At 63.0% G+C, this 57,671-nt stretch carries 47 protein-coding genes, 1 other RNA gene and 1 pseudogene (2 of these 49 running past the window's edge); 25 read left to right on the forward strand and 24 right to left on the reverse strand.

The genetic code is table 11. The features are described 5' to 3' along the window. Nucleotides 1–199, reverse strand: partial view of a VOC family protein gene (locus PDMSB3_RS17250; protein ID WP_035518491.1) — the 5' portion only. 200 nt of this gene lie to the left of the window's left edge; 199 of the gene's 399 nt are visible here — the first part of the coding sequence; it begins with the start codon at nt 197–199; the stop codon falls past the left edge of the window. A gap of 111 nt (nt 200–310) precedes the next feature. On the opposite strand from PDMSB3_RS17250, the gene PDMSB3_RS17255 reads away from it, so the two are divergent. The 7 genes and pseudogenes from PDMSB3_RS17255 (at nt 311) to lnt (ending at nt 8,119) form a co-directional block, all read left to right on the forward strand. Next, nucleotides 311–1,294, forward strand: a complete 984-nt coding sequence (locus PDMSB3_RS17255) for a LysR family transcriptional regulator (RefSeq protein WP_007180451.1) — start codon at nt 311–313, stop codon at nt 1,292–1,294. Nucleotides 1,295–1,435: 141 nt separating this feature from the next. Further along, nucleotides 1,436–2,809, forward strand: coding sequence for a tRNA (N6-isopentenyl adenosine(37)-C2)-methylthiotransferase MiaB (miaB, locus tag PDMSB3_RS17260; protein WP_007180450.1), 1,374 nt, complete (start codon nt 1,436–1,438; stop codon nt 2,807–2,809). Between the two features lie 85 nt (nt 2,810–2,894). Then, nucleotides 2,895–3,938, forward strand: a pseudogene (locus PDMSB3_RS17265) (PhoH family protein); the annotation flags it as partial. An 88-nt stretch (nt 3,939–4,026) separates the two neighbouring features. Then, nucleotides 4,027–4,488, forward strand: a complete 462-nt coding sequence (gene ybeY, locus PDMSB3_RS17270) for an rRNA maturation RNase YbeY (RefSeq protein WP_007180448.1) — start codon at nt 4,027–4,029, stop codon at nt 4,486–4,488. Nucleotides 4,489–4,569: 81 nt separating this feature from the next. After that, a complete protein-coding gene (locus PDMSB3_RS17275) occupies nt 4,570–5,238 on the forward strand; it encodes a gamma-glutamylcyclotransferase (protein ID WP_007180447.1) in 669 nt (222 codons plus the stop codon). Nucleotides 5,239–5,440: 202 nt separating this feature from the next. Further along, nucleotides 5,441–6,334, forward strand: coding sequence for an HlyC/CorC family transporter (locus PDMSB3_RS17280; protein WP_007180446.1), 894 nt, complete (start codon nt 5,441–5,443; stop codon nt 6,332–6,334). An 81-nt stretch (nt 6,335–6,415) separates the two neighbouring features. Continuing rightward, entirely contained in the window at nt 6,416–8,119 is a 1,704-nt protein-coding gene (gene lnt, locus PDMSB3_RS17285; RefSeq protein WP_165187030.1) for an apolipoprotein N-acyltransferase, read from the forward strand. Nucleotides 8,120–8,128: 9 nt separating this feature from the next. Here lnt and PDMSB3_RS17290 read toward each other — a convergent pair whose 3' ends face one another. Next, entirely contained in the window at nt 8,129–8,743 is a 615-nt protein-coding gene (locus PDMSB3_RS17290) for a glutathione S-transferase N-terminal domain-containing protein (RefSeq protein WP_197740237.1), read from the reverse strand. Between the two features lie 203 nt (nt 8,744–8,946). Between PDMSB3_RS17290 and PDMSB3_RS17295 the strand changes: the two genes are divergently transcribed. From PDMSB3_RS17295 to purH, 5 genes are all read left to right on the forward strand, one after another. Beyond that, complete coding sequence (locus tag PDMSB3_RS17295) at nt 8,947–10,353, forward strand: aminopeptidase P N-terminal domain-containing protein (protein WP_007180443.1); 1,407 nt, start codon at nt 8,947–8,949, stop codon at nt 10,351–10,353. A gap of 59 nt (nt 10,354–10,412) precedes the next feature. Continuing rightward, nucleotides 10,413–11,792, forward strand: a complete 1,380-nt coding sequence (locus PDMSB3_RS17300; RefSeq protein WP_165187032.1) for a UbiH/UbiF/VisC/COQ6 family ubiquinone biosynthesis hydroxylase — start codon at nt 10,413–10,415, stop codon at nt 11,790–11,792. Between the two features lie 237 nt (nt 11,793–12,029). After that, nucleotides 12,030–13,088, forward strand: a complete 1,059-nt coding sequence (gene dusB, locus PDMSB3_RS17305; RefSeq protein WP_007180441.1) for a tRNA dihydrouridine synthase DusB — start codon at nt 12,030–12,032, stop codon at nt 13,086–13,088. Further along, on the forward strand, nt 13,085–13,318 hold the full coding sequence (locus tag PDMSB3_RS17310) for a Fis family transcriptional regulator (protein ID WP_007180440.1): 234 nt from the start codon (nt 13,085–13,087) through the stop codon (nt 13,316–13,318). Before dusB ends, PDMSB3_RS17310 begins: the two co-directional genes overlap by 4 nt. Before the next feature lie 47 nt (nt 13,319–13,365). After that, nucleotides 13,366–14,931: a bifunctional phosphoribosylaminoimidazolecarboxamide formyltransferase/IMP cyclohydrolase gene (purH, locus tag PDMSB3_RS17315; protein ID WP_007180439.1), complete on the forward strand. Its 1,566-nt coding sequence runs from the start codon at nt 13,366–13,368 to the stop codon at nt 14,929–14,931. A 182-nt stretch (nt 14,932–15,113) separates the two neighbouring features. Here purH and PDMSB3_RS17320 read toward each other — a convergent pair whose 3' ends face one another. After that, nucleotides 15,114–15,353, reverse strand: coding sequence for a hypothetical protein (locus tag PDMSB3_RS17320; protein ID WP_007180438.1), 240 nt, complete (start codon nt 15,351–15,353; stop codon nt 15,114–15,116). A 140-nt stretch (nt 15,354–15,493) separates the two neighbouring features. On the opposite strand from PDMSB3_RS17320, the gene ruvC reads away from it, so the two are divergent. The 4 genes from ruvC to PDMSB3_RS17340 all read left to right on the forward strand — a co-directional run bounded on the left by ruvC (nt 15,494) and on the right by PDMSB3_RS17340 (nt 18,888). After that, nucleotides 15,494–16,036 carry a crossover junction endodeoxyribonuclease RuvC gene (ruvC, locus tag PDMSB3_RS17325; protein ID WP_007180437.1) on the forward strand — a complete coding sequence of 181 codons (543 nt, stop codon included), beginning with the start codon at nt 15,494–15,496 and terminating at the stop codon, nt 16,034–16,036. A gap of 110 nt (nt 16,037–16,146) precedes the next feature. Continuing rightward, nucleotides 16,147–16,728 (forward strand): Holliday junction branch migration protein RuvA, encoded by a 582-nt coding sequence (gene ruvA / locus PDMSB3_RS17330; protein ID WP_007180436.1) that lies wholly within the window; start codon nt 16,147–16,149, stop codon nt 16,726–16,728. Nucleotides 16,729–16,847: 119 nt separating this feature from the next. Continuing rightward, entirely contained in the window at nt 16,848–17,915 is a 1,068-nt protein-coding gene (gene ruvB, locus PDMSB3_RS17335) for a Holliday junction branch migration DNA helicase RuvB (protein ID WP_007180435.1), read from the forward strand. Between the two features lie 31 nt (nt 17,916–17,946). Beyond that, the gene (locus PDMSB3_RS17340) at nt 17,947–18,888 is read left to right on the forward strand and encodes an oxygenase MpaB family protein (RefSeq protein WP_007180434.1); all 942 of its coding nucleotides are present in this window, start codon (nt 17,947–17,949) and stop codon (nt 18,886–18,888) included. Nucleotides 18,889–19,131: 243 nt separating this feature from the next. On the opposite strand, the gene PDMSB3_RS17345 is transcribed toward PDMSB3_RS17340, so the two are convergent. The 3 genes from PDMSB3_RS17345 to tyrS form a co-directional block, all read right to left on the reverse strand. Further along, nucleotides 19,132–19,803 (reverse strand): histidine phosphatase family protein, encoded by a 672-nt coding sequence (locus PDMSB3_RS17345; protein ID WP_007180428.1) that lies wholly within the window; start codon nt 19,801–19,803, stop codon nt 19,132–19,134. 110 nt (nt 19,804–19,913) lie between these two features. Beyond that, a complete protein-coding gene (gene dtd, locus PDMSB3_RS17350; RefSeq protein ID WP_007180427.1) occupies nt 19,914–20,372 on the reverse strand; it encodes a D-aminoacyl-tRNA deacylase in 459 nt (152 codons plus the stop codon). Nucleotides 20,373–20,403: 31 nt separating this feature from the next. Continuing rightward, nucleotides 20,404–21,654 (reverse strand): tyrosine--tRNA ligase, encoded by a 1,251-nt coding sequence (gene tyrS, locus PDMSB3_RS17355; RefSeq protein ID WP_007180426.1) that lies wholly within the window; start codon nt 21,652–21,654, stop codon nt 20,404–20,406. 206 nt (nt 21,655–21,860) lie between these two features. Here tyrS and PDMSB3_RS17360 point away from each other — a divergent pair, with 206 nt between their 5' ends. Then, nucleotides 21,861–22,991: an anhydro-N-acetylmuramic acid kinase gene (locus PDMSB3_RS17360; protein WP_007180425.1), complete on the forward strand. Its 1,131-nt coding sequence runs from the start codon at nt 21,861–21,863 to the stop codon at nt 22,989–22,991. Nucleotides 22,992–23,083: 92 nt separating this feature from the next. Here PDMSB3_RS17360 and erpA read toward each other — a convergent pair whose 3' ends face one another. From erpA to rplM, 3 genes are all read right to left on the reverse strand, one after another. Continuing rightward, a complete protein-coding gene (gene erpA / locus PDMSB3_RS17365; RefSeq protein WP_007180424.1) occupies nt 23,084–23,449 on the reverse strand; it encodes an iron-sulfur cluster insertion protein ErpA in 366 nt (121 codons plus the stop codon). 278 nt (nt 23,450–23,727) lie between these two features. Further along, nucleotides 23,728–24,120 carry a 30S ribosomal protein S9 gene (rpsI, locus tag PDMSB3_RS17370; protein ID WP_007180423.1) on the reverse strand — a complete coding sequence of 131 codons (393 nt, stop codon included), beginning with the start codon at nt 24,118–24,120 and terminating at the stop codon, nt 23,728–23,730. Between the two features lie 11 nt (nt 24,121–24,131). Then, on the reverse strand, nt 24,132–24,560 hold the full coding sequence (gene rplM, locus PDMSB3_RS17375; RefSeq protein ID WP_007180422.1) for a 50S ribosomal protein L13: 429 nt from the start codon (nt 24,558–24,560) through the stop codon (nt 24,132–24,134). Nucleotides 24,561–25,206: 646 nt separating this feature from the next. Between rplM and PDMSB3_RS17380 the strand changes: the two genes are divergently transcribed. Then, entirely contained in the window at nt 25,207–25,629 is a 423-nt protein-coding gene (locus tag PDMSB3_RS17380; RefSeq protein ID WP_007180421.1) for an OsmC family protein, read from the forward strand. Between the two features lie 107 nt (nt 25,630–25,736). Here PDMSB3_RS17380 and rnpB read toward each other — a convergent pair. The 3 genes from rnpB to pyrC all read right to left on the reverse strand — a co-directional run bounded on the left by rnpB (nt 25,737) and on the right by pyrC (nt 28,147). After that, nucleotides 25,737–26,150: RNase P RNA component class A (gene rnpB / locus PDMSB3_RS17385), an RNA gene on the reverse strand. Between the two features lie 95 nt (nt 26,151–26,245). Continuing rightward, nucleotides 26,246–27,073 carry a DUF3025 domain-containing protein gene (locus PDMSB3_RS17390; RefSeq protein WP_007180420.1) on the reverse strand — a complete coding sequence of 276 codons (828 nt, stop codon included), beginning with the start codon at nt 27,071–27,073 and terminating at the stop codon, nt 26,246–26,248. Between the two features lie 12 nt (nt 27,074–27,085). Continuing rightward, complete coding sequence (pyrC, locus tag PDMSB3_RS17395) at nt 27,086–28,147, reverse strand: dihydroorotase (protein ID WP_165187035.1); 1,062 nt, start codon at nt 28,145–28,147, stop codon at nt 27,086–27,088. A gap of 168 nt (nt 28,148–28,315) precedes the next feature. Here pyrC and PDMSB3_RS17400 point away from each other — a divergent pair, with 168 nt between their 5' ends. Further along, a complete protein-coding gene (locus tag PDMSB3_RS17400) occupies nt 28,316–29,254 on the forward strand; it encodes a class II glutamine amidotransferase (RefSeq protein WP_007180418.1) in 939 nt (312 codons plus the stop codon). 134 nt (nt 29,255–29,388) lie between these two features. On the opposite strand, the gene PDMSB3_RS17405 is transcribed toward PDMSB3_RS17400, so the two are convergent. The 6 genes from PDMSB3_RS17405 to PDMSB3_RS17430 form a co-directional block, all read right to left on the reverse strand. Continuing rightward, nucleotides 29,389–30,114 (reverse strand): amino acid ABC transporter ATP-binding protein, encoded by a 726-nt coding sequence (locus PDMSB3_RS17405; RefSeq protein WP_007180417.1) that lies wholly within the window; start codon nt 30,112–30,114, stop codon nt 29,389–29,391. After that, nucleotides 30,111–30,788, reverse strand: coding sequence for a glutamate/aspartate ABC transporter permease GltK (gene gltK / locus PDMSB3_RS17410; RefSeq protein ID WP_007180416.1), 678 nt, complete (start codon nt 30,786–30,788; stop codon nt 30,111–30,113). The genes PDMSB3_RS17405 and gltK overlap by 4 nt, the downstream gene beginning before the upstream one ends. Then, nucleotides 30,788–31,528 (reverse strand): amino acid ABC transporter permease, encoded by a 741-nt coding sequence (locus PDMSB3_RS17415; protein ID WP_007180415.1) that lies wholly within the window; start codon nt 31,526–31,528, stop codon nt 30,788–30,790. The genes gltK and PDMSB3_RS17415 overlap by 1 nt, the downstream gene beginning before the upstream one ends. A gap of 82 nt (nt 31,529–31,610) precedes the next feature. Further along, entirely contained in the window at nt 31,611–32,504 is an 894-nt protein-coding gene (locus PDMSB3_RS17420; RefSeq protein WP_007180414.1) for a glutamate/aspartate ABC transporter substrate-binding protein, read from the reverse strand. A gap of 264 nt (nt 32,505–32,768) precedes the next feature. Further along, complete coding sequence (locus PDMSB3_RS17425; RefSeq protein ID WP_007180413.1) at nt 32,769–34,091, reverse strand: Glu/Leu/Phe/Val family dehydrogenase; 1,323 nt, start codon at nt 34,089–34,091, stop codon at nt 32,769–32,771. 136 nt (nt 34,092–34,227) lie between these two features. Then, nucleotides 34,228–35,184: a LysR family transcriptional regulator gene (locus tag PDMSB3_RS17430; RefSeq protein WP_007180412.1), complete on the reverse strand. Its 957-nt coding sequence runs from the start codon at nt 35,182–35,184 to the stop codon at nt 34,228–34,230. Between the two features lie 298 nt (nt 35,185–35,482). Here PDMSB3_RS17430 and PDMSB3_RS17435 point away from each other — a divergent pair, with 298 nt between their 5' ends. Next, entirely contained in the window at nt 35,483–36,235 is a 753-nt protein-coding gene (locus PDMSB3_RS17435) for a glycosyltransferase family 2 protein (RefSeq protein WP_007180411.1), read from the forward strand. A gap of 117 nt (nt 36,236–36,352) precedes the next feature. Further along, on the forward strand, nt 36,353–37,741 hold the full coding sequence (gene purB / locus PDMSB3_RS17440; protein WP_007180410.1) for an adenylosuccinate lyase: 1,389 nt from the start codon (nt 36,353–36,355) through the stop codon (nt 37,739–37,741). A gap of 100 nt (nt 37,742–37,841) precedes the next feature. Here the strand turns inward: purB and PDMSB3_RS17445 are convergent, their stop codons facing one another. The 4 genes from PDMSB3_RS17445 to edd form a co-directional block, all read right to left on the reverse strand. Then, nucleotides 37,842–38,339: a gluconokinase gene (locus PDMSB3_RS17445; RefSeq protein ID WP_007180409.1), complete on the reverse strand. Its 498-nt coding sequence runs from the start codon at nt 38,337–38,339 to the stop codon at nt 37,842–37,844. A 10-nt stretch (nt 38,340–38,349) separates the two neighbouring features. Next, nucleotides 38,350–39,747, reverse strand: a complete 1,398-nt coding sequence (locus tag PDMSB3_RS17450; protein ID WP_165187037.1) for a GntP family permease — start codon at nt 39,745–39,747, stop codon at nt 38,350–38,352. A gap of 254 nt (nt 39,748–40,001) precedes the next feature. Beyond that, nucleotides 40,002–40,643, reverse strand: coding sequence for a bifunctional 4-hydroxy-2-oxoglutarate aldolase/2-dehydro-3-deoxy-phosphogluconate aldolase (gene eda, locus PDMSB3_RS17455; protein WP_165187039.1), 642 nt, complete (start codon nt 40,641–40,643; stop codon nt 40,002–40,004). A gap of 25 nt (nt 40,644–40,668) precedes the next feature. Further along, entirely contained in the window at nt 40,669–42,573 is a 1,905-nt protein-coding gene (gene edd / locus PDMSB3_RS17460; protein WP_007180406.1) for a phosphogluconate dehydratase, read from the reverse strand. Between the two features lie 290 nt (nt 42,574–42,863). Here edd and PDMSB3_RS17465 point away from each other — a divergent pair, with 290 nt between their 5' ends. Then, the gene (locus PDMSB3_RS17465) at nt 42,864–43,709 is read left to right on the forward strand and encodes a MurR/RpiR family transcriptional regulator (RefSeq protein WP_007180405.1); all 846 of its coding nucleotides are present in this window, start codon (nt 42,864–42,866) and stop codon (nt 43,707–43,709) included. A 66-nt stretch (nt 43,710–43,775) separates the two neighbouring features. Here the strand turns inward: PDMSB3_RS17465 and PDMSB3_RS17470 are convergent, their stop codons facing one another. Together PDMSB3_RS17470 and PDMSB3_RS17475 are read right to left on the reverse strand one after the other, a co-directional pair. Then, nucleotides 43,776–44,522: an OmpA family protein gene (locus tag PDMSB3_RS17470; RefSeq protein ID WP_007180404.1), complete on the reverse strand. Its 747-nt coding sequence runs from the start codon at nt 44,520–44,522 to the stop codon at nt 43,776–43,778. A gap of 126 nt (nt 44,523–44,648) precedes the next feature. Next, entirely contained in the window at nt 44,649–55,055 is a 10,407-nt protein-coding gene (locus PDMSB3_RS17475; protein ID WP_232064223.1) for a YadA-like family protein, read from the reverse strand. Nucleotides 55,056–55,184: 129 nt separating this feature from the next. Between PDMSB3_RS17475 and tnpA the strand changes: the two genes are divergently transcribed. From tnpA to tnpC, 3 genes are all read left to right on the forward strand, one after another. Further along, nucleotides 55,185–55,673 carry an IS66-like element accessory protein TnpA gene (gene tnpA / locus PDMSB3_RS17480; RefSeq protein WP_165187044.1) on the forward strand — a complete coding sequence of 163 codons (489 nt, stop codon included), beginning with the start codon at nt 55,185–55,187 and terminating at the stop codon, nt 55,671–55,673. Continuing rightward, on the forward strand, nt 55,673–56,026 hold the full coding sequence (gene tnpB / locus PDMSB3_RS17485; protein WP_165187046.1) for an IS66 family insertion sequence element accessory protein TnpB: 354 nt from the start codon (nt 55,673–55,675) through the stop codon (nt 56,024–56,026). Before tnpA ends, tnpB begins: the two co-directional genes overlap by 1 nt. A gap of 89 nt (nt 56,027–56,115) precedes the next feature. Further along, nucleotides 56,116–57,671 carry the 5' portion of an IS66 family transposase gene (tnpC, locus tag PDMSB3_RS17490; RefSeq protein WP_165187048.1) on the forward strand. 73 nt of this gene lie beyond the right edge of the window, so only the first 1,556 of its 1,629 coding nucleotides appear in the window; its start codon is at nt 56,116–56,118; its stop codon lies beyond the right edge, outside the window.

Here is a 57,671-nt window from a genome sequence, read left to right on the forward strand (position 1 = left end):
TACGCGGCGCCGTCCTGCCGGGCGAGGCAGGCGCCGTCGCGTCGATCAGATGAATCAGCGGGCGGCCGTTCGCGTACAGCCAGTAGCCGTCGATCGAGAACGGCGGACGCGCGCCCTCGGTCAGCCCGGCAATATCGACGAAGAAACGTCGGGCGGACTCGAGGTCGGCGGTAACGATCGTTGCGTGATCGAGTTGCATGGCGTGGGCGGCATCAGGGATTTCGATGCAGCATTGTCGAGGACACACAGTGATTTGATAATTGGCGTAGCATTTGAAGCATTTTCAAATTCTGTTTGAAAGCGCCACTCCATGGATAACCTCGGTGACATTCGCCTGTTCGTCGAAGCGGCGCAGCAAGGCAGTCTGTCGGCGGCGGGCCGCAAGATGGGCCTGACGCCGGCCGCCGCCAGCGCGCGCCTCGCCAAACTCGAAGCCGGCCTCAAGGCGCGTCTGTTCGAACGCACCACCCGTCAACTCAGGCTCACCGACGAGGGCCGGCTGTACCTGAATTGCTGCCGCCAGGCGCTGCAATCGCTCGACGACGCAGAAGCCGCCCTGCAAGCCGGCCAGGGCGTCGTGCGCGGCAAGGTGCGGGTGTCGGCCACCTCGGACTTCGGCCGCAATCTGCTGATGCACTGGCTCGACGAATTCAACGCGCTGTATCCCGAAGTCACCTTTGCGCTGACGCTGTCGGACTCGCTGGCGAATCTGGTGCAGGAAGATATCGATCTGGCGATCCGCTTCGGCGTGCCGCAGGACAGCTCGCTGGTCGCCCGCAAGCTGGCGCCGAACCGGCGCGTGCTGTGCGCGTCGCCAGAGTACATCGCGCGCAAGGGCGAGCCGAAGGATCCGCACGATCTGGCAAATTTCGACTGCATCGTGCTGGCCACCGCCACCGGACTGGCGAACGAGTGGCGCTTCACGCGCGGCGACGAGGTGCAGCACTACACCGTGCCGTTCGAAACCGCCCGCGAGACCAACGACGGCGCCGTCGCCCGCGAATGGGCGCTGCGCGGCTACGGCATCGCGATCAAGTCGATGTGGGACGTGGAAGCGGACCTGCGCGCCGACGGCCTGAAAATCCTGCTGCCGGAATGGCGTTATCCGGACGCGCCGCTGCACGCGCTCTACCATCGCAACCGCTTCATGGCGCCGCGCGTGCGCGTATTGCTGGATTTCCTGAGCGAGCGTTTCGCACAGGTGTCGGACGAACTGGAAGGTCTGCTGGGCTTGCCGCCGGAGCGGCCGGGCGGCCAGGCGGGCGCGGAAACCGCGTCGCGCGAAGGGCTATAATAATGAGCTGCGCTGCAAACGTGCGCCGCAACTCGCCCGACAGTGGCCCAAAGCGCCGCCCCGCGGCCCGCCCGCACGTTTCGCCCCTCTTCACCTTTTAAACGACGCCCCCAGGTTAACCACTGCGACCGGCGAAATTAGATGACCAAGAAAGTTTATGTAAAGACCTTTGGCTGCCAGATGAACGAGTACGACTCCGACAAGATGGTCGACGTACTCGGCGCGGCTGAAGGACTCGTCAAGACCGACACGCCGGAAGACGCGGACGTCATTTTGTTCAACACGTGCTCGGTGCGCGAAAAGGCGCAGGAAAAAGTCTTCTCCGACCTCGGCCGTGTACGCGAGCTGAAAGAAGCGAATCCCAATCTGATCATCGGCGTGGGCGGTTGCGTGGCGAGCCAGGAAGGCGCCTCGATCGTTGCACGTGCACCTTATGTCGATCTGGTGTTCGGTCCGCAAACACTGCACCGCCTGCCGCAAATGATCGACAAGCGCCGCGAAAGCGGCCGCGCGCAAGTGGACATCTCGTTCCCGGAAATCGAAAAGTTCGATCATCTGCCGCCTGCGCGTGTGGACGGCCCGACCGCGTTCGTGTCGATCATGGAAGGCTGCAGCAAGTACTGCAGCTACTGCGTCGTGCCGTACACGCGCGGCGAAGAAGTGTCGCGTCCGCTGGACGACGTGCTGACCGAAATCGCCGGTCTCGCCGACCAGGGCGTGCGTGAAGTCACGCTGCTCGGCCAGAACGTGAACGCCTATCGCGGCGGCCTGACGCTCGGCTCGTCGGAAATCGCCGACTTCGCCACGCTGATCGAATACGTCGCGGATATTCCGGGCATAGAGCGGATTCGCTACACCACGTCGCATCCGAAGGAATTCACGCAGCGCCTGATCGACACCTACGCCAAGGTGCCGAAGCTCGTCAGCCACTTGCATCTGCCGGTGCAGCACGGCTCCGACCGCATTCTGATGGCCATGAAGCGCGGCTATACGGTGCTCGAATACAAGTCGGTGATCCGCAAGCTGCGCGCGATCCGCCCCGATCTGTCGCTCTCCACCGACATGATCGTCGGCTTCCCCGGCGAGACGGAAGAAGACTTCGACAAGATGATGACGCTCGTACACGAAATGAAGTACGACACCAGCTTCTCGTTCATCTACAGCCCGCGCCCCGGCACGCCGGCCGCGAATCTGCACGACGACACGCCGCGCGAAGTGAAGCTTAGGCGGCTGCAACATTTGCAGGCCACCATCGAGGAAAACGTGCAGCGCATCAGTGATTCGATGGTCGGCAAGATCGAGCGCATTCTGGTCGAGCGCCCGGCGCGCAAGGACCCGAACGAACTCGCGGGCCGCACCGAGAACAACCGGGTGGTAAATTTCCCGGCGCCGGTCGCCTCGCACGCGCGGCTGATCGGCCAGATGGTCGACGTGAAAATCGTCAAAGCGTACCCACATTCGCTACGTGGCGAACTCGTGCTGGTGCATGACGACGCGCCGGCCACGACCCACTAAGCGACGCCAACCCGCGACGCCAACCCGCGACGCCAACCCACGACGCCAGCCCGCGAACCGAAACCGACAGGATCGACCCACCGCCTTGAAGACCACTCAGCAGCATCTGGAATTCACCGCACCGCGCGACGACAACGCGCGGCTCGCCAACCTTTGCGGCCCGCTCGACGAAAATCTGCGCCAGATCGAGCAGGCGCTCGACGTGACGCTGCAACGCCGTGGCCACCGCATCACGATTCGCGGGCGCGGCGCGAAACTCGCGCTCACCGCGCTCGAAAAGTTCTACGACAACTCACAGAAGCCGCTGTCGGTCGACGACATCCAGCTTGCGCTCGTTGAAGTACGTCAACCGGCACGGCATCGCGCGAACGGCAACGGCCATGGCACGGAAGCAGTGGACCCGCGTTTCCCCGGCAATCCGGACCATCCGTTCGACCAGCCCGCCGACGTCGCTGAAGACGATCTCGAAGAGCTCGGCCCGAAGCTGTACACGCGGCGCGCGGATCTGCGCGGCCGCACGCCGGCGCAGCGCGAGTATCTGAAGCAGATCATCTCGCACGACGTGACCTTCGGCATCGGGCCGGCCGGCACCGGCAAGACCTATCTCGCGGTGGCCTGCGCGGTGGACGCGCTGGAGCGCGATCAGGTCAAACGCATCGTGCTGACACGGCCGGCTGTCGAAGCGGGCGAGCGTCTCGGCTTCCTGCCGGGCGATCTCGCGCAAAAGGTCGATCCGTACCTGCGTCCTTTGTACGACGCGCTGTACGACCTGCTCGGCTTCGACAAGACCGCCAAGATGTTCGAGCGGCAGATGATCGAGATCGCGCCGCTCGCGTACATGCGCGGCCGCACGCTGAACCACGCGTTCATCATCCTCGACGAGGCGCAGAACACCACGCCCGAGCAGATGAAGATGTTCCTCACGCGGATCGGCTTCGGCTCGAAGGCGGTGGTCACCGGCGACACGACCCAGGTCGACTTGCCGCGCGGCCACAAGAGCGGGCTGATCGAAGCGCAACAGGTGCTGGCCGACGTGCGCGGTATCGCGCTCACGCGCTTTACCAGTGCGGACGTGGTGCGGCATCCGCTGGTCGCGCGAATTGTGGAGGCGTACGATGCGCATTCGCAAAAAAACCGCCAGTCCGGCCGATTCGCGCTAATCACCGGCAGCCGCAACGAACGCACTGCACGCAACGAAAGCACCACCACGAAACCGCATGAGCCGCACCCCGAAACTGACGTTGAATCTGCAATTCCCCGCCGCCAAAGCCTGGCCGGAACACAAGGCGCTGCTGCCGCGCGCCACCGTGGCCGGCTGGATCAAGGCGGCGCTCTTCGCGGACGGTGAGCTGACCGTGCGTTTCGTCGATGCCGAAGAAGGCCGCACGCTGAACCGCACCTATCGCGGCAAGGATTATTCGACCAACGTGCTGACCTTCGCCTACGCCGAATCGGAAGACGATCCGGTGACAGGCGACCTGATCCTGTGCTGTCCGGTGGTGGAGAAAGAAGCCGCCGAGCAGGGCAAGCCGCTGCTCGCGCACTACGCGCATCTGCTCGTGCACGGCACGCTCCACGCCCAAGGCTACGACCACGAAGCCGAAGAAGAAGCCGAAGAGATGGAAGCGATCGAAACGGAGATCCTCGGCAAGCTCGGGTTTCCCGATCCTTACCAGTAGGCGTCGATCGCCGAAGCACCCGTCACGTCCAACCGTTCAAAGCCCATCGTGAGTACCTCCGCCCCTGAAGCCGACACCCGAATGCCCTGCCCGGACTATCCCCCGGTGCTCGGCGATTCGCGGCTTCTGACGGACGAGGAATTGCGCGCATCGCTCGAATGCACGATGCGCGACTGGGATCGCAAGAGCGATTTATGGCTGTTCGGCTATGGTTCGCTGATCTGGAATCCCGGCCTGCCCACCGTCGAAGCAGCCCGCTCAAGAGTTCACGGCTACCATCGTGGCCTCTATCTCTGGTCGCGCGTGAATCGCGGCACGCCCGAGCAGCCGGGCCTCGTGCTCGCGCTCGATCGCGGCGGTTCGTGCACCGGCATAGCGTTCCGGCTCGCGGCCGAAGGCTCGGCGCCGCATCTCGAAGCGCTCTGGCGCCGCGAAATGGCAATGGGCTCGTACCGTCCGGCGTGGTTGCCGTGCGTGCTCGCCGACGGCCGGCGCGTCGACGCGCTGGCGTTCGTGATGCGCCGCGACGTGCCGAGCTACACCGGCAAGTTGCGCGACGACGTCGTCAAAACCGTGTTCGGCTGTGCGTGCGGGCGCTATGGCACCACGCTGGATTACGTCAGCCGCACCGTGCATGCGCTGCGTGAAAGCGGCATGCCTGACCGCGCGCTCGAAGCGCTACTCGAACGGTGCCGCGAGGAAAGTCACGGAACTGGACTAACAGCAGGCTTGAGAGCGGACCTGAAATAACCGTCACGAGCGGCGCTTTTTTTCTCGAAAACGCTTTTCCGCGCGTAATCAGTTAGGATTGACCCACGCCCGCCCGTCATGGCGAAGCCGCTTTACCCCAGCTTCACTCATCGCCCAGCCCGGCAGGACACGGTCCTGCCATGTGCCTGGTGTATCCTTAATGCTCTGCAACAGCGCGCCCAGTCTTGCCGGGCGCACTACCATGAACGACACGTATCCCAGTCGACGCCATACCGACAAACCGCAGGAAAAACGCTCGCTCCTCGAGCGTCTGACCGACTTCATCTCGCCCGAGCCCGACTCGCGCGCCGAACTTCTGGAAATCTTGCAGGACGCGCATGAGCGCAACCTGATCGACGCCGACTCGCTGTCGATGATCGAAGGCGTATTCCAGGTGTCCGAACTCAGCGCGCGCGACATCATGGTGCCGCGCGCGCAAATGGACGCGATCAACATCGCGGACAATCCCGCCGAATTCATCCCTTACGTGCTGGAAAAAGCGCACTCGCGCTATCCCGTCTACGAGGGCAATCGCGACAACATCATCGGCGTGCTGCTGGCCAAAGACCTGCTGCGCTACTACGCCGAAGAAGAATTCGACGTGCGCGGCATGCTGCGCCCCGCTGTGTTCATCCCCGAATCGAAGCGTTTGAATGTGCTGCTGCACGATTTCCGCGTGAATCGCAATCACCTCGCGGTGGTGGTCGACGAATACGGCGGCGTGGCCGGCCTGATTACGATCGAAGACGTGCTGGAACAGATCGTCGGCGACATTGAGGACGAATACGATTTCGACGAGGAAAGCGGCAACATCATCGCCTCGCCCGACGGACGCTTCCGCGTGCGCGCGCTGACCGAAATCGAACAGTTCAACGAAGCCTTCGGCACCCATTACCCGGACGACGAAGTCGATACGATCGGCGGACTCGTCACGCATCACTTCGGGCGGGTACCGCATCGTGGTGAAAAAGTCCGCCTCGACGATCTGATCTTCGAGATTCTGCGCGGCGACGCCCGCCAGATTCATATGCTGCTGGTGCGCCGCGATCCGCTCGCCGGCCAGCGCGAGCGCGAAGCGCAGCACGTGCAGACCTGACCCGGTTCCGGCCGGTTCTCTCTTCACTTCTTCAACCCGCTTTTCGACCGCTTTTCAACCCTTCACGCCGACCGCGCAACAATGGCCGACCCGATGACTTCCCGCTCGCGCCGCGGCGTGAGCGCCTCTGCCGCCCAGCAAACACGCGGTCGCACGCTGCCCCGCTGGCACTACCTCGTCGCGCTGGCCGCGGGCGCGGCCAATACGCTTTCGTTCGCACCGACGCCGCACGGCGGCTGGCTCGAACTCGCGATCTTCGCGTTCTTCTTCGCCTGGCTCACGCGCACTACCGGCTGGAAGAGCGCGGCGCTGACCGGCGGCGCGTTCGGCTTCGGCAATTTCGTGACCGGCGTGTGGTGGCTCTACGTGAGCATGCATTTCTACGGCGGCATGGCGGCTCCGCTGGCCGGCGCGGCCGTCGCGCTGTTCTCGCTCTATCTAGCCGTTTATCCCGCGCTGGCGGCGGCCGTCTGGTCGTTCTGCGCCGGTCACGCGCGCAATGGCGCGGCCGACGACGACACGCCGTTCTCGCCCACATGGCACGGCGCGCTGGCGTTCGCGAGCGCGTGGGCGATCGGCGAATGGTTGCGCGGCACGGTGTTCACGGGCTTTCCGTGGCTCGCGAGTGGTTACGCTCAAGTGGACGGCCCGTTCGCCGGCTTCGCGCCGGTGGCGGGCGTGTACGGCGTCGGCTGGATGCTGGCGCTGGTGGCTGCGCTGATCGTGCAGGCGCTGTTGCCGCTGCTGCCTTCGCGCCAACCGGGCGGAAGCAGCGGCGCCAGCCGCAATGGCGGGAAACCGGGCGTGTCGCGCGTCGTGGTGCCGGGCGCGATCGCGCTGGCGCTGATCGCAGCCGGTCTGCTGCTGCCGCTCGTCCAATGGACCGTGCCGGCCAATGCGCCGCTGACCGTGCGCCTGCTGCAAGGCAACGTCAAACAGGAAATGAAGTTCGAGGAAGCCGGCATGCGCGCCGCGATCGACCAGTATCAGCAGATGATTACCTCGAAGCCGGCCGATCTGATCGTCACGCCGGAAACCGCGATTCCGGTGCTCGCGCAGCAATTGCCGGCGCCCTTTGCGTCGGCGGTGCGCAACTTCTCGGACACCACGGGCAGCGCGATCCTGTTCGGCGCGATCGGCGGCACGATTACGCCGGAAGGCCAGGTGATCGACTATACGAACAGCCTGTTCGGCGTCACGCCCGGCACGCGCGACGTGTATCGCTACGACAAGCATCACCTCGTGCCATTCGGCGAATTCGTGCCGTGGGGATTCCGCTGGTTCGTCAACCTGATGAGCATTCCGCTCGGCGATTTCTTCCGTGGCGCGCCGGTGCAGAAGCCGTTCATCGTCCACAATCAGCCGGTTGCCGTGGACATTTGCTACGAGGATATTTTCGGCGAAGAGATTGCGCGGACCATTCGCGAAAGCGATACGCCCGCTGGCGTGCTGGTCAATTCGACCAATCTGGCCTGGTTCGGCGACACGATTGCGCTCGACCAGCATCTGCAGATCGCGCGCATGCGTTCGCTGGAAACCGGCCGCCCGATGCTGCGCGCGACCAACACCGGCATGACCGCCGCGATCGATGCCAACGGCAAGGTGCTCGGGCGCCTGACGCCGTACACGGTCGGCTCGCTCGACCTCACGGTGCAGGGCACTTCCGGCAGCACGCCGTATGTCACGAGCGGCAACAACACCGTGCTGGCGGTTTCATTGTTCCTGCTGGCGTTCGGCTTTGCGTTCGGACCGGGTATCAGGCGGCGGCAGAACGGCAAGCAATGAGGCGCCGGCTCAGTTGACGGGCACCGTGTCGATGAACGACTGGCGCAGCGAGAGCTTCTGGAAGTGTTTGTCCAGATTCGGATGCGGTTCGCGCCAGTTCAATTCGGGCATGCGGAAATCCAGATAGCCCAACGCGCAGCCCACCGCGATGTCGGCGAGCGTGTAGTGATTGCCCGCACACCACATCTTGCCGCCTAATCCCTGCCCCATCGCGATCAAAGCTTCATCGATCTTGCGCTGCTGGCGCGCGACCCACGCTTCCACGCGCTGCTCGGGCGCGCGCTGCGTGCCTTCGAGACGGATCAGCACCGCCGCTTCCAGCACGCCGTCGGCGAGCGCTTCCCAGCAGCGCACCTCGACACGCTCGCGCCCCGACTGGGGAATCAGCTTGCCGACCGGCGACAGCGTATCCACGTATTCGCAGATGACCCGCGAGTCGAACACCGCTTCGCCGTCTTCCATCACGAGGCACGGCACTTTGCCAAGCGGATTGAAAGTGTGAATTCTGGTGTCCGGCGCCCAGACATTCTCGGGCACCAGTTCGTAGTCGATTTTCTTGTCGGCCAGCACGATCCGCGCTTTACGTACGAAGGGGCTGCCGAGCGAACCGATGAGTTTCATCATTACCATCTGCCTTTTCCTGAATCCGGCGAAAGTATAAGTGGTTGGCGGCTTAAGCGAGCGTTCACGCGCGTCATGGCGACGCTTCGCGAGCCGCATGCAGACTCGCTGTGGACGGATTGCAACAGCGCCGTGCGCGCCTTCGCCTCCACTTGCGCCAGTATCCCGCGCAAAATAACTCCGCGCATGGGCGCTACAATCGCACGATGAACCAGCCGACCGAACCCACCATCGCCATCGACGTCTACCGCACGCGCCGTGAGCGCATACTCGCCGCGCTCCGGGCGGCGGGCGGCGGCGTCGCCATTGTCCCCACCGCGCCGGAGGCGTTGCGTAACCGGGACGCCGATTATCCCTATCGGCACGACAGCTATTTCTACTACCTGACCGGCTTCACCGAACCCGAGGCGTTGCTGGTGCTCGACGCCAGCGCCGCGCCCGGCGAGCCGGCTTCGGTGCTGTTCTGCCGCGAGAAGAATGTCGAGCGCGAAACGTGGGAAGGTTTCCGCTTCGGCCCGGACGGCGCGCGCGCGGCTTTCGGTTTCGACGCGGCTTTCGCCATCGGCGAAATCGATACGCAACTGCCGCGTCTGCTTGCCGACAAGCCGTCGTTGCACTACGCGCTCGGCACCTCGCCGCAACTGGACGAACGGGTGCGCGGCTGGCTCGACGCGGTGCGGGCTCAAGCCCGCGGCGGTGTCGCCGCACCGGCCGCCGCGCACGATCTGATTCCGTTGCTCGACGACATGCGGCTCATCAAGGACGACCACGAACTCGCCATCATGCGCCGGGCCGGGCAGATTTCCGCCGAGGCGCATCGTCGCGCGATGGCAGCGTGCCGTCCCGGCGTGCACGAGTACGAACTCGAAGCCGAACTGCTCTACACGTTCCGCAAGTTCGGCGCACAGGCGCCGGCTTACACGTCGATCGTCGCGGCCGGCGCGAATGCCTGCGTGCTGCACTACCCGGCGGGCAATGCGATGGCTCGGGACGGCGACCTGATCCTGATCGACGCGGCCTGCGAGCTCGACGGCTACGCGTCCGACATCACCCGCACCTTCCCCGCGAGCGGCCGCTTCACGCCGGCGCAGCGCGAGCTGTACGACATCGTGCTGGCCGCGCAGCAAGCCGCCATCGACGCGACCCGGGCCGGCGCCACCTTCGACGACCCGCACCAGGCCGCCGTGCGTGTGCTGTCGCAGGGCCTGCTCGACACCGGCATCATCGAGCGAGCGAAGTTTGCCTCGGTCGACGACGTGATCGCCGAGCGCGCCTACGTGCCCTTCTATATGCACCGCACCGGCCACTGGCTCGGCATGGACGTGCACGACGTGGGCGACTACCGCGAACGCGGCGCGGCGCGCGACGAAGCGGGCGCGCTGCCGTGGCGCACGCTGCAGGCCTCGATGACGCTGACCATCGAGCCCGGCCTGTATATCCGGCCGACCGAAGGCGTGCCCGAGTGCTACTGGAACATCGGCATCCGCATCGAGGACGACGCCATCGTCACGCCGGACGGCTGTGAGCTGATCACGCGCGGCGTGCCCGTTGCCGCCGACGAGATCGAGGCGCTGATGCTGGAAGCCCGCGCGGCCCAGGAAGCCGTGAAGTAACTCGGGGAAGTAACTCAGGAAATGACCCAGGGAAGTAACTCGCAAGGAAGTAATCCGCAATGAACGACGTTTCCCAGTCGACGGTGATTCTGAAGCCCGGCGCGGGCGGCCACCCATTCGATTTCGACGTGACGATCGTCGGCGCCGGTCCGGTCGGGCTGGCGCTGGCCGGCTGGCTCGCGCGCCGCAGCGCGACGCGGGCACTGAAGATCGCGCTCATCGACGCGCGCGAGCCGGAAGATTCGATCGCCGATCCGCGCGCCATCACCGTATCTCACGGCAGCCGGATGATCCTGGAGCCGCTGCGCTGGCCCGCCGACGCCACCGCGATCCGGCGCATTCACGTCTCGCAGCGCGGCCACTTCGGCCGCACGCTGATCGACCACAGCGAACACGGTTTGCCGGCGCTCGGCTACGTGCTGCGGTACGGCTCGATCGTCCACGGTCTCGCCGAGGCGGTGCACGCCACCCCGGTGCACTGGTTCCGCTCCACCTCGGCCGGGGCGCCGACGCAGGAACTCGACGGCGTCACGCTGCCGATCGAAACCGCGGGCGTCACGCGGCAGTTGCGTACGCGCATTCTGGTGAATGCCGAAGGCGGCCTGTTCGGCGACCAGAAGTCAGGTCGAGGCGTGGCCAAAGGCGCCAGCGCGAAGGTGGACCAGCAGTCCGACCACCACGCGGACGCCGAAACTCCCGACAATCGGGCCGCCGGCATCGAGACGAAAGACGCCGGTCAACAAACTGGCCGGGACGGCGCCGCCGCGCGGCACGCTGGCCGAACCGCCGTCGAACCCGGCTCGCGCGACTACGGCCAGACCGCGCTCGTCGGCACCGTGACCGTGTCCTCACCACAACCGCACGTCGCGTGGGAGCGCTTCACGTCGCAAGGTCCGATCGCGTTGCTGCCGACGGGCGGCGTGCGCGGCGCCGACTACGCGCTGGTCTGGTGCTGCGCGCCCGAGGAAGCCGCGCGCCGCGCGCAACTCTCCGACGAAGCCTTCCTGCATGAACTCGGCGCCGCATTCGGCGACCGCATGGGCCGCTTCACGCACATCAAGGGGCGCGCGTCGTTCCCGTTAGGGCTGAACGCTGTGGAAACGCTCGTCGACGGGCATATCGTCGCGATCGGCAATGCGGCGCAGACGCTGCACCCGGTGGCGGGTCAAGGGCTGAATCTCGGTCTGCGCGACGCGCACTCGCTTGCCGACGCCCTCTCGACGGAAGGCCCGACGCCGCTCGCGCTGGCCACCTTCGCGCAACGCCGCGCACTCGACCGGCGCATGACGATCGGCGCCACCGACACGCTCGCGCGCCTCTTCACCGTCGACTTCGCGCCGCTCGCGATCATGCGCGGCCTCGCCCTCACCGCGCTCGAATTCCTGCCGCCGGTGAAAACCGCGCTGGCACGGCAAATGATGTTCGGACAGCGGCGCTAGGCACGTCACCCGCTCGCGCCGCACGGCCTTTTTGCTTCACGCGCAAGGTGCCGCGCGGGCGGTGCCGGTTCTATGAACCGGCGCACTTTCATAGAAGATTTAATGGGTTACGAGAGACACATGTCGGGTGTCGGCTATCTGTTAACGCTAAAATAGCGGTTTTCCCTCGCATTTCGCGAACGCTCCGATTGACAGAAACTGGGCAATCGGTCGCGCGCGTTCACCGCGTCTCACGTTATGCCCACTCTCGGCTCCCACAATCTGCGTAATAACCTGTTCGTCGCGCCCATGGCCGGCGTGACCGACCGGCCGTTCCGGCAGCTCTGCAAACGGCTGGGCGCAGGCTACGCGGTGTCGGAAATGGTCGCCTCGAACGCGCAGTTGTGGAAAAGCGAGAAGACCATGCGCCGCGCCAATCACGCGGGCGAGGTCGAACCGATCGCCGTGCAGATCGCCGGCGCCGATCCGGCCATGATGGCCGAAGCGGCCCGCTACAACGTGGCGAACGGCGCGCAGATCATCGACATCAACATGGGCTGCCCGGCCAAGAAGGTGTGCAACGTGGCGGCCGGTTCGGCCCTGTTGCAGAACGAGCCGCTGGTGCAGCGCATCGTCGAGGCGGTGGTCGGCGCGGTGGGCGTCGGGCCCGACGCGGTGCCCGTCACGCTCAAGATCCGCACCGGCTGGAATCGCGAGAACCGGAACGCGCTGAGCGTCGCGCGTCTGGCCGAATCGGCCGGTATTTCGATGCTGACCGTGCATGGCCGCACGCGCGCCGACCTGTATCACGGCGAGGCCGAATACGACACCATCGCCGCAGTGAAAGCGGCCGTGCGCATTCCGGTGGTCGCCAACGGCGACATTACGTCGCCGCAAAAAGCACGCGAGGTGTTGGCCGCCACCGGTGCCGACGCGATCATGATTGGCCGCGCCGCGCAAGGGCGCCCGTGGCTGTTCCGCGAGATCGGCCATTTCCTGCAAACGGGTGAGTTGCTGCCGCCGCCGCGCATCGACGAAATCCAGCAGGTGATGAACGAGCATCTCGAAGACCACTATGCCTTCTACGGCGAATTTACGGGCGTGCGCACTGCGCGCAAGCACATCGGCTGGTACACTCGCGGCCTTTCTGGCGCCAACGTGTTCCGGCATCGCATGAATACGCTGGACACCACACGCGAACAACTCCTCGCCGTCAACGAGTTCTTCGACGCACAAAAGGCGATCTCCGACCGCCTCGTCTACGTCGACGAAACGCTCAGCACGGACGAGGACCCAACCGACCGACTAGCAGCATGAGCAAGAACAATATCGAACAATCTGTCCGCGACAGCCTGGGCATGTATTTCCAGGATCTCGACGGCTCCAATCCGCACGACGTCTACGACATGGTGATTTCGTGCGTGGAAAAACCTCTGCTCGAAGTGGTGCTCGAGCAGGCCGGCGGCAATCAGTCGCTGGCCGCCGAGTATCTCGGCATCAACCGCAATACGCTGCGCAAGAAGCTGCAACAGCACGGTTTGTTGTAGTTTTTCCGGCGCCCTGCCACGTTTCCCTTCGGCTTTTCGTCTTCATCATGATCAAGCAAGCGCTCATCTCCGTTTCCGACAAGTCCGGCATCGTCGACTTCGCCAAATCGCTGTCGGACCTCGGCGTCAGGATCCTGTCGACCGGCGGCACCGCGAAACTGCTCGCGGACGCGGGCCTCTCCGTCACCGAGGTCGCCGACTACACCGGCTTCCCGGAAATGCTGGACGGGCGCGTGAAAACGCTGCATCCGAAGGTGCACGGCGGCATTCTGGCGCGCCGCGACCTGCCGGAACACATGGCGGCGCTTGAAAAGCACGACATTCCGACCATCGACCTGCTGGTCGTGAATCTGTATCCGTTCGTGCAGACCGTGTCGAAAGAGGAATGCTCGCTGGAAGACGCGATCGAGAACATCGACATTGGCGGCCCGACCATGCTGCGCTCGGCCGCGAAGAACCATCGCGACGTGACGGTGGTGGTCGATCCGGCCGATTACGCGGTCGTACTCGACGAAATGCGCGCGAACAGCAACGCCGTGTCGTACAAGACGAACTTCCGCCTTGCCACCAAGGTGTTCGCGCACACCGCGCAGTACGACGGCGCGATCACGAACTACCTGACGAGCCTGACCGACCAGTTGCAACATTCGTCGCGCAACGCTTACCCGGCCACGTTCAACCTGGCGTTCAACAAGGTGCAGGATCTGCGCTACGGCGAAAACCCGCATCAGAGCGCGGCGTTCTACCGCGACCTGTCGGTGCCGGCCGGCGCACTCGCCAACTACAACCAGTTGCAAGGCAAGGAACTGTCGTACAACAACATCGCGGATTCCGATGCAGCGTGGGAATGCGTGAAGACTTTCGACGTGCCGGCGTGCGTGATCGTCAAGCACGCGAATCCGTGCGGCGTGGCAGTCGGCGCGGACGCCAACGAGGCCTATGCGAAGGCGTTCCAGACCGATCCGACCTCGGCGTTCGGCGGCATCATCGCCTTTAACCGCGAAGTGGATGAGGCGGCTGCGCAAGCCGTGGCCAGGCAGTTCGTCGAAGTGCTGATCGCGCCGTCGTTCAGCGCCGCAGCGCGCCAGGTGTTCGCGGCGAAGCAGAACGTGCGTCTGCTCGAAATCGCGCTGGGCAACGGGCATAACGCGTTCGATCTGAAGCGCGTGGGCGGCGGCCTGCTGGTCCAATCGCTCGACTCGAAGAACGTGCAGCCGCGCGAATTGCGCGTGGTCACGAAGCGTCACCCCACGCCGAAGGAAATGGACGATCTGCTGTTTGCGTGGCGCGTGGCGAAGTACGTGAAGTCGAACGCTATCGTGTTCTGCGGCAATGGCATGACGCTCGGCGTCGGCGCCGGCCAGATGAGCCGCGTGGACTCGGCGCGTATCGCCAGCATCAAGGCGCAAAACGCCGGTCTGACGCTGGCCGGTTCGGCCGTGGCGTCGGACGCGTTCTTCCCGTTCCGCGACGGCCTCGACGTGGTGGTGGCGGCAGGCGCGACCTGCGTGATCCAACCGGGCGGCTCGATGCGCGATGACGAAGTGGTCAGCGCGGCGGACGAGCACAATATTGCGATGGTGCTGACGGGCGTGCGTCACTTCCGGCATTGATTCGGGTTGAATGGCGGTGCGTGTTTCTTGATGAGACTGCGCCGCTGGATGAGATCTGAGCTTTAGAAAAACGGCCTGGCGGGTTTTCCGCCGGGCCGTTTTCTTTGGTGCGGCGCTTGGCCTTGCTTGTACCGTGCTCGCGCCACGCTCGTGCCGCATGTGCCCCACCCCTCACGCACCGCTCAATCGTCCGGCTCCTTTCTCGCATAACCTCCGCTCACCTCGGCGTGCCGGCTGATATAAGTGCTGAGCCCCCGGCCGCGCCGCGCAAGACGCTTGAGCGAGGAAACGTGCCGTTCGCCGACACTCGCCTCGGTGTACCAATACACCACGCCATGCCTGAAGCGGACCGCGACAAAATCGTCGCCGATTTCATAAGCCTCGACGCCCGAGCCGCCGCTGAGATTCCGATAGCGCTCCATCTGCGAATACCTCCTTGCGCGCCGCCCTGCACCACACGCAGCAGTTTTTATTCCGCTGACATCGACGCGCGCCGTCCGCCGGGCGACGCGCGTGTTGTAGTATCGCAAGCACCTGGTTTTTACCGCTCCCGCGGCACCTCATGAGAATTCTCGGCATCGACCCCGGCCTGCGCGTGACCGGCTTCGGCGTGATCGACCAAAGCGGCCACACGCTCAGCTATGTCGCGAGCGGCGTCATCAAAACCGCCGACGCCGATCTGCCCTCGCGTCTGGGCACCATCTTCGAAGGCATTTCCACCCTGATCCGCCAGCACTCGCCGGATCAATCGGCGATCGAAAAAGTGTTCGTCAACGTCAACCCGCAATCCACCTTGCTGCTCGGCCAGGCACGCGGCGCGGCCATCTGCGGACTGGTCGCGGGCGGCGTGCCAGTCGCCGAATACACCGCCCTGCAACTGAAGCAGGCCGTGGTGGGTTACGGCCGCGCAACCAAGGAGCAGATGCAGCAGATGGTCGTGCGCCTGCTCAATCTCTCCGGCGTACCCGGCACCGACGCCGCCGACGCGCTCGGCATGGCGATCTGCCACGCGCACGGCGGCACGACGCTGAGCACGTTGGGCGGCATCGCGCCTTCGCTGGCGAAGAAAGGTTTGCGCGTGAGGCGCGGACGGCTGGTCGGATAGAAGCTCATGCGGCAACGCATGGATCAACCGCGATTGACGCACGATTCGCGAGCCACTCGACGCTCACTCGCTGCGCTACACTCGCCCTTTCTCTCGAGATTGAATTCGCCATGATCGGTCGCATTGCCGGCGTTCTGCTGGAAAAAAACCCGCCGCATCTGCTCGTCGACTGCAACGGCGTCGGTTACGAAGTCGATGTGCCGATGAGCACGTTCTACAACCTGCCCTCCACCGGCGAACGCGTGGTGTTGCTCACACAGATGATCGTGCGCGAAGACGCGCATCTGCTGTACGGCTTCGGCACCGCCGAGGAACGCTCGACCTTCCGCGAACTGCTGAAAATCTCCGGCATTGGCGCACGCATGGCGCTGGCGGTGCTGTCGGGCATGAGCGTTCACGAACTCGCGCAGACCGTCACGATGCAGGACGCGGCGCGTCTGACGCGCGTGCCGGGCATCGGCAAGAAGACGGCGGAGCGGCTACTCCTCGAACTGAAGGGCAAGATCGGCGCAGACCTGGGCGCGATGGCGGGCGCGGCGTCGGCATCCGACCACGCCTCCGATATCCTGAACGCACTGCTCGCATTGGGTTACTCCGAAAAAGAAGCGTTGGCCGCCGTCAAGAACGTGCCGGCCGGTACCGGCGTTTCCGAAGGCATCAAGCTCGCATTGAAGGCGCTGTCCAAGGGCTGACGCTCGACCCTCGTGTCCGGCATGCATGCGATGAGTGAAGCTTCGCACATGCCGGCGAGCGGCGCACCCTGGCCATTCGGCCGAGTTTCGCGGCGGGCGGCTCGCGGTACAATGAACGCATGATCGAAACCGACAAACTCGCCGCCGAGCGCATCATTGCGGCCACGCCCGTCTCGCCGAACGAAGAAGCGTTCGAGCGCGCGTTGCGCCCGCGCCAGCTCGAAGAATATGTCGGGCAGGAAAAAGTGCGCGGCCAGCTGGAAATCTTTATCGAGGCCGCCAAACGCCGCTCCGAATCGCTCGACCACGTGTTGCTGTTCGGGCCGCCGGGTCTCGGCAAAACCACGCTCGCGCACATCATTGCGCGGGAAATGGGTGTCAATCTGCGGCAAACGTCGGGGCCGGTGCTGGAACGCGCCGGCGACTTGGCCGCGCTGCTCACCAACCTCGAAGCGAACGACGTGCTGTTCATCGACGAAATCCACCGGCTCTCGCCGGTCGTCGAAGAAATTCTGTACCCGGCGCTGGAGGATTATCAGATCGACATCATGATCGGCGAAGGGCCGGCCGCGCGCAGCGTGAAGCTGGACCTGCAGCCGTTCACGCTGGTCGGCGCGACCACGCGCGCGGGCATGCTGACCAACCCGCTGCGCGACCGCTTCGGAATCGTGGCGCGGCTCGAGTTTTATAACGCCGAGCAACTGGCGCGCATCGTCACGCGTTCGGCGTCGCTGCTCCATGCGCAGATCCATCCGGACGGCGCGTTCGAAATCGCCAAACGCGCGCGCGGCACGCCGCGGATCGCGAACCGCCTGCTGCGGCGCGTGCGCGACTTCGCCGAGGTGAAGGCCGACGGTAATATCACCGCGCAAGTGGCCGACGCCGCGCTCAAGATGCTCGACGTGGACGCGGTCGGCTTCGACCTGATGGACCGCAAGCTGCTCGAAGCGATTTTGCACAAGTTCGACGGCGGCCCGGTCGGCGTCGACAATCTGGCGGCGGCTATCGGTGAAGAGCGCGACACGATTGAAGACGTGCTCGAACCGTATCTGATCCAGCAGGGCTTCCTGCAGCGCACGCCGCGCGGCCGCGTCGCCACGCTGCTCACGTACCGGCATTTCGGCCTCGCCGCGCCCGACTCGTCGAGCAGCACACTGCCCGGCCTGTGGGATTCGGCCGCGACCTGAGCCGATACGCGCAGCACGAGACCGAATCAGGATGTCCGACCAAACCAGGCAGCCCAACTCATCCAGCGGTCTCTCGCAGCTTCTTACCCGCAGGCTCCGTTCAAAGCTGGCCGCCGGTGTCACGCATCTGACAAGCGGCAGCGGTCCCACGCTCGACTATTCTTCCCCTCCGGGCGACCCGGGCCTGTTCGGGCCGGACTCGGTGTGCTGGAAAGTGCACGCCGATTTCACGTCGATGATGACGGGCGGCATTAGCGCGCTCCTGCTCCAGGCATTGCACCCGCTGGCTCTTGCCGGCGTGTGGGACCACTCGACGTTTCGCACCGACATTCTCGGCCGCCTGCGGCGCACCGCGACTTTCATCGCGGGCACGACGTACGGCAACCGGCACGACGCGCTGGCGCTGGTCGAACGTGTGAAGCGCATTCATCTGGGCGTGAGCGGCGTCGCGCCTGACGGCCGGCCATATCGCGCGAGTGAGCCTGCGCTGCTGACGTGGGTGCATGTCGCCGAGGTGTCGAGTTTCATGACCGCGCACTTGCGCTATGTGAATCCGTCGCTGCCCGTTGCCGCGCAAGATCAGTATTTCGCGGAAACCGCGCGCATTGCCGAGATGCTCGGCGCGTCGGACATTCCGCGCTCGCGAGCTGAGATCGACGCTTACTTGCAGGCAATGCAGCCTGAGCTCGTAGCCAGCGAACGCACGCGCGAACTGGTGAGGATTCTGATGAACGCGCCCGCCCCGAGTGCATCGATGCGGCCGGCCGGCGTGTTGATGCTCAACGCCGGCGTCGACCTTCTGCCCGATTGGGCGCAGGCGATGCTGGGATTCCGGCGCTACGCGGCGCTTCGCCGCGCGGTCACGAGACCCGGCGTGCGGCTGGTCGCGCCGGTGATCCGCTGGGCGCTGGTGAATGGCGTATCGAAACGCGCGCGCCGCCGCGTGGCTGCGGGCATGCGCGAGCCGGAATAACGCAGCCGGACGCGGCTCGCACAACTCGCACAAGCGCGAACAACCCACATCAGCTTGAACCGCGCGGATGGAATATGCGCGCAAACCGCCGCGCCGATGGCCAGTTCAGCGAAGGGCGACCGACACGCATGCAAGCTGACTTGCGAAAGTTTGCGCTACGCCAATGAGCGGAAGGTTCGCGAACGGTCCAAGTCGGCCGCCGAACAAACTCACGCTCACGCCGCCCAACCGGGCATGTGCCGATCAACGGCCCGGCTGCGTCGCTTTCTTGAAACTATCGTCCGCACTCGGCGCATCGAGATGCGAGACGTCCGCCCACGTCACAATCGTCGCCTTGCCATTATCGAAATCCACCGCGTTCACGCTCGTGTTCAGCAGCGGATAGTCACGCGGCGCATCGAGCGGCAAACCACAGGCGAGGCGCCGCACGCAATCGAGCACGCCACCATGCGCGACGCAGGCAATCCGCCCGCCGGGATGCGCGGCAACCAGTGGCTCGATCGCGTGCAGAACGCGGTGGTAGAGCGCGCGTTGCGACTCACCGTCCGGCGGCGAGAAGCCAGGGTCGCGAGTTTGCCAGTGCGCGTATTCGTCGGGGAAGCGCTGGGCGATCTCGTCGCTGTCATGGCCCTGGAAGGCACCATATGAACGCTCGCGCAGATTTTCGCGCAACTGCAACGGCAAGCCGAGCGCGTCGGCGACCGGCTGGGCGGTTTGTTGCGCGCGTTGCAGGTCGCTCGAATAGATTGCGTCGAGCCGTGCGCCCTGCTTCGCCTCTTCGGCCATGCGGCGCGCAAGGCGTTGCGCTTGCGCCAGCCCAGTGGTGGCGAGCGGAATGTCGACGTGACCTTGAATGCGCTTGATGCGGTTCCAGTCGGTCTCGCCGTGCCGGATGAACAGAATCTGCGTAGTCATGGGATGAAAGTGGGCGCCATCAGCCGGTTATGCCGAGCCGCCATTGTCGCAAAAAGCGGCCGGAGGGTAGATGCGCGCCGCGGCGCGCATGCGGGAACGACCGCCGGAGATCAGGCGTGCGTCTGCAACCAGAACGTGACCGGCCCGTCATTGACGAGCGACACCTGCATATCGGCGCCGAATTCGCCGGTCTCGACGATCGGATGTTTCGCCCGCGCTGCCGCGACAAAATAATCGAAGAGGCGCTTGCCTTCATCGGGCGGCGCGGCCGGCGTAAAGCTGGGACGCAGGCCGCTGTTGGTGTCCGCGGCCAGCGTGAACTGCGATACGAGCAGCAGGCCGCCCGCGCGCCCGGCGCCGTCGAGATTTTGCACGGAGAGATTCATTTTGCCGGCCGCATCGCTAAAGACGCGGTAGCCGAGCACCTTGGCGAGCAGCCGGTCGGCCGCCGCCTCGGTATCGCCGCGTTCGGCGCAGACGAGCGCGAGCAGACCCGCCTCGATCGCGCCCGTCACGCGGTCGGCCACGCGCACCTCCGCGCGCCGCACGCGTTGAATCAGCGCGATCATCGGCTCGACTCCAGATGCGACGCCGGGCCCATCAGGCCGTCAGCGTGACGCGTGAGAAACGGCGCTTGCCGACCTGCACGACGTACTCGCCGGCTTCAATTTTCAGGCCCTTGTCGGACACGGTCGCGCCATCGATCTTCACGCCGCCCTGCTCGATGTTGCGCAGCGCTTCGCTGGTCGACGGCACGAGGTTGGCCTGCTTGAGCAGTTGGCCGATCGCGAGCGGTGCGCCCGCGAGCGTCACGGCCGGGATATCGTCCGGCACGCCACCCTTCGCACGATGGTTGAAGTCTTCGAGCGCGCGTTCAGCGTCGGCTTGCGAGTGGAAGCGCGCGACGATTTCCTGGCCGAGCATCACCTTGAAATCGCGCGGATTGCGGCCTGCCTCGGTTTCTTTCTTGAAGCCGGCGATTTCTTCCATCGGCCGGAACGAAAGCAGTTCGAAGTAACGCCACATCAACACGTCGGAAATGCTCATCAGCTTGCCGAACATGTCGGTCGGCTTTTCGCTTATGCCAATGTAGTTGTTCTTCGACTTCGACATTTTCTCGACGCCATCCAGCCCTTCGAGCAGCGGCATGGTCAGGATGCACTGCTGTTCCTGGCCGTATTGCTTCTGCAACTCACGGCCCACGAGCAGGTTGAACTTCTGGTCCGTGCCGCCGAGTTCGAGGTCCGCGTTCAGCGCGACCGAGTCGTAGCCTTGCATCAACGGGTACAGGAACTCGTGGATCGAGATCGGCACGCCGCTCTGAAAACGCTTGGTGAAATCTTCGCGTTCGAGAATCCGCGCCACCGTATAGCGCGACGCGAGCTTGATCATGCCGTCGGCGCCGAGCGGCATCGACCATTCGCTGTTGTAGCGGATTTCGGTCTTGTCGCGGTCGAGCACGAGCGCGGCCTGCTCGAAATACGTCTTGGCGTTCGATTCGATCTGCTCGCGCGTGAGCGGCGGGCGCGTGGCGTTACGGCCCGACGGATCGCCGATCAGCGAGGTGAAATCGCCGATCAGGAAAATCACGGTGTGGCCGAGGTCCTGCAACTGGCGCATCTTGTTCAGCACGACCGTGTGGCCGATGTGGATGTCCGGTGCGGTCGGATCGAGCCCGAGCTTGATGCGCAGCGGTTTGCCGGTCGCCGCGCTCTTCGCGAGTTTTTGCGCGAACTCGTCTTCGATCAGCAGTTCGTCGACTCCGCGTTTCGTGACGGCGAGCGCGTGACGGACTTCGTCGGTGATCGGGAAGGCGGAAGCGGGGCTAGGCTTGGTGGACTCGGTGCTCATGCTGGAAACGTGAAGTCGCAAAAAAAGGAGATTGTCCCATAGATGCGCGCCGCCGCGCCCATCGACGCAGCCGCAGGCGCGCCGCCGACGTGCGATTTCCGCATCCGGCGCCGTGCCGCCGGCATTGCCGCGCTTTATATTCGCCCGCGCTTCGCCCGATAATCTGCTACAACGAATCGCAACGAACCATCGAGAGGAGCAACAACGTGGCGCAAGACCCCGCAGACGGCGTCTACTTTGGATTGATGTCCGGAACGAGCATGGACGGCGTGGACGGTGTGGCCGTCAGGTTCGCGCAAGGCAAGCCGCCCATGGTGCTGGCCGAGGCGTTTGTCGGCTTTGCCGCGGGCCTGCGTGACGCACTGTTCGCGCTCCAGCAACCCGGAGACAACGAGATCGAGCGCGAGGCGCTGGCTGCCAATGCGCTCGCCACGCGTTACGCGGTGTGTTGCCATGACCTGCTGCACAACAGCCGTGTACCCGCCGCGGAGGTGCGTGCGATCGGCGTGCATGGGCAGACGGTGCGGCATCGGCCGGAAAAGGGTTATACGCGGCAGATCAACAACCCGGCGCTGCTCGCGGAAATGATGCATATCGACGTGATCGCCGATTTCCGCAGCCGCGACGTCGCGGCCGGCGGCCAGGGCGCGCCGCTCGTGCCGGCGTTTCACGCCACCGTATTCGGCGCGAAGAACGAAACTCGGGTGGTCTGCAATCTTGGCGGCATCAGCAATATCACGATCCTGAACGCGACCGGCAGCGTGCGCGGCTTCGACTGCGGGCCGGCCAACGCGCTTCTCGACGAATGGGCGCAGCGCCATCTAGGCAAGTCTTTCGACGAGAACGGCCATTTCGCGGCCGGCGGCCAGGTGGATCGCGCGCTGCTGAATGCCTTGCTCGACGAGCCGTTTTTCAGCCAGCAGCCGCCGAAAAGCACCGGCCGCGACCTGTTCAACGCTGATTGGCTCGATGCGAAGCTGCAGCCGTTTGCCGCGCTTACCCCCGCCGACGTGCAAGCGACGCTGGTCGCGCTCACCGCGGTGACGGTCGCACGCGAGATTGAACGGCACGCGTCGGACGCGCGAGCGGTCTACGTCTGCGGCGGCGGCGCGCGCAATCCGGAAATTCTGAAGGCCTTGCAGCAGGCATTGGAAGACAGCGGTGTCAGCGGCGTGCCCGTCATGACAACCGATGCGCTAGGCGTGCCGCCGAGCCAGGTGGAGCCGCTGGCGTTCGCCTGGCTCGCCATGCGCTGCGTGGCGCGTCGCCCGGGCAATTTGCCTGCGGTGACAGGCGCGTCCGCCGAGCGCGTGCTCGGCGCAATCTACCCGCGTTGAGCTGAGCTGAGCGCGGCGCGGATTTCGGCGCAGGCAATAAGAAACGGAGCCGAAGCCCCGTTTCTCACAATCGGTTGCTCAACAACCAGTCGTCACACCGAGAACGATGAGCCGCAACCACAGGTGGTCGTAGCATTGGGGTTCTTGATGACGAACTGAGCGCCGTTGATATCGTCCTTGTAGTCGATCTCAGCGCCCACCAGATACTGGTAGCTCATCGAATCGATCAGCAGCTGGACGCCGCTCTTGTTCATGACGGTGTCGTCTTCGTTGACGGCTTCGTCAAACGTAAAACCGTACTGAAAGCCCGAGCAGCCGCCGCCCTGCACGAAAACGCGCAGTTTGAGGTCCGCATTGCCTTCTTCTTCGATCAGTTGCTTGACCTTGTCAGCCGCTGCGTCGGTAAAAACGAAGGGGGCGGGCATCTCGGTCACGGGTGTATCGGTGACTGCGTTCATTCGAACTCTCCAAAAAGCTTCTAACCGCTATTGTAGGGCTGATCTCGATATCGTGCCGAAGCCCACAAAGTCAATGGGTTCTTCCAGAGAATCAATGGATAACGCGTTCTTCCGCCACCAGCCCGGCTGAGCGGGATGTATCGCCGCTCTGCGGACGAGTTCGTTGCCGCAACACTAAATCGCAACGACCCGCGAACCCATGAAAAAAGCCGCCTTCGCGAAAGCGTTGGCGGCTTTTGCAGCGCACCGGCCCGAGAGCCGGTTTGCACCCGAAACGATTAACGCTTCGAGAATTGCTTCCGGCGACGCGCCTTGTGGAAGCCGACCTTCTTACGTTCGACTTCACGAGCGTCACGCGTGACGAAACCAGCTTTCGACAGTTCCGGCTTCAGCGTTGCGTCGTAGTCCATCAGCGCGCGGGTGATGCCGTGGCGAACCGCGCCGGCTTGACCCGTTTCACCGCCACCGTTCACGTTGACCTTGATGTCGAACGTAACGCCGTGGTTCGTGAGTTCCAGCGGCTGACGCACGATCATCAGTGACGTTTCGCGCGAGAAGTAATCGGCGATAGGCTTGCCGTTTACAATGATCTCGCCCTTGCCAGCCTTGATGAAGACGCGTGCGACGGCGCTCTTGCGGCGGCCCGTGCCGTAATTCCAGTTACCGATCATGTGGGCTCCCCTTAGATCTCGAGCGCTTTCGGCTGTTGTGCCGAATGCGGATGCGTTGCTTCAGCGTAGACCTTCAGCTTCTTGATCATCGCGTAGCCGAGCGGGCCCTTCGGCAGCATGCCCTTGACCGCTTTCTCGAGCGCACGGCCCGGGAAGCGTTCCTGCATCTTGCCGAACGTCGTTTCATAGATACCGCCCGGGTAGCCCGAGTGACGGTAGTACTTCTTGTCAGTAGCCTTGTTGCCCGTGACGCGCAACTTACCCGCGTTGATAACGATGATGAAATCACCGGTGTCGACGTGCGGAGTGAATTCAGGCTTGTGCTTGCCGCGAAGACGGTGTGCCACTTCGCTGGCGACACGCCCGAGAACTTTATCCGTCGCGTCAATCACGTACCATTCACGCGTAACCTCATGGGCTTTTGCGGAAAACGTCTTCATGATCGATCCAAAAAAATTGCTGCGCCCAATGTGTTTTTTCCTGCTTGTAATGTGCGCATCGAGGCGCGTGCAGGCTCTCCCTGGTTCTTCCTCCGCGGGCGCGGATGCGGAAAAGCCCTGAATTATAAAGGAATTTGCTACGGCAAGTCAAAACGTACGGGGTTTGCGCGAGATTTGCGGCAATCCGGCAGCGGCGGAGCGCGTTTTAGCGCCCTTTCGTGCACAAACCGCCCGGGCCCGGACAGGGCGCGGGCGAAAAAAAACCCGAACGAGCGGTTCGGGTTTAATCCACCAAAGGAGGAGGTGGAGGAGACAGATCGAATTATATGAGCGCACCTTGTGCGACGCAAGAACATTTGCATTGCGAAATACGATTTCATAATACGGCAATCGCATTTTGCGACTTAAGGGCGCCAAAAATTCTTTTGAATCAAATACTAAAGAACACCCGAGCGCCAACGCCCGCAGACATCGCCTAGAGTAAAACCCCTAAACTCGTCAGGGCATTCCCGGATTGGCTGAACATGCCGCAGCGCAGCACGCAAGCTGTCATCACGCATAACTTGTGACAAAAGTCGCCTCGGGCGGACACCCGAACACCGGGCTACAATGCCGTCTCGATAAGCGAAGCGCGGTGGAGCAGAGCATGGAATGCAAAGTAAGCTGGATGGGGCAAGACGGGATGGCGTTTGCAGCCGAGACGGGCAGCGGCCACCTGGTGGCGATGGACGGCGCGCCTGAAGGCGGCGGCCGCAATCTCGCGCCGCGTCCGATGGAAATGGTTTTGCTCGGCACCGGCGGCTGCACCGCCTACGACGTCGTGATGATCTTGAAGAAAAGCCGTCAGGAAATCGCCGGGTGTTCGGTCACGCTGAAGGCCGAACGCGCCAGCGAAGATCCGAAAGTGTTCACGAAGATTCACTTCCACTTCACTGTGACAGGCAAGAATCTCAACCCGGCCACGGTGGAACGCGCCATCAACCTGTCGCACGACAAATACTGCTCGGCCTCGATCATGATCGCCAAGACCGCCGAGCTGACGCACTCGTTCGAGATCGTCGCTACCTGAAAGCGGACTTGCGGTTGCGGCGCGGGCCGGAACGCTCGCCGCCGGACCGAGCGTACAAAAAGTAAAAATGCCGGCGTCCATATGGACGCCGGCATTTTTTTGTCAGATGGCAAAGCAGGCCGATAAGCCGGATTCTGTGCACGCGCCACGTCCGAAGACGCGGCGCGCGTGGCAGCCATTCCTCTAGGCGCGCCATTGCTGACGCGCTCAAGCTTCCTACCCGCAGACGTGACGGGGGCCCCGTCCTGCATCTCGAAGATGCTAGCCTGCCTACTTGGAATTGCTCCGGGTGGAGGTTACCGTGCCGGTCTGCCTTGCAGCAGCCGCGGTGCGCTCTTACCGCACCGTTTCACCCTTACCTGATCCCGGCTTGCGCCGGGCCATCGGCGGTTTGCTTTCTGTTGCCCTGTTCCGCGTGTTGCCACGGATGGCCGTTAGCCATCACCCTGCCCTGTGGAGTCCGGACTTTCCTCGCCCTCTTTGGCCGAAACCGCGGAGGCCGCGACTGCCTGGCCTGCTTTGCTGGGGCGGATTTTAACACCTGCGGCAGCGGCAAGCCGGGGCAACGGCTGAAATAGCCGGATGGCCAGGGAATACCGCGACACCCCCCCCGCGCTCAGCGCGCGCGCCGCCCCGTGCGAAACACGGACGTGTCGTCGTAAAACACGGACGATTCGTTGTCCGGCCACCAGCCCGGAATGCCCAGCACGGGCAATGGCGCGAACATCCGGCTCGTCAGTGCATCCGTGCCCAGCAGCGCTGTGGCGACCGAGTCGTCCAGAAACGCTTCGCGCTTCATGGCGTCCCATTCAAAGTATGCGGCCGGCACATCGACGATCCACGCATGCCCCGTGCAGGCCTTGAACGGCACAACCAGCTTTTCCATCAGCGCATGGCCGAAGCAGCGCACTTCGCAACCTGCGCCCCAGGCATCGCGCCGGGCGAGCAGCAGCGTCTGCCAGTCGAACCCACGCAATGCCGCGCTCAAAGCAGGGTCCGCGCATGCGAACAGCAGCGCATTTTCGTCGAACAGGGTCAGCATGTCGCGTACGCCGCCGCGGCTCGGACCAACGCCCAACGCGTCAATCGCCGCCGACTGACGCGCGTTCAGTGCCGCCTTGATATGCGGAAAGGCGAACCACATCGACGCATTGAAGAAGTCGTGCAGATTGTGGCGTGTCGGCACGCAGCCGGTTGCCGCGATATGCGCCTCGTACGCCGCGCCGGGCGGCAGATCGTCCTGCGCGATGAACGCGAGGCGTTGACCACGGCCTGTGCTCTGCCGAATCTCTCCGGCGTCGGCGTTCATTTCCGCGAGCAATGCCTCGTAGCTCGTCAGCGCAGCCCGCTGCCAGCGCTTGCCGCGTTCGGCGAACGGCGCGAACCACGGCTTGGTCCAATCGATGGCAGCGAAGCCCGGCGGCTCCGCCTCACGCGCCTGCATCGTGCTGATGCCTTAAACCAGGCGCCAGCCAATCGACTCGCCGCCGCGCAGCGGTACGACCGGCGTATCGCCGACCGGCAGTTCGGCCGGCAGCGTCCATTCCTCACGACGCAGTGTAACTTTCTCTTCACTGCGCGGCAGACCATAGAAATCCGCGCCGAAAAAGCTCGCGAAGCCTTCGAGCTTGTCCAGTGCGCCGGCCTTGTCGAACGCTTCCGTATAAAGCTCCAAAGCATGCAGCGCCGTGTAGCAACCCGCGCAGCCGCACGCATGCTCCTTCAGCCCCTTCGGATGCGGCGCGCTGTCCGTGCCGAGGAAAAAGCGCGGATTGCCCGACGTCGCCGCCTCGACCAGCGCCACCCGATGCGTCTCCCGTTTCAACACCGGCAAACAGTAGTAATGCGGGCGAATGCCGCCCTGGAAGATCGCGTTGCGGTTGTACAGCAGGTGATGCGCGGTGATCGTCGCGCCCAGCAGTTCCGGCGCCACGCCGGCTTCGCGGATATAGTCGACCGCGTCTTTCGTGGTGATGTGCTCGAACACCACCTTCAGCGCCGGAAACGCGCGGCGCAGCGGCGTCATGACCCGGTCGATGAACACCTTCTCGCGGTCGAACAGATCGATTGACGAATCCGTCACTTCGCCGTGCACCAGCAGCGGCATGCCCAGTTCCTGCATCACTTCGAGCGTTTTCGCGCACTTCATGATGTCGGTGACGCCCGCGTCCGAGTTGGTCGTCGCGCCCGCCGGGTACAGCTTCACGCCGTGCACGAAGCCGCTTTCACGCGCGCGGCGGATTTCGTCGGGCGGCGTGTTGTCGGTCAGGTACAGCGTCATCAGCGGTTCGAACTTCGCGCCTTCGGGAATCGCGGCGACGATGCGCTCGCGATAAGCCTGCGCCATTGCGGTGGTCGTGACCGGCGGCTTCAGGTTCGGCATGATGATCGCGCGGCCGAACTGGCGCGCGGTGTCCGGCAGCACAGCAGCCAGCATCGCACCGTCGCGGACGTGCAGATGCCAGTCGTCCGGCCGGACGAGCGTGATGGAGTCGAGGGAAGCGTTGGAAGCGGTCATGGCGAAAAGGGGGACGAGTTTCGGCGACAAAAGCCAATCTATGCGGTCAAACCGCGACGTTGCGGCATAAACACACGTCAATTTTGCTATTTGGCGTTTCTGGCTCGGTGATATGCTTGGAAAATCATCATTGTAACGGCTCGCCCCGTTCACAGGCTTACCCGCAACATGTGCCAACTTCTCGGAATGAACTGCGCCGCGCCAACGGACGTCACGTTCTCGTTCACCGGCTTTGCGGCGCGCGGCGGCGTCACCGACCACCATGCCGACGGCTGGGGCATCGCCTTCTTCGAAGACAAAGCCTGCCGCCTGTTCATCGACCATCAATCGTCGGCTACCTCGCCGATCGCCGAGATGGTCAAGCGCTATCCGATCAAATCGAAGAACACCATTGCGCATATCCGCAAGGCGACGCAGGGGCACATCCTGCTCGAAAACTGCCACCCGTTCATGCGCGAACTGTGGGGACGCCACTGGATCTTCGCGCACAACGGCGACCTCAAGGATTATTCGCCGGCCCTGTCGGGCGTGTACCAGCCGGTCGGCACGACCGACAGCGAACTGGCGTTCTGCGCGCTGCTCGAAGGCTTGCGTAAGGCTTTTCCCGGCGCGCAGCAGCCGCCGCTCGACGAATTGTTTGCCGCACTCGAAACGCTCACGCGCGAAATCACGCAATTCGGCGTGTTCAATTTCCTGATGTCGAACGGCCAGGCGCTGTTCGCGCATTGCTCGACCCATCTGTATTACATCGTGCGGCGCTGGCCGTTTTCCACCGCGCATCTCGTCGACGCGGACGTGTCGATCGATTTCGCCAAATACACGACGCCCGAAGACCGCGTCGCGGTGATCGCCACCAAGCCACTGACCGACAACGAAGTCTGGACCGCGTTCGAACCGGGCGATCTGATGATGTTCCAGCACGGCGAGGTGATCGGCCGCGTGAACGTGCCGGTGCCGGTTTCGGTGCTCGAAAAACTGCGCAATCCCGCTTTGGACGCGTCGGCTTCGGCCAGCACAATCGCGGCTTCGACCGAAGCCATGCAAGCCGAGAGGGACGCCGAGGTGGATCTGGAAGCTGCGGACGACGCCGCCGCATTCGAATCCTGAGCGCTCGAGCAGTTAAGCCCGCCGACGTTCGCTCAAATCGAAGCACCAGAAACAGAAAAGCCGCTTTCGAAGCGGCTTTTCTGTTTCCGTGCTCGTGGGCCGCACCGCCTGAACGGCGCGGCCCCAAGGCACACTCAGTGCAGGATCTTGGCCAAAAAATCCTTGGCGCGATCCGACTTCGGATTGGCGAAGAAGTCTTCCTTGCGGTCGTCTTCCACGATCAAGCCCTTGTCCATGAAGATCACGCGGTGCGCGACCTTCTTCGCGAAGCCCATTTCGTGCGTGACGCACATCATGGTCATGCCTTCCTGCGCGAGTTCGACCATCACGTCGAGCACTTCGTTGATCATTTCCGGATCGAGCGCCGAAGTCGGCTCGTCGAACAGCATGGCGATCGGGTCCATCGACAACGCGCGCGCAATCGCCACGCGCTGCTGCTGACCGCCCGACAACTGGCCCGGAAACTTGTCCGCATGCGCGCGCAAGCCCACGCGATCGAGCAGCTTCAGCCCTTTCGCCGTGGCTTCGTCTTTCGAGCGGCCGAGCACCTTCACCTGGGCGAGCGTGAGGTTCTGCACGATCGACAGATGCGGGAACAGTTCGAAGTGCTGAAACACCATGCCGACCTTGGAGCGCAGCTTCGACAGATTGGTTTTCTTGTCGGTGAGCGACTGACCGTTGATGATGATCTCGCCCTTCTGGAACGGCTCGAGGCCGTTGACGGTTTTGATCAGCGTGGACTTGCCCGAGCCCGACGGCCCGCACACCACCACCACTTCACCTTTTTTGACTTCCGTCGTGCAGTCGGTCAGCACCTGAAACTGACCGTACCACTTCGAAACATTCTTGATAGAGATCATCTTGCGACCTTTTTCTGAAGACCTTTGACGAGGCTCGACGCGATCACGCAGATCACGAAATAACACGCGCCCGCGAACAGTACCATTTCGACATTCGTACCGTCACGGTCGCCAATATTCGTAGCGGTGCGGAAGAAGTCGGCGAGGCTGATCACGTAGACGAGCGACGTATCCTGAAACAGCACGATACCCTGCGTGAGCAGCAGCGGCACCATCGCGCGGAATGCCTGCGGCAGCACGATCAGGCGCATGGCCTGCGCGTAGTTCATGCCGAGCGCGAACGCCGCGTTGACCTGTCCGCGCGGCACGGCCTGAATGCCGGCGCGGATGATCTCCGAATAGTACGCCGCCTCGAACAGCGAGAACGCGACCATGGCCGACGCAAGGCGAATGTCGATATCCGCCGACAACCCGAGCACGTTCTGCAGCACTTGCGGCACGATCAGGAAGAACCACAGCAGCACCATCACCAGCGGGATGGAACGGAAGATCGTCACGTAGCCCTTCGCGAACCACTCGAAGGGTTTGAACGACGACAGCCGCAACATCGCGAGAACGGTGCCCCAGATAATGCCGAACACGATCGCGATCACCGTGATTTTCAAGGTGACGACGGCGCCGGTCCACAGCGTAGGCAATGCGCCCGGAATACCGCTCCAGTCGAAATGGTGCATTACTTGCCTCCGATATAGCCGGGCAACCGGGTCTTCGCTTCGACCCAGCGCATGAGTTGCATCACGACCAGATTAATCAGCATGTACGCCACCGTGACCGCGATAAACGACTCATACGTCTGCGACGTATAGTCGACCAATTGGCGCGCCTGAGCGGAGAGATCGAGCAAACCGATCGTCGACGCGACCGCCGAGTTCTTGAAGATATTCAGAAACTCGGACGTGAGCGGCGGCACAATGATCCGGTACGCGACCGGCAGCAGCACGTAGCGATACGTCTGCCATTGCGTGAAGCCCATTGCCAGACCCGCGGCGCGCTGGCCGCGCGGCAGCGCATTGATACCCGAGCGCACCTGCTCGCACACGCGCGCGGCAGTGAAGAGCCCGAGACAGATGATCGACGACGAGAAGAACTGCGCGCCCGGCGGGAGTTGCTTGAACCAGTTGCCCACCGAAACCGGCAGCAACTCCGGTATCACCAGATACCAGATGAAGAACTGCACGATCAGCGGAATGTTTCGGAAAATCGCAACATAGAGCGTGCCGATGCCCGACGCCCATTTATTCGGCACCGTGCGCAGCACGCCGAACAACGAACCGACGATCAGCGCGATCACCCATGCCGACAGCGACACGGTAATCGTCACCCAGAAGCCCGACAGCAACCAGCCCAGATAGGTGGTCGGCTCGCCGGTGGAGACCGGACTCAGCAGAATGCCCCAGTTCCAGTGATATGACATGACCAAGACTCCAGCAAAAAGAAACGGAAGAAGCGCGTGGCCCCTTCCGTTTCGTTCAGCGTTTCAAAAAAACAGCTAAGGTTTAATCGATTGCCTTGTCATTCGGGCTCTTGTAGAGCGCCTTGATGTCGTCGCTTTCCGGGAAGTTCAGGTTCAGGCCCTTCGGCGGAATCGGCGATTCGAACCACTTCTTGTAGATCGCGTCGGCTTCGCCCGAGGTTTCGACCTTGGCGATCGCGTCGTCGACGACCTTCTTGAATTCCGGATCGTTCTTGCGAATCATGCAGCCGTACGCTTCATGCGATTGCGGCGCGCCGACGATCACGAAATCGGCCGGGTTGTTCGACTTCGCGCGTTCGCCCGCGAGCAGTGCGTCGTCCATCATGAAGGCAGCGGCGCGGCCCGTGGAGAGCGTCAGGAACGACTCGCCGTGGTCTTTCGCGCTGATGATGTTCATGCCCATGCTCTTGTCCTGGTTCATCTTGCGAAGCAGGCGCTCGGAGGTGGTGCCGGCGGTCGTGACGACCGTCTTGCCCTTCAGGTCGGCCCAGTCCTTGATACCGGAGTCTTTCTTGGTCATGAGGCGCGTGCCGATCACGAAGATCGTGTTCGAGAAGGCAACCTGCTGCTGACGTTCAGCATTGTTGGTGGTCGAGCCGCATTCCATGTCGACGGTGCCGTTCTGCACCAGTGGAATACGGTTTTGCGACGTGACCGGCGTGAGCTTGACCTTCAGGTTCGGCATGTTCAGCTTCTGCTTCACCGCGTCCACCACTTTCAGGGCGAATTCCTGCGAGTAGCCGATAACGTTCTGCTTGTCGTCGTAATACGAAAACGGGATCGACGATTCGCGATGACCCAGCGAAATGACGCCCGTGTCCTTGATCTTTTTCAGCGTACCCGCGTCTTGCGCATGCGCGCCAACCGTGAACAGTCCGAGAGTCGCGAGCAGCAGCGCAGCTTTTTTAACCTTCATTTTTGATCTCCTTGGCAAGAACCGGCGCCAGTTTAGCAAAGTAATTATTCTGAAAGTATCGCTATAAACCATGTTGTTGCGTGGCCGCCGCTAAGCGTTTGCGGCGCTTGCGGCCGGTCGGTCAACCTTTCCGGATATGCAAAGGCGAGCGGCATCGATACGATGCCGCTCGCCGGGCCCAACACGCGGTCTCGTGAACCGCGTCAAAGCAGGGATTGGCGGCGGTCCTGCCAGATAGCAGAGCCGCCGTTCGCAACGGAAAGATCAGGGATACAGGCCGCGCAGTTCGCGCGCTTCCAGGATCCGCTTACACGCGACGATAAACGCCGCGGTCCGCACGGACACCTTCTGCTCGCTCGAAACCTGCCACACAGCGGCGAACGCTTCGCGCATCACACGCTCCAGACGCTGGTTGATCTCGTCTTCCGTCCAGAAGAAGCTCGAAAAGTCCTGCACCCATTCGAAGTACGACACGGTCACGCCGCCGGCGTTGGCCACCACGTCCGGAATCACGAGAATGCCGCGATCGTGCAGGATGTCGTCCGCCGCCGTGGTGGTCGGGCCGTTGGCGCCTTCCACGACGATCTTCGTCCTGATCTTCGCCGCGTTCTTTTCGGTGATCTGGTTTTCCAGCGCGGCCGGAATCAGGATGTCCGATTCGACCGTCCAGAATTCTTCATTGGTTACGGCGTCCGCTTCCGGGAACCCGCCCACGCCGCCGTGCCTGGCCACGTGGTCGAGGAGTGCGACCGCGTCGATACCCGTCGACTTGTACAGCGAGCCGGTGTGGTCCTGCACCGCGACCAGCTTCGAACCCGCTTCCTGGAACAGACGCGCCGCGATTCCGCCGACGTTGCCGAAACCCTGCACCGCGATGCGCGCGCCTTCGATGTCCACACCGATACGGCGTGCGGCTTCGGAAGCCACCACGAACACGCCGCGGCCCGTCGCCTCGCGGCGGCCGAGCGAGCCGCCCAGCGTGATCGGCTTGCCCGTCACGACGCCCGTGGCAGTTTGGCCCTGGTTCATCGAGTACGTGTCCATCATCCACGCCATGATCTGCTCGTTCGTATTCACGTCCGGCGCGGGAATGTCGGTATTCGGTCCGATGATGATGCCGATTTCGCTGGTGTAGCGGCGCGTCACGCGTTCGAGCTCACCGCGCGACAGGGTGCGCGGGTCGACCCGGATGCCGCCCTTCGCACCGCCGTACGGCACGTTGACCGCAGCATTCTTCACCGACATCCACGCCGACAGCGCCATCACTTCCGACAGCGTCACGTCCTGGTGGTAACGCACACCGCCCTTGCCCGGACCGCGCGACACGTTGTGCTGCACGCGATAGCCTTCGAAGTGTGCGACCGTGCCGTTATCGAGTTCGATAGGCACATCGACGATCAGAATGCGCTTCGGGCGCTTCAGGGTTTCGAGCCAGCGGGACAGGGAGCCGAGGTACGGCGCGACGCGATCGACCTGACGCAGGTAGTTGCCCCACGGGCCGAGGTCGTCTTTATTCAGGTAGGAAGGAACCGAGTGCAACGTTGCTGCGGATTGTGCGAGTTGTGCTGCCTGTTGCTGGGATGACATGAACGCTCCGGCGTTGATCGAATGACAACATTGTCGAAAAACGCCGTTTTGAAATCCAATGCCGTTTCCTTATCCGATTATGTTTTTTTTGCATAACCATCAGGAAGCCGCAAATTCGCGTCGTAGGGGGGCAGGTTCAGGCCGCGCCCGGCGCCAGTTCCTGCGACACCACGTCCCACAGCTGACGCACGAGTATCTGGCGGGCATCGTCGCTCTTTGCCGCGAGCTTGTCGCGGTACAGACGGATCTCCATGGTCAGCGTGAGTTGGCCTTCCGGCGTGCCGCGTGTGGCGCGGTCGAGGCGGATCAGCTTGCCGTCGGCGACCGCGTCTTCCACCGCGCTATGCGGCAGGAAAGCGATGCCGTGCCCGGCCAGCGCCATCGCCTTGAGTCCTTCGGCCATGTCGGTTTCATAGAGCCGGTCGAGATACAGACGCTCCGGCGCGTTGGCCAGAATCACTTCGGTCATGCGGCCCAGATAGGCGTTCGGCGTATAGGACAGATACGGCGTGGGCGCCTCGGCGCTGCCCGGCAACGTGTGACGCGGCCGGCCCGCACGGCCGGGCGCGGAGAACGGACTGATCGGCTCGATGCCAAGCGTCAGCATGTCGTAGCGGCCCGGATCGAGCGCGACCGGGTGGCTGGGATGGTGATAGCCCATCATCAGATCGCAGCCGCCTTCCACCAGCGACAACGCCGCATCGTGCACGTTCAGCGCGCGCAGCCGGGTATGGATCGGGCCCATCTGCGCTTCGATACGCTGCAGCCAGCGCGGAAAGTAAGTCAAGGACAGCGTATGCGGCACCGCGAATTCGATAGTCGCCTGCGGCGTCGCCGTATGCCCGCGCAGCAACGCCCGCGCCTCGTGGAACTGCGACAGCATGGCGAGCGCCTGTTCGTTGAACACCTGGCCGGCCGCCGTCAACCGCGTCGGATAAACCGAACGGTCGATCAGTTCCGTGCCGAGCCACGCTTCCAGCGCCTGAATCCGCCGTGAGAAAGCCGGCTGCGTGACGTGCCGCAACTCGGCCGAACGACTGAAACTACGCGTTTCCGCGAGCGAAACGAAGTCTTCGAGCCATTTCAGTTCCATGCGGAGCCTGCCACCAGCGGAGGGAAGAAGTCAGCATTCTAGATGCTGCCGCGAAGCTGACCGCGGCGACGCGGCGAGGTCCGGCCATGTCTGCCCGCGAAATCGGACTATGCCGATAGGCCAGGTCGAGGCGACTCTATATCTTGCCTCGGGCAATTCGCGGAGCCTCTGTCGGCCCAGTAGTGTGCCTCGAACGACACCGCGCCGAGCAGAACGAGGTAGTCGCCGTTCCGAATCGCACCACGCCGCAGCCACGCAACTCCGGCTATCGACCACATCCCTTCCTGCACACCCAGCCATGTCCCCACTCGTTTCCATCATCACGCCGACGGCCAATCGCGAAGCTCTGCTGCCGGCCGCCGCGCGCTGCGTCCTTAGCCAGCAAGTCGACTGGGAATGGCTGGTGCTCGACGACAGCGCCGAGCCGAGCGCGTACATGCGGGCGTTGGCATCGCAGGACACACGCATTCGCTATTTTCATTCGCCCACGCGCATGTCGATCGGCGCAAAGCGCAACCACCTGATCGGCGAAGCGCGCGGCCCGGTAATCGCCCATTTCGACGACGACGATCACTACGCGCCGCATTACCTCGCGCACATGATCGGAACAATGCAGGACAACAGCGCCGACCTCATCAAGCTATCGGGCTTTTTCATGTACGCGCCGCATACACAGTTCTTCGGCTACATGGACCTGAACGCGAAGGTGGGCCTCCACTACGAGCTGAGCGGCCGCTCGGTCAGTCACATTGAATTCCACGAGAAAATGCAGATCGGCGCGGATTTCATCCTGTTCTATGGTTTCTCGTATGTGTACGACAAGGCGCTCGCCGCAATGGCGGCCTTCGACGACATCGATCTCTACGAAGACGAGCGCTTTATCCGTCGCGTGGTCGATAGCGGCCGCAAAGTCATCGCGGTAGACGATCCGCGCGCCAGTTGCCTGCATCTGGTCCATCCCGCTTCGACCTCGCGGTGCTTTGCGCGCTACTCGATGCCGTCGTTCATTCTCCCCACGCTGTTTCCCGGCTACGAAGGCCACCGGGGCTAGACGCGTCGGGCCTGCCACGGGAAATCGGGGCTGTCGGCGTCCGGTGGTAAAATTCGCGCTTCCCGCAGTTTCTTCCACGTTTTCACCCTTGCTCTTTGCCCTCACCCGGCCCCCATCATGTCCGACACCCGCCCCGACACCCTGTTCGCGCTGAACGCGCTCTCCCCGCTCGACGGCCGTTATGCCTCGAAAACCGAAGCCCTGCGCGACTGGCTCTCGGAAGCCGCGTTCATGCGCAATCGCGTGACGGTCGAAATCCATTGGCTGATTGCACTCTCGCACGCCGGTTTCGCCGAAGTGCCGCGTTTTTCCGAAGCCGCCGAACAATTCCTGCTGCAACTGGCGGAGCGCTTCACGGCGCACGACGCCGCGCGCATCAAGGAAATCGAGCGTGTGACGAATCACGACGTGAAAGCGGTCGAGTATTGGCTCAAGGAGTCGGTCAAGGGTCAGGAAGAACTGGAACGCGCGAGCGAGTTCATCCATTTCGCGTGTACCTCGGAAGACATCAACAACACCTCGCACGGCCTGATGCTGGCGGGCGCCCGTGAACACGTAATTCTGCCGGCGCTGCGCTCGGTGCATCAGCGTCTCGTCGCGCTGGCTCACGCGCTGGCCGACCAGCCTATGCTGTCGCGCACGCACGGCCAGCCGGCCAGCCCGACCACGCTCGGCAAGGAAATCGCCAACGTGGCCGCGCGTCTGGAGCGCGCGATCGACCGCATCGCGAAGGTCGAACTGCTCGGCAAGATGAACGGCGCGGTCGGCAACTTCAACGCACACCTGTCCGCGTATCCGGAGTTCGATTGGGAAGCGTTCTCGCGCGAAGTGGTCGAGCAGCGCCTGAAACTCACGTTCAATCCGTACACGATCCAGATCGAACCGCACGACTACATGGCCGAACTGTTCGACGCCATGTCGCGCGCCAATACGATCCTGCTGGATCTGGACCGCGACGTGTGGGGCTACATTTCGGTCGGTTACTTCAAGCAACGCACCAAGGCCGGCGAAATCGGTTCGTCCACGATGCCGCACAAGGTCAATCCGATCGACTTCGAAAACTCCGAAGGCAACCTGGGTCTGGCGAACGCCACGCTGCGCCATCTCGCCGACAAGCTGCCGGTGTCGCGCTGGCAGCGCGACCTGACCGACTCGACGGTGCTGCGCAATATCGGCGTCGCGTTCGGCTATTCGCTGCTTGCGTACGACTCGCTGATCCGCGGCCTCGACAAGCTCGAAGTGAATGCGCAGCGTCTGCACGAAGACCTCGACAACTGCTGGGAAGTGCTGGCCGAGCCGGTGCAAACGGTGATGCGCCGTTACGGCATCGAGAATCCGTACGAACAACTGAAGGAACTGACGCGCGGCAAGGGCATCACGCGCGAAGCGCTGCAGACGTTCGTCAGCGGCCTGGCGATTCCGCAAGACGCGAAAGATCGTTTGCTCGCCATGACGCCGGCTTCGTATGTCGGCAAGGCTGCCGAACTGGCCAAGCGGATTGCCTGATCCCATTCAGCCGCATCGGCTGTTGCTCGACTCGTTGCATGAGGCATGAAAAAACCGCTCCTCGGAGCGGTTTTTTTGCATCTACAGCGACCAGGCAAACTCACTTACGCGCTTCAACCTGAATCAGCACGCTGTCGACAATCTCTTCCGGCGACAGTTCGATGCTCACCGTGATCGCCTCATCGGCGCCCGGCTCTTCGAGCGTGTCGAGCTGGCTTTGCAGCAGCGACGGATCGAAGAAATGGCCGGTGCGCGTGGTCAGGCGCTGCTCCAGTACCTCACGCGAACCCTTGAGGTAGACGAAGCACACGTCTTTATCGCCGTCGCGCAGAACGTCGCGATACGAGCGCTTCAGCGACGAACACGTGAACACCGCCGTCTCGCCCGCCTTCTGCTTCTCCTCGATCGCCGCGCGGATCGTTTTCAGCCAGGGCCAGCGGTCTTCGTCCGTCAGCGGAATGCCGTGGTGCATTTTCTCTTTGTTGGCGGCGCTGTGAAATGCGTCGCCGTCGGTGAACGCGCAGTGCAGGCGCTCCGCGAGCATTTCGCCAATTCTCGTCTTGCCGGCGCCCGACACGCCCATTGCGATCAGAATCATCAAAAACTCCTTACACGACCGTCGCGAGTGCGAAGGTCAAACCCAAACCCATCAGCGAGATGATGGTTTCGAGAAGCGACCATGTCTTGAAGGTCTGCCCCACCGTCATCCCGAAGTATTCCTTGATCAGCCAGAAACCGCCGTCGTTCACGTGCGAAAAGATCAGCGAACCCGAACCCGTGGCCAGCACCAGCAGCTCCGGCTTCACCTGCACCGCGCCCGCCGCCGCAATCGGCGCGACGATGCCGCAAGCGGTGGTCATCGCGACCGTCGCCGAGCCGGTTGCAAGGCGAATCAGCGCCGCGACGAGCCAGCCGAACAGCAACGGCGACAGATGCGCCGACGTCGCAGCATTGACGATCTCCTTCGAAATGCCGCTATCCATCAGCACGCGCCCAAAGCCGCCGCCCGCGCCGACGATCAGCGTAATGCCCGCGATCGGCGCGAGACATTCGCCGCAGAATTTCTGGATCTGCTCGCGATCGAAGCCACGGCTCGCACCAAAGGTCCAGAAGCTGACCAGCACCGCGATCAGCAGCGCCACATCCGAATTACCGACGAAACGCAGCAGATCGTTCGCCAAGGTCTTCTGCGTGAACACGAGGTCGGCCCAACTGCCTACCAGCATCAGGATAACCGGCAACAGGATCGTGAACAGCGTCACGCCGAAGCTCGGCAGTTCGCGCCTGGGCGCGGTCTTTTGCGCACCGTCACCGTTGTTCGCGGCATCGGTTTCATCGGCGCCGAGAAATTGCGAGGCGAGCGCGTTGTCTTTCGGCAGCTTGATATAGCGGCTGATCATCAACGCAAACAGCGGACCCGCGACGATTGCGGTCGGCACGCCGACAATCAGGCCATAGGCGATGGTCCTGCCGATATCCGCGTGATACGCCTGCACCGCGAGCATCGCGGCCGGGTGCGGCGGAAGCAGCCCGTGCACGACGGACAGACCCGCGACCATTGGCAAGCCGACTAGCAGCAACGACTTGTTGGTGCGCTTCGCGACGTTGAAAGCAATCGGAATCAGCAGCACGAAACCGACTTCGAAGAACACCGGCAAGCCCACGATGATCGCGACGATCATCATCGCCCAGTGGATATTCTTCTCGCCGAAGAAGTCGATCAATGTGGTGGCGATGCGCTCGGCGCCGCCGGATTCGGCCATCATCTTGCCGAGCATCGTGCCGAGGCCGACCACGATCGCGATGTGGCCAAGCGTATTGCCATTGCCCGTTTCGAACGATTTGACGATCGTGCCGATCGGCATGCCGGATGCGAGACCCAGCAGCAGCGACACGATGATCAGAACGAGGAACGGGTAAACCTTGTAGCGCGTGATCAGCAGGATCAGCAATGCGATGGCGATCGCCGCGAAGACCAGCAGCATGCTGCCGTGGACAGCTTCCATGAAGCTCCTCCTTTTGCGTTATTGATTCTGAGTGCGGAACACGGTCAGCACCTTGTCTCACGGTGACCTGTGCGGCGCCCTGAAACCGGGCTCACCGCGCGGACGCCGAATTTTACTGTGTGTCGTCTGCCCACGCGCACCGCTTCGTCGCGCATATCGAAAAGGAGCCTCGCCGCGACAGCCCGAACGGCTGTATCGACGAGGCTCCTTTGCATAGGGCCTTGATAACGGCTTAACGTGCGCGCCGCATCAACTTAGTGGGCGGGCGCGGCCAATTGGCTCGCGGCGCGCGCGAGACGCGTGACCTCTTCCCAGTTGTGCGAAGCAAGCGCGGCTTTCGGCGTGAGCCACGAACCGCCGACGCACACCACGTTCGGCAGCGACAGGAAAGTCGAAGCCGATTCGGCCGTGATACCGCCGGTCGGGCAGAATTTCAGATTCAGGAACGGGCCGTAGAAAGCTTGCAGCATCGGCACGCCGCCGGCCTGCTGGGCCGGGAAAAACTTCACGATCTCGTAGCCGAGTTCGAGCGCAGTGATGATGTCGGTCGGCGTCATCACGCCCGGCAGGAGCGGCAAGCCCGCGTCCTGTGCGGCCTTGTGCATGTCTTTCGTCAAACCCGGCGAGACGCCGAACTGTGCGCCCGCCTTTTTGGCCTGAGCGCAGTGCTCGGGCTTCGTAATCGTGCCGACACCGACCACGATATCCTCGGCCAGCTGGCTCGCGCGTTCAATCGCTTCCAGGCCGGCCGCCGTGCGCAGGGTGATTTCCAGCACCTTCACGCCACCCGCATGCAGCGCACGCGACACCTGCTCACCCTGTTCGACCGAGTCGAACGCGAGCACCGGAATCACCGGGCCGAGGCGCACGATATCGCTTACTGTTTTCGACGTCATAGTCAGACTCCTTGTTCTGCAGCGCTTAGCTGGCTTGAGTGGTGCTTGTATGTTTGCCGGTGTGAGCTTTTGCCGCTTCGCCGTGATGCGCCGAATGCTCGCCCACCATCGCGCCGAATACCGACGCACCCTGCTCCGCCGGCGCCGCCGCCGCGCGGAACACACCGAACAGTTCGCGGCCGAAGCCGACTTCGTTTTCCGCCTGATGTAGCGGCTGGACATTCGGCCGCGCGGCCCATTCGGCCACGTCGATCTCGATGTCGAGCACGCCGGCTTCGGCGTCGATCACCAATATGTCGCCCGTGCGCACCTTGCCGATCGGGCCTTGCAGCAAGGCTTCCGGCGACAGGTGAATGACCGCAGGCACCTTGCCCGATGCGCCTGACATACGGCCATCCGTGACCAGCGCGACATGGAAACCTTGATCCTGCAACACACCGAGCAGCGGCGTCAAACGATGCAGTTCAGGCATGCCGTTTGCGCGCGCGCCCTGGAAGCGCACCACCGCGATGAAGTCGCGCTTCAGTTCGCCTTTGTCGAACGCTTCCTGCACGGCTTCCTGAGAATCGAACACGATCGCCGGCGCCTTCACCTTGCGATGCTGCGCCGCCACCGCCGAAATCTTGATCACGCCGCGGCCGAGCTTGCCCTGCATCAGACGCAAGCCGCCATCCGGCTGGAACGGCTCCTTGATGCCGCGCAGCACGGCCGTGTCTTCGCTGGCTTCGGCGCCCGGCACCCATTGCAGCTTGCCGTCGATCAGCTTCGGCTCTTCGGTGTAGTGCTTGAGTCCCTTGCCCGCGACCGTGTTGACGTCTTCGTGAAGCAAGCCGCCTTCCAGCAGATTGCGCACCAGGAACGCGACGCCGCCGGCCGCATGGAAGTGGTTCACGTCGGCCTTGCCATTCGGATAGATCTTCGCGAGCAACGGCACGGCTTGCGATAGCGCGTCGAAGTCGTCCCAGTCGATCACGATGCCCGCCGCGCGCGCAATCGCCACCAGGTGCAGCGTGTGATTGGTCGAGCCGCCTGTCGCCAGCAACGCGACGATGCCGTTGACAATCGCTTTCTCGTCGACCACGTGGCCAATCGGCATGTAGTTGCCGCGCTCGACCGTCAGATCGAGCACGCGGCGCGCGGCCTGCGCGGTCAATGCGTCGCGCAGCGGCGTATGCGGATGCACGAAAGCCGAACTCGGCAGATGCAAACCCATCACTTCCATCAGCATCTGATTGCTATTTGCCGTGCCGTAGAACGTGCAGGTGCCGTGGCTGTGATACGCGGCGGCTTCCGCTTCGAGCAGCGCGTCGCGGCCGCACTGGCCGGTGGCGAAGAGCTGGCGCGTCTTGGCCTTATCGTCGTTGGACAGGCCGCTGCCCATCGGGCCGGCCGGCACGAAGATGGTCGGCAGATGGCCGAATTGCAGCGCGCCGATCAGCAAGCCCGGCACGATCTTGTCGCAGATGCCGAGGCACAGTGCCGCGTCGAACATGTTGTGCGTCAGCGCGACCGCCGTGCTCATCGCGATCACTTCGCGCGAGAACAGCGACAGTTCCATGCCCGCGTTGCCTTGCGTGACGCCGTCGCACATGGCCGGCACGCCGCCCGCGAATTGCGCGACGCCGCCGTTTTCACGCGCGGCCTGCTTGATGATGTCCGGGTAGTTTTTGTACGGCGCGTGGGCCGACAACATTTCGTTGTACGAGGACACGATGCCGATGTTCGGCTCGCGAATCTGCTTGATGACGAGCTTGTCGTTGCCTTCGAGCCCGGCGAAACCGTGGGCCAGATTGGCGCACGAGAGCGCACCGCGCGCCGGGAACCGGCCTTGCGCCTGATCGATGCGGGCCAGATACGCCTCGCGCGTAGGCTTGCTGCGCTCGACCACGCGTTGCGTGACCTTCAACAATTGCGAATGCGGGGAAACCATCGGAACTCCTTCGTCGCTGGCGGCGGGCGGGCGCGCACCAGGCCAGGTAGGTATCGCGGGGATGTCGGATCAGTTAACAGCGCCATCTTAGTAGAAAAACTACATGATCACAAGGACGAGCGCTGCTGCGCTGCGGCATCGATCACCGGTTCGCAACGCCCGACCAGCCTAGTTTTCGCGCATGACACCTAGGGTCTAGGGATTACACCTACCGCTAGAAATGTAGTTTTTGTACATGCCCAGCAATCGGATATAGTCCACGCATTCTTCAGCATAGTGCGAGTTTTCCAATGATGCTGTCCCAGGTGGAAGAGATGCGCGACCAGTTGCGGCCGTCCGAACGCAAACTGGCCGATTACGTGATCGAAGCGCCGCGCGAAGTGCTCGACTTGTCCATGACCGAAGTGGCCGCCCGCGCGGGCGTGAGCCAGCCGACCATTGCGCGGTTTTGTCATGCGCTCGGCTTTTCGGGGTTTCGCGAGTTCAAGATCCGGCTTGCGCAGGGGATTGCGTCGGGTGTGCCGACCGTCTATCGGGACGTACGGCCGGACGAGGGCGCGCCCGGTCTCATCGCCAAAGTTTTCGACCGGACCATCGGCACGCTGATCGAAGTGCGCAACAGCTTGTCACCGGATAGCGTCGAAGCGGCCGTCGATCTGCTGGCGAACGCGGCGCGCATCGAGTTCTACGGGGCGGGCGGCTCGGGCATTGCCGCGCAGGATATCCAGCACAAGTTTTTCCGGCTCGGCATGCCGAGCGTCGCGTACTCCGATCCGCATACCTATTCGATGTCGGCGGCGCTGCTCGGACCCGGCGATGTGGTGGTGGCGGTATCGAATACCGGCCGCACCCGCGATATCATCGAAGCCGCGCGTTCGGCGCTTGCCCGCGGCGCGAAAGTGATCGCGATCACGCATGGCAGCTCACCGCTCGCGCGGGTCGCGTCGATCTGCCTGTTCTCGAACGTGGTCGAAGAAAACGATGTGTTTTCGCCGATGACATCGCGCATGTCGCATCTGGCGATCGGCGACATTCTGGCGGTCGGCGTCGCGCTCAAGCGCGGCCCCGAGTTGGTGGAGCGGGTGGGACAGGCGAAAGGGGTGATCGGACGGTTGAGGGTCGATGGCGAGAGTTGATGCCCACGAGATAAAGAAGGCCTGCGCGATGGCAGGCCTTTGAGATCAAACAATGCGCGCTGCTCTTTACTCCGCAAATACGCGGACGTCGACGCGGCGGTTCTGCATGCGGCCTTCGGCCGTGGCATTCGATGCAACCGGATCGGCGCTCCCCAGACCTCGCGCGACGAACTGGTCGACGTGGAGCCCGCCGTCGCGCAGATATTGCACGACAGCGGCGGCACGAGCCTGGGAGAGGTTCAGGTTATGCGCCTCCGAACCTGTCGCATCGGTATAACCCACCACCGTCAAGCGATGCAGGTTGATGCCCTGATTCACGCTCATGAAGTGGTCGAGGTTTTTCTTTGCAATGGGGCTAAGCATTGCGCTATCCGTTGCGAAGTTCGCGTTGCCTTGCAGCAGTAACCGAACCTGCGGCACCGCCTGTTTGGCTTGCGGCTGCGCAGCGGGCTGCGGCGGAACCGGTTGTTGCGCAACCGGCGGCTGCGAAACCGGTTGCTCCACAACCGGCTTGCCGCACATGAAGGTCAACTCGCGCGGATCCTTCTTCGGTGCGGCGTCGCTCACGCGATCCACTGCTTCGAGCCATGTCACAGGTTGAGTCTTACAGGTCTCCCCCGCCACACGCACGCAACTCTTCGCGCTTTCAAAGAGTCCCTCGCAGTTGACCCGATAAATCGGCGCCTGCTGGTTCGGCACGCTCACTGCGCGAAGCGTATAGGTTGGACCCGACTGCGTGGTACATGCAGCAAGAAATGTCACGAGCGCGCCGAGTAGCAGCACGCGCGGAGACTTGGAAAGAGTGGTGTTCATTTCGGGAATTCAGTCGATTGAAGCGGCGCCCTTGCCGCGTGTTTTTTGCGGACAAGAGCGCGCTTGCTGTTAAGTCAAAACAGACCAGGCTGACGGACGAGACTCACGCCCCACCCGTCATGGCACTTACCACTGGTAGGACGCACCCACACCTACCGTCGTGCCTTGCGAGCTCGTGCCCGCGCCGGCCTTCATCTTCAGGTTCTGGGTGATGCGCGCCGAGACGCCGAGCGCCACAGCCTGCGAACCCTTGTACGAGCCACCGCCGACACCAACCGCGATCGTCTTGCCTTGATCGACGTCCGGAATCATGGTCAGCGCGGTAGCCGCCGCGATACCCGCATACGCATTCCGCGCGACCTGATTCACGCCGTTCTGCACCGCGTTGATCTGCTGGTCGGTATAGTCCTTCGCCGACGTGCCGGCCGGCAGGTTGCCCACCGACGCGCCGATCGCCTCGTTCAACTGGCCGACGTTGACCGCGTCGGTGGTTGCCGTACCTGCTGCGACATGGGCGATCTGACGTTCGTTGCCCGCCGAGCCCACCGACACCGTGTTGTCACGGTCCGCCACCGAGTTCGCACCCAGTGCCACCGAGTTGGCCCCGGTCGCCCGCGCATTCGCACCCATTGCCGTCGAATGCGTGCCGCTGGCGAGCGCGGCTTCCGTGTCACGGTTGCCGTCTGCTGCGAACATCGGATTGCCGCCCGAGATAGCGAGATTCTTAACGGAGGAGATCGCCGCATTCATCTGGCTGACGTTGACCGCATCGTCACCGGCCGAGCCTGCCGCCACGTTGCGGATCGTCGTGCCGCCTGCCACACCGTTACCCATGGTGACGGTGTTGTAGTTGGCCGAACCGTCCGCGTTGTGGTCATACGTGACGGCGGCGTTGGTCGTGCCATCCGTATTGATCACGCCCGACGCCTTCAACTGCGCGACGTTCACTGCATCCGTGTCCGCCGTACCGGCCGCCACATTGGTGATCTGGCGCTCCGCACCGGCCGCGCCCACCGACACCGTGTTGGCACGGTCAGCCACCGAATTCGAACCCAATGCAACCGAGTTCGCCGCCTGCGACCGGGCGTTACCGCCGATCGCCACCGACTCCGCGCCTGTCGCCTGCGAATCAGCCAAACCCGAGTTGGCGTGGAAGTACATGACGCCGCTACCGGTGCTGATGTTGTTCAGCGTGTTGTTGATATTGGTGATGTCAGTCGAGTTCTGCGCCACGCGGCCGTCAAGGTTGGTAATCGCGTCACCCACGTTGTTGACAGTCGTGCCATTCACCACATACGACGGAGCTGTAACCGAACCATCCGGGTTCACGGAGGAACCGCCGCCCATCGCATCCGCCGTCGAACTGGCCAGTGCGTACAGTTGCGAACCGCTCACGGCGTCCACGCTCTTCGCGTTCACGTCGCCTGCCGACACGCCCGTCAGTTTGCGCACACCCGCCGTGCCCGTGAAGTCCACCACCGTACCGTTGGTGTCCTTCGCGACTGTGATGTTGCGCGTCGTCGCATCCTGCTTCACCAGGCCCACCCCACCATTGTTGACAGTGTTGGTCAGGTTGGTGATGTCGGTAGAGTTCTGCGTCACCTGCTGGTTGGTTGCATACAGTTCGCTGCCATTGACCGCATCCGTGCTCGTCGCGCTCACGCGGCCAGCCGCCACGTTCGTGATCGTGCGCTCACTACCCGCTGCGCCCACGCTCACGGTGCTCGACGCAGCCGTGCCAGCAAACGTGTAGGTGATACCGCCGATCATCGTGCCGGAAGTCGCCACCGCCGTTGTCGTCATGGAACCCGCGCCCAGTGCAACCGCGCCGGCGTTGGACGCTTTCGCACCGTTACCCAGTGCGACTGCATTGGTGGCGCTTGCCACTGCTGCCGGACCTGCCGCCAGGCTGTCCGTCGCCGTTGCTGAGGAATCGGCAAGCGTCGAGTTGGCGTGGAAGTACTTGATGCCACCGCCACCGTTGGTGATGTTGTTGACCACGTTGCTGATGTTGGTGACGTTGCCAGCAATGTTGCTGACGTTGTTGCTCAGGCTGTTCACGTTGTTGTTGACCGTGTTGACCTTTGCGTCTTCTGACATCAACTGGCTTACGTTGACCGCGTCCGTAGCGGCCGAGCCCGCTGCAACATTCGTGATGCGACGTTCCTTGCCTGCCGAGCCTACCGACACTTCACCACCCGTTGCCATAGCTGCCGAGATTGGCGTGCCGCCGAGCGGGGTGAAACCGGCCGTCGTCAGCGTCGTCGAGTTCGCCACCGAGTTCGAGCCCAGTGCTACCGAGTTGGCTGTCGTTGCCTGAGCATTGCCACCGATCGCCACCGCATCCGTGCCCGTCGCGGACGAGTCGGCCAGCGTCGAGTTCGCGTGGAAGTACTTGATGCCATCGCCACCGTTGGTGATGTTGTTCACCACGTTGCTGATGTTGGTGACATCGCCAGCGATGTTGTTGACCGTACCCGTAACATTCGCCACGTTCTGGTTCGTCGCGTACAGCTGAGAACCGTTCACCGCGTCCGTGCTCGTCGCACCCAGGTCGCCAGCCTTCAGGTTCGTGATCTTCGTACCCGATGCTCCGCCCAGCGTCACCACATCGTGTGCCGACGAGTCGTACATCACCGCATCGCCCATCTGGCCGTTGATGTTCGTGACCTGCGTGCTGAGGTTGGTGATGTCGCTCGCGTTCTGGTTGACCTTTGCGTCTTCCGACATCAACTGGCTTACGTTGACCGCGTCCGTAGCGGCCGAGCCCGCTGCAACATTCGTGATGCGACGTTCCTTGTCCGCTGAGCCCACCGACACTTCGCCATTGGTCACCGAGGCCATGCCCGACAACGTGCCGCTGCCCGGGTTGTAACCTGCTGCCGACAGGTTTGCCATCGTCGTCGAACCCGAGCCCAGTGCCACCGAGTTGGCTGTCGTTGCCTGAGCATTGCCACCGATTGCCACCGCTTCCGTGCCCGTTGCCGACGAGTCCGCCAGTGTCGAGTTCGCATGGAAGTACTTGATGCCTCCACCACCGTTGGTGATGTTGTTCACCACGTTGCTGATGTTGGTGACTGTACCGATGACATTCGCCACGTTCTGGTTCGTCGCATACAGCTGTGAACCATTCACCGCATCCGTGCTCGTCGCACTCAGGTCGCCGGCCTTAAGGTTCGTGATCTTCGTGCCCGAAGTTCCGCCCAGCGTCACCACATCGTGCGCCGACGAGTCGTACATCACCGCATCGCCCATCTGGCCGTTGATGTTCGTGACCTGCGTGCTGAGGTTGGTGATGTCGCTCGCGTTCTGGTTGACCTTTGCGTCTTCCGACATCAACTGGCTTACGTTGACCGCGTCCGTAGCGGCCGAGCCCGCTGCAACATTCGTGATGCGACGTTCCTTGTCCGCTGAGCCCACCGACACTTCGCCATTGGTCACCGAGGCCATGCCCGACAACGTGCCGCTGCCCGGGTTGTAACCTGCTGCCGACAGGTTTGCCATCGTCGTCGAACCCGAGCCCAGTGCCACCGAGTTGGCTGTCGTTGCCTGAGCATTGCCACCGATTGCCACCGCTTCCGTGCCCGTCGCCGACGAGTCCGCCAGTGTCGAGTTCGCATGGAAGTACTTGATGCCTCCACCACCGTTGGTGATGTTGTTCACCACGTTGCTGATGTTGGTGACGTTGCCAGCAATGTTGCTGACGTTGTTGCTCAGGCTGTTCACGTTGTTGTTGACCGTGTTGACCTTTGCGTCTTCTGACATCAACTGGCTCACGTTGACCGCGTCCGTGGTGTTCAGACCTGCGGCTAGGTTGGTGATGCGACGTTCCTTGGCCGCTGTGCCCACCGACACTTCACCACCGGCTGCCGTAGCTGCCGAGATTGCCGTGCCGCCGAGCGGCGTGAAGCCGGCCGTCGTCAGCGTCGTCGAGTTCGCCACCGAGTTCGAGCCCAGGGCTACCGAGTTGGCTGTCGTTGCCTGAGCATTGCCACCGATTGCCACCGCATCCGTGCCCATCGCGAACGAGTCCGCCAGTGTCGAGTTCGCGTGGAAGTACTTGATGCCATCGCCACCGTTAGTGATGTTGTTCACCACGTTGCTGATGTTCGTGACATCGCCAGCGATGTTGGTAACGTTGCTCGCCACATTCGCCACGTTCTGGTTCGTCGCGTACAGCTGAGAACCGTTCACCGCGTCCGTGCTCGTCGCGCTCAAGTCGCCAGCCGACAGGCCCGTCAGCTTGCGCGTGCCCGCTGTGCCCGTGAAGTCCACCACCGTGCCGTCGGAATCCTTCGCCACCGTGATGTTGCGTGACACTGCATCCTGTTGCACCAGACCCACCTCACCGTTGTCGATGTTGTTGGTCAAAGTCGTGATGTCCGTCGTGTTCTGCGTGACGCGGCCGTCGATGTTGGTGACCTGCGTGTTGAGGTTGGTAATGTCGCTCGTGTTCTGGCTGACCTTTGCGTCTTCCGACATCAACTGGCTTACGTTGACCGCGTCCGTAGCGGCCGAGCCCGCTGCAACGTTCGTGATGCGACGTTCCTTGCCCGCTGAGCCCACCGACACTTCGCCATTGGTCACCGAGGCCATGCCCGACAGCGTGCCGCTACCCGGGTTGTAACCTGCTGCCGAAAGGTTTGCCGTCGTCGTCGCACCCGAACCCAGGGCTATCGAGTTCGCCGCCGTCGCCTGCGCATTGCCACCGATTGCCACCGCATCCGTGCCCGTCGCCGACGAGTCCGCCAGTGTCGAGTTCGCGTGGAAGTACTTGATGCCATCGCTACCGTTGGTGATGTTGTTCACCACGTTGCTGATGTTGGTGACATCGCCAGCGATGTTGTTGACCGTACCGCTGACATTCGCCACGTTCTGGTTCGTCGCGTACAGCTGAGAACCGTTCACCGCGTCCGTGCTCGTCGTACTCAGGTCGCCAGCCTTAAGGTTCGTGATCTTCGTGCCCGAAGTTCCGCCCAGCGTCACCACATCGTGCGCCGACGAGTCGTACATCACCGCATCGCCCATCTGGCCGTAGATATTCGTGACCTGCGTGCTGAGGTTGGTGATGTCGCTCGTGTTCTGGCTGACCTTTGCGTCTTCCGACATCAACTGGCTCACGTTCACCGCGTCCGTGGCATTGAGACCTGCGGCCACGTTCGTGATACGACGCTCTGCACCTGCCGAGCCCACCGACACTTCACCACCCGTTGCCGTAGCTGCCGAGATTGCCGTGCCGCCGAGCGGCGTGAAGCCGGCCGTCGTCAGCGTCGTCGAGTTCGCCACCGAGTTCGAGCCCAGTGCTACCGAGTTGGCTGTCGTTGCCTGAGCATTGCCACCGATCGCCACCGCATCCGTGCCCGTCGCCGACGAGTCCGCCAGTGTCGAGTTCGCGTGGAAGTACTTGATGCCGTCACCACCGTTGGTGATGTTGTTGACTACGTTGCTGATGTTGGTGACGTTGCCAGCAATGTTGCTGACGTTGTTGCTCAGGCTGTTCACGTTGTTGTTGACCGTGTTGACCTTTGCGTCTTCTGACATCAACTGGCTTACGTTGACCGCGTCCGTAGCGGCCGAGCCCGCTGCAACATTCGTGATGCGACGTTCCTTGCCTGCCGAGCCTACCGACACTTCACCACCCGTTGCCATAGCTGCCGAGATTGGCGTGCCGCCGAGCGGGGTGAAACCGGCCGTCGTCAGTGATGTCGAGTTCGCCACCGAGTTCGAGCCCAGTGCTACCGAGTTGGCTGTCGTTGCCTGAGCATTGCCACCGATCGCCACCGCATCCGTGCCCGTCGCCGACGAGTCCGCCAGTGTCGAGTTCGCGTGGAAGTACTTGATGCCATCGCTACCGTTGGTGATGTTGTTCACCACGTTGCTGATGTTGGTGACATCGCCAGCGATGTTGTTGACCGTACCGCTGACATTCGCCACGTTCTGGTTCGTCGCGTACAGCTGAGAACCGTTCACCGCGTCCGTGCTCGTCGTACTCAGGTCGCCAGCCTTCAGGTTCATGATCTTCGTGCCCGAAGTTCCGCCCAGCGTCACCACATCGTGCGCCGACGAGTCGTACATCACCGCATCGCCCATCTGGCCGTTGATGTTGGTGACCTGAGTGCTGAGGTTGGTAATATCGCTCGTGTTCTGGCTGACCTTTGCGTCTTCCGACATCAACTGGCTCACGTTCACCGCGTCCGTGGCATTGAGACCTGCGGCCACGTTCGTGATACGACGCTCTGCACCTGCCGAGCCCACAGACACTTCGCCACCAACTGCCGTAGCTGCCGAGATTGCCGTGCCGTCCAGCGGCGTGAAGCCGGCCGTCGTCAGTGATGTCGAGTTGGCCACCGAGTTCGAACCCAGTGCTACCGAGTTGGTGGTCGTTGCCTGAGCATTGCCACCGATCGCCACCGCATCCGTGCCCGTCGCGGACGAGTCCGCCAGCGTCGAGTTCGCGTGGAAATACTTGATGCCGTCACCACCGTTGGTGATGTTGTTGACTACGTTGCTGATGTTGGTGACATCGCCAGCGATGTTGTTGACCGTACCCGTAACATTCGCCACGTTCTGGTTCGTCGCGTACAGCTGAGAACCGTTCACCGCGTCTTTGCTCGTCGCACCCAGGTCGCCAGCCTTCAGGTTCGTGATCTTCGTACCCGATGCTCCGCCCAACGTCACCACATCGTGTGCCGACGAGTCGTACATCACCGCATCGCCCATCTGGCCGTTGATGTTCGTGACCTGCGTGCTGAGGTTGGTAATGTCGCTCGTGTTCTGGCTGACCTTTGCGTCTTCCGACATCAACTGGCTTACGTTGACCGCGTCCGTGGCATTGAGACCTGCGGCCACGTTCGTGATACGACGTTCCTTGGCCGCTGTGCCCACCGACACTTCACCACCGGCTGCCGTAGCTGCCGAGATTGCCGTGCCGCCGAGCGGCGTGAAGCCGGCCGTCGTCAGTGATGTCGAGTTGGCCACTGAGTTCGAGCCCAGCGCCACCGAGTTGGCTGTCGTTGCCTGAGCATTGCCACCGATTGCCACCGCATCCGTGCCCATCGCGAACGAGTCCGCCAGTGTCGAGTTCGCGTGGAAGTACTTGATGCCGTCGCCACCGTTGGTGATGTTGTTCACCACGTTGCTGATGTTGGTGACTGTACCGATGGCATTCGCCACGTTCTGGTTCGTCGCGTACAGTTGCGAACCGTTCACCGCATCCGTGCTGGTCGCGCCTAAATCGCCCGCATTCAGGTTCGTGATCTTGGTGGTGCCGCTTGCACCGTGCAGCGTGATCGTGTCTTTTGTGCCGTCGTCATAGGCCACTGCGTCGGCAGTGCTGCCGATGATGGCCGATTGCAACTGGCTCACGTTCACCGCATCCGTGGCTGCCGAACCGGCCGCGACGTTCGTGATGCGACGTTCCTTGCCCGCTGAGCCCACCGACACTTCACCAGCCGGCGTCACGCCCGACACTTTGCCCGTACCCGGGTTGTATGCCGCGGCCGAAAGGTTTGCCGTCGTCGTCGAACCCGAGCCCAGTGCAACAGAGTTGGCCGCCGTCGCCTGCGCATTGCCACCGATTGCCACCGCGTCCGTGCCCGTCGCCGACGAGTCCGCCAGCGTCGAGTTCGCGTGGAAGTACTTGATGCCGTCGCCACCGTTGGTGATGTTGTTCACCACGTTGCTGATGTTCGTGACGTTGCCCGCGATGTTGGTGACGTTGCTGCTTAGGTTGTTCACGTCGTTGTTGATCGTGTTCACCTTTGCGTCTTCCGACTGCAACTGGCTCACGTTCACCGCATCCGTTGCAGCCACGCCCGCCGCCACATTCGTGACACGACGTTCCTTGCCTACCGAACCCATCGACACTTCACCATTGGCTGTCGATGCCGTACCCGACAGCGTCCCGCTGCCCGGGTTGTAACCCGCTGCCGAAAGGTTTGCCGTCGTCGTCGAGTTCGCACCGAGCGCGACCGAATTGCCCGCCGAGGCCGTTGCGTTACCGCCAATCGCCACTGCGTCCGTCCCCGTCGCCGACGAATCCGCCAGGGTAGAGTTCGCGTGGAAGTACTTCACGCCACCACCGTTGGTGATGTTGTTCACCGTGTTGCTGATGTTGGTGACATTGCCTGCGATGTTCGTGACGCTGGTGCTCAGGTTGTTCACGTTGTTATTGATCGTGTTGACCTTCGCGTCTTCCGACTGCAACTGGCTCACGTTCACCGCGTCCGTGGCCGCCGAACCCGCCGCGACGTTCGTGATACGACGTTCCGTGCCCGATGCCCCCACCGACACTTCGCCATTAGCGGTCGATGCGGAGCCCGACAGCGTTCCGCTGCCCGGGTTGTAACCCGCGGCCGACAGATTCGCCGTCGTCGTCGAGTTCTTGCCCAAGGCTACCGAATTCGCTGCAGACGCGGTGGCTGCATTGCCAAGCGACACCGAGCCCGTACCGGACGCATTGCTATCGCGGCCGATTGAGACCGAATTGTCGCCGCCTGCCGCAGCGTGATATCCCATCGCCGCACTGACGTTGTTTGCGGTTGCGCCATCGCCGATTGCAACGGCCGAACCCGAGCTCGCACCAGTCGTCATGGCGTTCGAACCAATGGCGATTGAATTGCCAGCTGCCGCCGTTGCCCCGGTGCCGATTGCAACGGCGTTAGTGCCCGACGCCGTCGAATCGGCTCCGGTCGAGTTCACGTGGAAATACTTGATCCCCGCACCGTTGTTGATGTTGTTGACCGACGTATTGAGTTTGCCCAGCGCCGTATCCACCGTGCTGAAAGCGGAGCCGACATTGGTCGCCGCGCCCGTCGTGCCCGCGATCGCATTCGCGTTCGTCAGCGCGTAGCTCGGAGCGCTGATCGCACCAGTCGTGCTGTTGTAGGCCGCGCCGCCGCCCAAAGCTGCCGCCGTGGTCGTGCCTTGCTGGTCGACCTTGCCGTCTTCCGACTGCAACTGGCTCACGTTCACTGCGTCCGTCGCCGCTGACCCGGCCGCCACATTCGTGACACGACGCTCCTTGCCTGCCGAACCCACCGACACTTCGCCGTTGGCTGTCGATGCCGTGCCCGACAGCGTGCCCGTGCCCGGGTTGTAACCCGCGGCCGACAGGTTGGCCGTCGTCGTCGAATTCGCACCCAGCGCTACCGAGTTCGCTACCGACGCAGTTGCGTTACCACCAATCGCCACTGCGTCCGTCCCCGTCGCCGACGCATCCGCCAGCGTAGAGTTCGCATGGAAGTACTTCACACCTCCGCCGTTGGTGATGTTGTTCACCGTGTTGCTGATGTTGGTGACATTGCCCGCGATGTTCGTGACGTTGGCAGACAGGTTGCTGACGTTACTGCTCAGGTTGTTCACGTTGTTGTTGATCGTGTTCACCTTTGCGTCTTCCGACTGCAACTGGCTCACGTTCACCGCATCCGTTGCGGCCGAACCGGCTGCCACGTTCGTGACACGACGCTCCTTGCCTGCCGAACCCATCGACACTTCGCCATTGGCTGTCGATGCCGTGCCCGACAGCGTGCCGCTGCCCGGGTTGTAACCCGCGGCTGACAGGTTCGCAGTCGTCGTAGAAGCATTTCCCAGCGCCACCGAATTGGTCGCGGAGGCTACGGCGTTCGTGCCAACGGCTGTCGAATTCGCACCGGACACGTTGGCCCCGCCACCAATTGCCGTGCCAAGCGCAACAGAAACATTCGCGTTGGTGCCGATCGCCACGCCCCAGCTCGATAGCGAAGTATTGGCACCATTACCGAGGGAAACGGACTTGTCCGCCGCCTTCGAATCACCGCCAATGGCAATCGAATTATTCGCGCCAGTGACGTTCTGCGCGTTGTTGCCAATCGCAATACTGGCCGCGCCCACTGCTGTCGCGCCGTCACCCATCGCGACGGAGGAACCGCCAAGCGACGACGCCTTGTCACCCACCGCGACCGAGTTCGCCCCCGTCGCCGACGAATCCGCCAGCGTAGAGTTCGCATGGAAGTACTTCACGCCACCACCGTTGGTGATGTTGTTCACCGTGTTGCTGATGTTGGTGACGTTGCCAGCGATGTTGCTGACGTTGCTGCTCAGGTTGTTCACGTTGTTGTTGATCGTGTTCACCTTCGCATCTTCCGACTGCAACTGGCTCACGTTCACCGCATCCGTTGCCGCTGAACCGGCTGCCACGTTCGTGACACGACGCTCCTTGCCTGCCGAACCCATCGACACTTCACCATTGGCTGTCGATGCCGTACCCGACAGCGTGCCCGTGCCCGGGTTGTAACCCGCGGCCGACAGGTTCGCCGTCGTCGTCGAATTCGCACCCAGCGCCACGCTGGAGGTCGTGCTGGCAACCGCGCCCTGGCCCAGCGCGAGGCTGCCGCTGCCATTGGCTTGCGCACTGTCGCCTACCGCAACGCCACCGGCGTTGGCTGTCGCCGACGCGTTATTGCCCACCACCGTGTTGTTACTATGGCTGCTGGACGCGCCAGTCCCGATAACCGTCGAGTTGTTGCCGTACGACGTCGCTGCGTCGCCAATCACGATGGCACCCGCTCCCGTCACGGCCGGGTTTCCACCGTTTGACTGTAAGCGATCGTTTCTACCCGTCTGGCGTGTCCGCTGTCGGAAGATCAAGCTTGCGTCCGCAATCACTCAACTTGCGGACGCAACATGACCCCAGACGAACTCGATTTTCTCCCTCTCAAAGTCACGCACATCGATGAAGGCGGTCGGCGCTGCTTCGATCCCGACGGCAAACGACGACTGATCGAGGCGTGCGGGAAGCCCGGGGCATCCGTGGCAGGCCTCGCACTCAAGGCTGGCGTGAACGCCAACCAGCTGCGCAAGTGGATCATGCTGGAGCGCAGGCGAGTCACGCAGATAGACTCGCAGAAGCCGACCCGCATGGGTTCGGCGGAATTCGTACCCGTAGTGGAGTTAGCCGAACCGGATGCTGTGACGGCAAGCGCAAATCTGCCTTCGTCGCCTGGCATGACGCCGGTCCTCAGACCGCGTGAAGTCGTGCGAGGTTCGCCGCTCCCACCCTCACCGTCGCGTCTGGTGGCGCGACTGCCCAACGGGGTGAGTCTCGAACTTGAGTGCAGTGGGCAGGATCCAGCATTGATCACGGCGATGATTGACGCGTTGAGGAGCCGGTGATGCTGCGCTTCGCCAACGACCTGCGTGTCTACCTGTATCGCGAACCGGTTGATTTCCGGTGCGGCATCAACACCCTTGCTGTTCTGGTCGAGGAATCGATGCGGCTGGATCCGCTTGCCGGCGCCGTCTACGCGTTCCGCAATCGTAAGTGCGACAGGATCAAGCTCCTGCTGTACGAGCGCACTGGCTTCTGGCTGTTGCTGCGCCGGCTCGAGGAAGACCGTTTCGTGTGGCCGCGACGCGATGAGGACGTAATCGAGCTGACAACGCAGCAGTTGCACTGGCTGCTGGACGGCATCGATATCGACGCCCTTCGCCGTCATCCTGCCCGACATTACGAGCACGCCGGCTAGTCTGCACGTACCCCGTCAGCCAGGCGATGGGCACTGGTTACAAATTGACGTAAACCTGTAGCGTGCCGCACTGCGCTATCCTGGAGCGCATGACGAATGCACCCGATCTCAAGCGCGTGCCCCATGCCGTCCAGGGCTACATACACGATCTCGAAGAGCGCGTAGCCGGCGACACGAAGCGCATTGGCGAGCTGAGCCAGCGGATTGAACAGCTCGAGGAGCAGGTCCGTCTGCTGCAATCCGAGCGCTACGCACCGAAGAGCGAGAAACGCCAGGACCGGATGTTCGACGAGGCGGAGCAACTCGCCAGTGAACCCAGCGACGAGGATGCGGGGCCCGGGCTGCCCGACACCGGTTTGCCAACGATCGGCCAGCCTGAACGCAGCAAGGCCGGACGCAAGCCGTTGCCGGCATACCTGAAGCGGGAGCGCGTCGAGTACGATCTGCCCGAAGAGCAGCGAGGCTGCCCGTGCTGCGGCAATCCGATGCATCGCATCGGCGAGGATGTCAGTGAACAGCTGCACGTCGAGGTGAAATGGACGGTTCGCCAGAACGCGCGCGCAAAGTATGCGTGCCGGCACTGCGAGCGGCACGCCGAACATACACCGGTCGTGCTCGCGCCGATGCCGGTGCAGCCGATTCCGGGCAGCCATGCAGATGCCTCGGTAATCGCGACAGTCGCGACCGCGAAATACGTCGACGGCATGCCGTTGTACCGGATGCAGGCGGCACTTGCCCGCTGGCAGATTCCGGTGAGTCGGGGCACGCTCGCGCAATGGGTGATCCGCCCCAGTGAACTTCACTACCGTCGCCTGTACGACGCGCTGTACAGGACACTGCTATCGCAGCCACTGATTCACGGCGACGAGACGACGCTTCAGGTGCTCAATGAGCCTGGTCGGGCGGCGCAGAGCAAAAGCTATGCATGGGTCTACCGGAGTGCGCAGGATTGTGCCGAACCGGTCGTGCTGTTCGAGTATCAGCCCGGGCGCGGCCAGACGCATCCGCAGAAGTTCCTGGGTGACTACAGCGGCATGTTGATGAGCGACGGATACAGTGCCTGGCGAACACTGAAGAAAGCGACGCACTTCGGCTGCATGGCGCATGCGCGCAGGCTGTTCGTCAAGGCGGACAAGGCAGCGCAGCAAAAAGGGGATGACGGAAAACCGAAGGCGCCGAACGCACGCGTGGCAAAAGCGCTCGAATACTTCCAGGCCCTGTACCGTGTCGAGGCGCTGGCCAAAGGCAACCTGCCTGCCGGTCAGACCCGCGCCGACTACACATACCGCCTGCGGCAACAGCATAGCGCGCCGGTGCTCGAAACGTTCAAGGCATGGCTCGATGAACTGGCGCCGAAGATGGTGCCGCAAAGCCTGCTGGGCAAGGCTATCGCCTATACACGGAACCAGTGGGAATATCTGGCTCGCTACGCCACTGATGGCCGTGCCCCGATTGACAACAACGTCTGTGAGCGGGACATCAGGCCCTTTGCGACATCGAGAAAATCGTGGCTGTTCAGCGATACGGTCGACGGCGCGAAAGCCAGCGCCACGATCTACAGTCTCGTGCTGACGTGCCGGGCCTGCGGTGTCGAGCCATACGACTATCTGCTGCACGTGCTTACGGAACTGCCACAGCGCGCGCC

This window comes from Paraburkholderia dioscoreae, from assembly GCF_902459535.1.
Lineage (GTDB): Bacteria > Pseudomonadota > Gammaproteobacteria > Burkholderiales > Burkholderiaceae > Paraburkholderia > Paraburkholderia dioscoreae.

What these genes read in the sequence shown, in the direction of transcription:
- PDMSB3_RS17255 (WP_007180451.1), top strand. Translation starts at nt 311, where the DNA reads ATGGATAACCTCGGTGACATTCGCCTGTTCGTCGAAGCGGCGCAGCAA.
- miaB (WP_007180450.1), top strand. Translation starts at nt 1,436, where the DNA reads ATGACCAAGAAAGTTTATGTAAAGACCTTTGGCTGCCAGATGAACGAG.
- ybeY (WP_007180448.1), top strand. Translation starts at nt 4,027, where the DNA reads ATGAGCCGCACCCCGAAACTGACGTTGAATCTGCAATTCCCCGCCGCC.
- PDMSB3_RS17275 (WP_007180447.1), top strand. Translation starts at nt 4,570, where the DNA reads ATGCCCTGCCCGGACTATCCCCCGGTGCTCGGCGATTCGCGGCTTCTG.
- PDMSB3_RS17280 (WP_007180446.1), top strand. Translation starts at nt 5,441, where the DNA reads ATGAACGACACGTATCCCAGTCGACGCCATACCGACAAACCGCAGGAA.
- lnt (WP_165187030.1), top strand. Translation starts at nt 6,416, where the DNA reads ATGGCCGACCCGATGACTTCCCGCTCGCGCCGCGGCGTGAGCGCCTCT.
- PDMSB3_RS17290 (WP_197740237.1), bottom strand. Translation starts at nt 8,743, where the DNA reads ATGATGAAACTCATCGGTTCGCTCGGCAGCCCCTTCGTACGTAAAGCG.
- PDMSB3_RS17295 (WP_007180443.1), top strand. Translation starts at nt 8,947, where the DNA reads ATGAACCAGCCGACCGAACCCACCATCGCCATCGACGTCTACCGCACG.
- PDMSB3_RS17300 (WP_165187032.1), top strand. Translation starts at nt 10,413, where the DNA reads ATGAACGACGTTTCCCAGTCGACGGTGATTCTGAAGCCCGGCGCGGGC.
- dusB (WP_007180441.1), top strand. Translation starts at nt 12,030, where the DNA reads ATGCCCACTCTCGGCTCCCACAATCTGCGTAATAACCTGTTCGTCGCG.
- PDMSB3_RS17310 (WP_007180440.1), top strand. Translation starts at nt 13,085, where the DNA reads ATGAGCAAGAACAATATCGAACAATCTGTCCGCGACAGCCTGGGCATG.
- purH (WP_007180439.1), top strand. Translation starts at nt 13,366, where the DNA reads ATGATCAAGCAAGCGCTCATCTCCGTTTCCGACAAGTCCGGCATCGTC.
- PDMSB3_RS17320 (WP_007180438.1), bottom strand. Translation starts at nt 15,353, where the DNA reads ATGGAGCGCTATCGGAATCTCAGCGGCGGCTCGGGCGTCGAGGCTTAT.
- ruvC (WP_007180437.1), top strand. Translation starts at nt 15,494, where the DNA reads ATGAGAATTCTCGGCATCGACCCCGGCCTGCGCGTGACCGGCTTCGGC.
- ruvA (WP_007180436.1), top strand. Translation starts at nt 16,147, where the DNA reads ATGATCGGTCGCATTGCCGGCGTTCTGCTGGAAAAAAACCCGCCGCAT.
- ruvB (WP_007180435.1), top strand. Translation starts at nt 16,848, where the DNA reads ATGATCGAAACCGACAAACTCGCCGCCGAGCGCATCATTGCGGCCACG.
- PDMSB3_RS17340 (WP_007180434.1), top strand. Translation starts at nt 17,947, where the DNA reads ATGTCCGACCAAACCAGGCAGCCCAACTCATCCAGCGGTCTCTCGCAG.
- PDMSB3_RS17345 (WP_007180428.1), bottom strand. Translation starts at nt 19,803, where the DNA reads ATGACTACGCAGATTCTGTTCATCCGGCACGGCGAGACCGACTGGAAC.
- dtd (WP_007180427.1), bottom strand. Translation starts at nt 20,372, where the DNA reads ATGATCGCGCTGATTCAACGCGTGCGGCGCGCGGAGGTGCGCGTGGCC.
- tyrS (WP_007180426.1), bottom strand. Translation starts at nt 21,654, where the DNA reads ATGAGCACCGAGTCCACCAAGCCTAGCCCCGCTTCCGCCTTCCCGATC.
- erpA (WP_007180424.1), bottom strand. Translation starts at nt 23,449, where the DNA reads ATGAACGCAGTCACCGATACACCCGTGACCGAGATGCCCGCCCCCTTC.
- rpsI (WP_007180423.1), bottom strand. Translation starts at nt 24,120, where the DNA reads ATGATCGGTAACTGGAATTACGGCACGGGCCGCCGCAAGAGCGCCGTC.
- rplM (WP_007180422.1), bottom strand. Translation starts at nt 24,560, where the DNA reads ATGAAGACGTTTTCCGCAAAAGCCCATGAGGTTACGCGTGAATGGTAC.
- PDMSB3_RS17380 (WP_007180421.1), top strand. Translation starts at nt 25,207, where the DNA reads ATGGAATGCAAAGTAAGCTGGATGGGGCAAGACGGGATGGCGTTTGCA.
- PDMSB3_RS17390 (WP_007180420.1), bottom strand. Translation starts at nt 27,073, where the DNA reads ATGCAGGCGCGTGAGGCGGAGCCGCCGGGCTTCGCTGCCATCGATTGG.
- pyrC (WP_165187035.1), bottom strand. Translation starts at nt 28,147, where the DNA reads ATGACCGCTTCCAACGCTTCCCTCGACTCCATCACGCTCGTCCGGCCG.
- PDMSB3_RS17400 (WP_007180418.1), top strand. Translation starts at nt 28,316, where the DNA reads ATGTGCCAACTTCTCGGAATGAACTGCGCCGCGCCAACGGACGTCACG.
- PDMSB3_RS17405 (WP_007180417.1), bottom strand. Translation starts at nt 30,114, where the DNA reads ATGATCTCTATCAAGAATGTTTCGAAGTGGTACGGTCAGTTTCAGGTG.
- gltK (WP_007180416.1), bottom strand. Translation starts at nt 30,788, where the DNA reads ATGCACCATTTCGACTGGAGCGGTATTCCGGGCGCATTGCCTACGCTG.
- PDMSB3_RS17415 (WP_007180415.1), bottom strand. Translation starts at nt 31,528, where the DNA reads ATGTCATATCACTGGAACTGGGGCATTCTGCTGAGTCCGGTCTCCACC.
- PDMSB3_RS17420 (WP_007180414.1), bottom strand. Translation starts at nt 32,504, where the DNA reads ATGAAGGTTAAAAAAGCTGCGCTGCTGCTCGCGACTCTCGGACTGTTC.
- PDMSB3_RS17425 (WP_007180413.1), bottom strand. Translation starts at nt 34,091, where the DNA reads ATGTCATCCCAGCAACAGGCAGCACAACTCGCACAATCCGCAGCAACG.
- PDMSB3_RS17430 (WP_007180412.1), bottom strand. Translation starts at nt 35,184, where the DNA reads ATGGAACTGAAATGGCTCGAAGACTTCGTTTCGCTCGCGGAAACGCGT.
- PDMSB3_RS17435 (WP_007180411.1), top strand. Translation starts at nt 35,483, where the DNA reads ATGTCCCCACTCGTTTCCATCATCACGCCGACGGCCAATCGCGAAGCT.
- purB (WP_007180410.1), top strand. Translation starts at nt 36,353, where the DNA reads ATGTCCGACACCCGCCCCGACACCCTGTTCGCGCTGAACGCGCTCTCC.
- PDMSB3_RS17445 (WP_007180409.1), bottom strand. Translation starts at nt 38,339, where the DNA reads ATGATTCTGATCGCAATGGGCGTGTCGGGCGCCGGCAAGACGAGAATT.
- PDMSB3_RS17450 (WP_165187037.1), bottom strand. Translation starts at nt 39,747, where the DNA reads ATGGAAGCTGTCCACGGCAGCATGCTGCTGGTCTTCGCGGCGATCGCC.
- eda (WP_165187039.1), bottom strand. Translation starts at nt 40,643, where the DNA reads ATGACGTCGAAAACAGTAAGCGATATCGTGCGCCTCGGCCCGGTGATT.
- edd (WP_007180406.1), bottom strand. Translation starts at nt 42,573, where the DNA reads ATGGTTTCCCCGCATTCGCAATTGTTGAAGGTCACGCAACGCGTGGTC.
- PDMSB3_RS17465 (WP_007180405.1), top strand. Translation starts at nt 42,864, where the DNA reads ATGATGCTGTCCCAGGTGGAAGAGATGCGCGACCAGTTGCGGCCGTCC.
- PDMSB3_RS17470 (WP_007180404.1), bottom strand. Translation starts at nt 44,522, where the DNA reads ATGAACACCACTCTTTCCAAGTCTCCGCGCGTGCTGCTACTCGGCGCG.
- tnpA (WP_165187044.1), top strand. Translation starts at nt 55,185, where the DNA reads ATGACCCCAGACGAACTCGATTTTCTCCCTCTCAAAGTCACGCACATC.
- tnpB (WP_165187046.1), top strand. Translation starts at nt 55,673, where the DNA reads ATGCTGCGCTTCGCCAACGACCTGCGTGTCTACCTGTATCGCGAACCG.